Annotated in this window: 47 protein-coding genes (1 of these 47 cut by a window edge); 23 read left to right on the top strand and 24 right to left on the bottom strand. The window is 66.7% G+C overall.

Translation table 11 applies throughout. From position 1 onward, the window contains the following. Nucleotides 1-120 precede the first annotated feature (120 nt). Entirely contained in the window at nucleotides 121-723 is a 603-nt protein-coding gene (locus tag H2052_RS05855) for a hypothetical protein (protein WP_293779086.1), read from the top strand. 31 nt (nucleotides 724-754) lie between these two features. Then, a complete protein-coding gene (locus H2052_RS05850) occupies nucleotides 755-2083 on the top strand; it encodes a tetratricopeptide repeat protein (RefSeq protein WP_293779084.1) in 1329 nt (442 codons plus the stop codon). Here H2052_RS05850 and H2052_RS05845 read toward each other — a convergent pair whose 3' ends face one another. Together H2052_RS05845 and H2052_RS05840 are read right to left on the bottom strand one after the other, a co-directional pair. Beyond that, the gene (locus H2052_RS05845; protein ID WP_293779082.1) at nucleotides 2084-3316 is read right to left on the bottom strand and encodes a dihydroorotase; all 1233 of its coding nucleotides are present in this window, start codon (nucleotides 3314-3316) and stop codon (nucleotides 2084-2086) included. Further along, on the bottom strand, nucleotides 3313-4317 hold the full coding sequence (locus H2052_RS05840) for an aspartate carbamoyltransferase catalytic subunit (RefSeq protein ID WP_293779080.1): 1005 nt from the start codon (nucleotides 4315-4317) through the stop codon (nucleotides 3313-3315). Before H2052_RS05840 ends, H2052_RS05845 begins: the two co-directional genes overlap by 4 nt. Nucleotides 4318-4443: 126 nt before the next feature. Between H2052_RS05840 and H2052_RS05835 the strand changes: the two genes are divergently transcribed. After that, nucleotides 4444-5772 (top strand): MFS transporter, encoded by a 1329-nt coding sequence (locus tag H2052_RS05835; protein WP_293779078.1) that lies wholly within the window; start codon nucleotides 4444-4446, stop codon nucleotides 5770-5772. On the opposite strand, the gene ruvX is transcribed toward H2052_RS05835, so the two are convergent. Together ruvX and H2052_RS05825 are read right to left on the bottom strand one after the other, a co-directional pair. Further along, nucleotides 5769-6236, bottom strand: a complete 468-nt coding sequence (ruvX, locus tag H2052_RS05830) for a Holliday junction resolvase RuvX (protein ID WP_293779076.1) — start codon at nucleotides 6234-6236, stop codon at nucleotides 5769-5771. The genes H2052_RS05835 and ruvX overlap by 4 nt on opposite strands. Continuing rightward, nucleotides 6233-7498, bottom strand: coding sequence for a DUF3089 domain-containing protein (locus tag H2052_RS05825; protein ID WP_293779074.1), 1266 nt, complete (start codon nucleotides 7496-7498; stop codon nucleotides 6233-6235). The genes ruvX and H2052_RS05825 overlap by 4 nt, the downstream gene beginning before the upstream one ends. A gap of 68 nt (nucleotides 7499-7566) precedes the next feature. On the opposite strand from H2052_RS05825, the gene H2052_RS05820 reads away from it, so the two are divergent. From H2052_RS05820 to gatB, 4 genes are all read left to right on the top strand, one after another. Further along, nucleotides 7567-9261, top strand: coding sequence for a D-aminoacylase (locus H2052_RS05820; RefSeq protein ID WP_293779072.1), 1695 nt, complete (start codon nucleotides 7567-7569; stop codon nucleotides 9259-9261). Between the two features lie 65 nt (nucleotides 9262-9326). Continuing rightward, entirely contained in the window at nucleotides 9327-9614 is a 288-nt protein-coding gene (gatC, locus tag H2052_RS05815) for an Asp-tRNA(Asn)/Glu-tRNA(Gln) amidotransferase subunit GatC (protein ID WP_121048085.1), read from the top strand. Then, on the top strand, nucleotides 9614-11089 hold the full coding sequence (gene gatA / locus H2052_RS05810) for an Asp-tRNA(Asn)/Glu-tRNA(Gln) amidotransferase subunit GatA (RefSeq protein WP_293779069.1): 1476 nt from the start codon (nucleotides 9614-9616) through the stop codon (nucleotides 11087-11089). Before gatC ends, gatA begins: the two co-directional genes overlap by 1 nt. Before the next feature lies 1 nt (nucleotide 11090). After that, nucleotides 11091-12578, top strand: a complete 1488-nt coding sequence (gene gatB / locus H2052_RS05805; RefSeq protein WP_293779067.1) for an Asp-tRNA(Asn)/Glu-tRNA(Gln) amidotransferase subunit GatB — start codon at nucleotides 11091-11093, stop codon at nucleotides 12576-12578. 46 nt (nucleotides 12579-12624) lie between these two features. On the opposite strand, the gene H2052_RS05800 is transcribed toward gatB, so the two are convergent. From H2052_RS05800 to mutY, 8 genes are all read right to left on the bottom strand, one after another. After that, nucleotides 12625-13299 (bottom strand): hypothetical protein, encoded by a 675-nt coding sequence (locus H2052_RS05800; protein WP_293779065.1) that lies wholly within the window; start codon nucleotides 13297-13299, stop codon nucleotides 12625-12627. Then, the gene (locus tag H2052_RS05795; RefSeq protein WP_293779063.1) at nucleotides 13280-13936 is read right to left on the bottom strand and encodes a hypothetical protein; all 657 of its coding nucleotides are present in this window, start codon (nucleotides 13934-13936) and stop codon (nucleotides 13280-13282) included. Before H2052_RS05795 ends, H2052_RS05800 begins: the two co-directional genes overlap by 20 nt. A 112-nt stretch (nucleotides 13937-14048) precedes the next feature. Then, complete coding sequence (locus tag H2052_RS05790) at nucleotides 14049-14540, bottom strand: YbjN domain-containing protein (protein WP_293779099.1); 492 nt, start codon at nucleotides 14538-14540, stop codon at nucleotides 14049-14051. 123 nt (nucleotides 14541-14663) lie between these two features. Next, nucleotides 14664-14981 (bottom strand): accessory factor UbiK family protein, encoded by a 318-nt coding sequence (locus H2052_RS05785; protein WP_293779061.1) that lies wholly within the window; start codon nucleotides 14979-14981, stop codon nucleotides 14664-14666. A 27-nt stretch (nucleotides 14982-15008) separates the two neighbouring features. Further along, nucleotides 15009-15509, bottom strand: coding sequence for a TspO/MBR family protein (locus tag H2052_RS05780; protein ID WP_293779059.1), 501 nt, complete (start codon nucleotides 15507-15509; stop codon nucleotides 15009-15011). A 5-nt stretch (nucleotides 15510-15514) separates the two neighbouring features. Next, nucleotides 15515-18622 (bottom strand): efflux RND transporter permease subunit, encoded by a 3108-nt coding sequence (locus H2052_RS05775; RefSeq protein WP_293779057.1) that lies wholly within the window; start codon nucleotides 18620-18622, stop codon nucleotides 15515-15517. Beyond that, nucleotides 18619-19707, bottom strand: coding sequence for an efflux RND transporter periplasmic adaptor subunit (locus H2052_RS05770; RefSeq protein WP_293779055.1), 1089 nt, complete (start codon nucleotides 19705-19707; stop codon nucleotides 18619-18621). Before H2052_RS05770 ends, H2052_RS05775 begins: the two co-directional genes overlap by 4 nt. Nucleotides 19708-19743: 36 nt before the next feature. Next, nucleotides 19744-20796, bottom strand: a complete 1053-nt coding sequence (mutY, locus tag H2052_RS05765) for an A/G-specific adenine glycosylase (protein WP_293779053.1) — start codon at nucleotides 20794-20796, stop codon at nucleotides 19744-19746. A 65-nt stretch (nucleotides 20797-20861) separates the two neighbouring features. Here mutY and H2052_RS05760 point away from each other — a divergent pair, with 65 nt between their 5' ends. From H2052_RS05760 to H2052_RS05720, 9 genes are all read left to right on the top strand, one after another. Next, nucleotides 20862-21317: a DciA family protein gene (locus tag H2052_RS05760; RefSeq protein WP_293779051.1), complete on the top strand. Its 456-nt coding sequence runs from the start codon at nucleotides 20862-20864 to the stop codon at nucleotides 21315-21317. A gap of 136 nt (nucleotides 21318-21453) precedes the next feature. Then, nucleotides 21454-22173 carry a thioredoxin domain-containing protein gene (locus tag H2052_RS05755; RefSeq protein ID WP_293779049.1) on the top strand — a complete coding sequence of 240 codons (720 nt, stop codon included), beginning with the start codon at nucleotides 21454-21456 and terminating at the stop codon, nucleotides 22171-22173. Between the two features lie 35 nt (nucleotides 22174-22208). Further along, a complete protein-coding gene (locus H2052_RS05750) occupies nucleotides 22209-25664 on the top strand; it encodes an AAA family ATPase (protein WP_293779047.1) in 3456 nt (1151 codons plus the stop codon). Between the two features lie 179 nt (nucleotides 25665-25843). Next, complete coding sequence (locus H2052_RS05745) at nucleotides 25844-26143, top strand: AtpZ/AtpI family protein (RefSeq protein WP_293779045.1); 300 nt, start codon at nucleotides 25844-25846, stop codon at nucleotides 26141-26143. 22 nt (nucleotides 26144-26165) lie between these two features. Further along, nucleotides 26166-26894, top strand: coding sequence for a F0F1 ATP synthase subunit A (locus tag H2052_RS05740; RefSeq protein WP_293779043.1), 729 nt, complete (start codon nucleotides 26166-26168; stop codon nucleotides 26892-26894). 45 nt (nucleotides 26895-26939) lie between these two features. Beyond that, nucleotides 26940-27164, top strand: coding sequence for a F0F1 ATP synthase subunit C (locus H2052_RS05735; RefSeq protein ID WP_121048099.1), 225 nt, complete (start codon nucleotides 26940-26942; stop codon nucleotides 27162-27164). Nucleotides 27165-27248: 84 nt separating this feature from the next. Beyond that, nucleotides 27249-27731: an ATPase gene (locus H2052_RS05730; protein ID WP_293779039.1), complete on the top strand. Its 483-nt coding sequence runs from the start codon at nucleotides 27249-27251 to the stop codon at nucleotides 27729-27731. 9 nt (nucleotides 27732-27740) lie between these two features. Beyond that, nucleotides 27741-28346, top strand: coding sequence for a hypothetical protein (locus H2052_RS05725; protein WP_293779037.1), 606 nt, complete (start codon nucleotides 27741-27743; stop codon nucleotides 28344-28346). A 166-nt stretch (nucleotides 28347-28512) separates the two neighbouring features. After that, nucleotides 28513-28953 (top strand): hypothetical protein, encoded by a 441-nt coding sequence (locus H2052_RS05720; protein ID WP_293779035.1) that lies wholly within the window; start codon nucleotides 28513-28515, stop codon nucleotides 28951-28953. 186 nt (nucleotides 28954-29139) lie between these two features. On the opposite strand, the gene H2052_RS05715 is transcribed toward H2052_RS05720, so the two are convergent. Next, nucleotides 29140-29775 (bottom strand): glutathione S-transferase family protein, encoded by a 636-nt coding sequence (locus tag H2052_RS05715; protein WP_293779033.1) that lies wholly within the window; start codon nucleotides 29773-29775, stop codon nucleotides 29140-29142. Nucleotides 29776-29980: 205 nt separating this feature from the next. Here H2052_RS05715 and H2052_RS05710 point away from each other — a divergent pair, with 205 nt between their 5' ends. Further along, nucleotides 29981-30541, top strand: a complete 561-nt coding sequence (locus H2052_RS05710; protein ID WP_366484289.1) for an N-acetyltransferase — start codon at nucleotides 29981-29983, stop codon at nucleotides 30539-30541. Here H2052_RS05710 and H2052_RS05705 read toward each other — a convergent pair. Genes H2052_RS05705 through H2052_RS05690 form a run of 4 tightly spaced genes read right to left on the bottom strand, consistent with a single transcriptional unit; the run spans nucleotide 30471 to nucleotide 36842 of the window. Then, a complete protein-coding gene (locus H2052_RS05705; RefSeq protein ID WP_293779032.1) occupies nucleotides 30471-32504 on the bottom strand; it encodes a hypothetical protein in 2034 nt (677 codons plus the stop codon). The genes H2052_RS05710 and H2052_RS05705 overlap by 71 nt on opposite strands. Next, nucleotides 32501-35029: a DUF4159 domain-containing protein gene (locus H2052_RS05700; RefSeq protein WP_293779030.1), complete on the bottom strand. Its 2529-nt coding sequence runs from the start codon at nucleotides 35027-35029 to the stop codon at nucleotides 32501-32503. The genes H2052_RS05705 and H2052_RS05700 overlap by 4 nt, the downstream gene beginning before the upstream one ends. Continuing rightward, the gene (locus tag H2052_RS05695; protein WP_293779028.1) at nucleotides 35029-35853 is read right to left on the bottom strand and encodes a DUF58 domain-containing protein; all 825 of its coding nucleotides are present in this window, start codon (nucleotides 35851-35853) and stop codon (nucleotides 35029-35031) included. Before H2052_RS05695 ends, H2052_RS05700 begins: the two co-directional genes overlap by 1 nt. Continuing rightward, nucleotides 35850-36842, bottom strand: coding sequence for a MoxR family ATPase (locus H2052_RS05690; protein ID WP_293779026.1), 993 nt, complete (start codon nucleotides 36840-36842; stop codon nucleotides 35850-35852). Before H2052_RS05690 ends, H2052_RS05695 begins: the two co-directional genes overlap by 4 nt. A 65-nt stretch (nucleotides 36843-36907) precedes the next feature. Here H2052_RS05690 and H2052_RS05685 point away from each other — a divergent pair, with 65 nt between their 5' ends. From H2052_RS05685 to H2052_RS05675, 3 genes are read left to right on the top strand one after another with little or no spacing between them, the layout of a single operon-like run. Beyond that, entirely contained in the window at nucleotides 36908-37462 is a 555-nt protein-coding gene (locus H2052_RS05685; RefSeq protein WP_293779024.1) for a DUF1285 domain-containing protein, read from the top strand. Next, nucleotides 37459-38061 (top strand): CoA pyrophosphatase, encoded by a 603-nt coding sequence (locus tag H2052_RS05680; protein WP_293779022.1) that lies wholly within the window; start codon nucleotides 37459-37461, stop codon nucleotides 38059-38061. The genes H2052_RS05685 and H2052_RS05680 overlap by 4 nt, the downstream gene beginning before the upstream one ends. Beyond that, nucleotides 38058-39248 carry a CCA tRNA nucleotidyltransferase gene (locus tag H2052_RS05675; RefSeq protein WP_293779020.1) on the top strand — a complete coding sequence of 397 codons (1191 nt, stop codon included), beginning with the start codon at nucleotides 38058-38060 and terminating at the stop codon, nucleotides 39246-39248. The genes H2052_RS05680 and H2052_RS05675 overlap by 4 nt, the downstream gene beginning before the upstream one ends. On the opposite strand, the gene H2052_RS05670 is transcribed toward H2052_RS05675, so the two are convergent. The 3 genes from H2052_RS05670 to H2052_RS05660 form a co-directional block, all read right to left on the bottom strand. Continuing rightward, nucleotides 39189-41015 (bottom strand): EAL domain-containing protein, encoded by a 1827-nt coding sequence (locus H2052_RS05670; protein ID WP_293779018.1) that lies wholly within the window; start codon nucleotides 41013-41015, stop codon nucleotides 39189-39191. The two genes, H2052_RS05675 and H2052_RS05670, sit on opposite strands and share 60 nt — an antisense overlap. Before the next feature lie 164 nt (nucleotides 41016-41179). Next, nucleotides 41180-43465, bottom strand: a complete 2286-nt coding sequence (parC, locus tag H2052_RS05665) for a DNA topoisomerase IV subunit A (protein WP_293779016.1) — start codon at nucleotides 43463-43465, stop codon at nucleotides 41180-41182. Between the two features lie 43 nt (nucleotides 43466-43508). Beyond that, entirely contained in the window at nucleotides 43509-44441 is a 933-nt protein-coding gene (locus H2052_RS05660) for a LysR substrate-binding domain-containing protein (RefSeq protein WP_293779014.1), read from the bottom strand. A 101-nt stretch (nucleotides 44442-44542) separates the two neighbouring features. Here H2052_RS05660 and H2052_RS05655 point away from each other — a divergent pair, with 101 nt between their 5' ends. Beyond that, nucleotides 44543-44701 (top strand): hypothetical protein, encoded by a 159-nt coding sequence (locus tag H2052_RS05655; RefSeq protein ID WP_293779012.1) that lies wholly within the window; start codon nucleotides 44543-44545, stop codon nucleotides 44699-44701. A gap of 4 nt (nucleotides 44702-44705) precedes the next feature. On the opposite strand, the gene recO is transcribed toward H2052_RS05655, so the two are convergent. Beyond that, nucleotides 44706-45431, bottom strand: coding sequence for a DNA repair protein RecO (recO, locus tag H2052_RS05650; protein ID WP_293779010.1), 726 nt, complete (start codon nucleotides 45429-45431; stop codon nucleotides 44706-44708). Nucleotides 45432-45489: 58 nt separating this feature from the next. Here recO and H2052_RS05645 point away from each other — a divergent pair, with 58 nt between their 5' ends. Together H2052_RS05645 and H2052_RS05640 are read left to right on the top strand one after the other, a co-directional pair. Next, a complete protein-coding gene (locus H2052_RS05645) occupies nucleotides 45490-46311 on the top strand; it encodes an arylamine N-acetyltransferase (RefSeq protein ID WP_293779008.1) in 822 nt (273 codons plus the stop codon). A 74-nt stretch (nucleotides 46312-46385) separates the two neighbouring features. Next, nucleotides 46386-47060, top strand: a complete 675-nt coding sequence (locus H2052_RS05640; RefSeq protein ID WP_293779006.1) for a hypothetical protein — start codon at nucleotides 46386-46388, stop codon at nucleotides 47058-47060. Nucleotides 47061-47105: 45 nt separating this feature from the next. On the opposite strand, the gene H2052_RS05635 is transcribed toward H2052_RS05640, so the two are convergent. The 3 genes from H2052_RS05635 to rnc form a co-directional block, all read right to left on the bottom strand. Further along, nucleotides 47106-48335, bottom strand: a complete 1230-nt coding sequence (locus tag H2052_RS05635; protein ID WP_293779004.1) for an alpha/beta hydrolase — start codon at nucleotides 48333-48335, stop codon at nucleotides 47106-47108. A 103-nt stretch (nucleotides 48336-48438) separates the two neighbouring features. Beyond that, complete coding sequence (gene era, locus H2052_RS05630; protein WP_293779002.1) at nucleotides 48439-49338, bottom strand: GTPase Era; 900 nt, start codon at nucleotides 49336-49338, stop codon at nucleotides 48439-48441. Then, nucleotides 49335-49668 carry the 3' portion of a ribonuclease III gene (gene rnc / locus H2052_RS05625; protein WP_293779000.1) on the bottom strand. It continues 329 nt past the right edge of the window, so only the last 334 of its 663 coding nucleotides appear in the window; the start codon falls outside the window, past its right edge — the gene reads right to left on this strand; its stop codon occupies nucleotides 49335-49337. The genes era and rnc overlap by 4 nt, the downstream gene beginning before the upstream one ends.

Here is a 49668-nt window from a genome sequence, read left to right as displayed (position 1 = left end):
GTGTTCAACGCACCGGGCCAGCATGTGCCGACTCCTGCCGCGCGGGCCGCCGGCGGGTTCGGTCGGAAAGCTGCAAGTTAACAATAAGATGCAAGGGGCCGTTCCGGGGAAAGGTAAGTTATGAACGAGGCCAACTATGCTTCTTTGACCGCCGGTTTGCTCGCGCGGAAGGGACAAGCGCGTCCGGCGATGCGTCCGCAGGGCTACGGCTTTGCGTCCGACGACGATCTCGGTTGGAACGACATGGGCGGCACCGACATGCTGACCGCCGAACAGCGCGCTGCGCTGATGCCGGCACAGCCGATGCATTTCCAGCCGCGTCCGGTGGTGGATTTCGACCAGTCGGTGGCGTCTCCCGTTGCCGCGCAGCAGCAGGCGATCGCCGACGAGTTCGCGGCCGCTGCGGCCGCAGTCGTCCCCGCGTCGGGACCCGAAACCGCTGACCTTCCGGAGGTGCCGGTGTCCGCACCCGTGGCGGCGCCGATTCCGACGATCAACGTGGCGCCTGCGCAGCCCGTGCATCGCCCGCGCGCGGCGGCCGGCTCCAAGGCGAAGGCGGCGTTCACGCTGCGGCTCGATCCGGAGCGTCACATGAAGCTGCGCCTTGCGTGCGTCTATGCGCACCAGTCCGCGCAGCAACTCGTGACCGCGGCGCTCGAGGAATATCTGTCCACGCATTTTCCGGACGCGTTGAAAGACGTGAGGAAGACCGCCGCCAACTAGGCGCGAACGACGGGGTGAAGGGGCCAAGACCATGCAGACTCAGCGCAATACAGTGCTCAAGCTGGCCGCGAGTGCGTTTACGCTCGGGGTCTCTCTGACGGCGTGCCAGTCCTCAAACAGCCCGGTCGCGCACGTGAACACCGCGATTGGTTCGGTTGATGCTCCGCAGCCCTCGATCGTTCTCATCAAGCAGGCGGAAGCCGCGCGGCTGGCCGGCAATCCGGTCGCCGCGATCAGCTTTGCAGAGCTTGCCGTTACGGCTGATCCGCAGAACGCCGACGCGCGCTTTGCGCTCGCCAAGGCCTATACGGCCGCGGGTCGTTATCAGTCTGCCGCGGATGCCTATGGCGACCTGTCGGCGATGAACCCCGCCGACGCGAGCGTCCGCTTCCGCGCCGCGCTTTCGTCGCTCGCGGCGGGCAACCGTTACACGGCGCTGTCGTCGCTCGACGCGCTTGCGGCAGAGCCCTCCCTTGCCGCCGATGTCGGCCTCGCGCTTGCGCTTTCGGGCGAGACGCGCAAGGCGATCAGCCTGCTTGAGGCATCCGTCCGTGCGGGCAGCTCAACCCCGCGCCTGCGCCAGAACCTTGCGCTTGCTCAGGCGCTTGCGGGTGAATGGGCCGCTGCGCGTACCACTGCTTCGATGGACCTGTCGCCCGATGCGGTCGATGCCCGCGTTGCGGAATGGGCCGCGATTGCCTCGAACACGGACAGCGCGTGGCGCACGGCTTCGGTGCTGGGCGTGGAAATGGCCGCCAATGATGCCGGCCGCCCGGTTGCGCTCGCCTGGGTGCAGCCGAAGGCTGAAGTCATGGTGGCGGCTGTTGAGGCGCCTGTCGTGGAAAGTGCGCCGGAGCCTGTGGCTGTTGCCGCGGTCGCCGAGCCTGCTCCGGTGGTCATCGCCGAGGCCGCGCCGGTCGCTCCGACCGAGCCTGTCGCCATTGCGCGGGCCGAGGTGCCGGTTGCGGCCGAGCCTGCGCAGCCGATCGTGCAGATCCGGGCGGTGCAGCCTGGGTTCGAGACGCCGAAGACTGTATCCGCCGTGAAGCGGGAGATTCGCGCGCTGAAGAAGCCGACGCATGGCGCCTGGGTCGTCCAGCTCGGGTCCTATGCGAAGCCCGAGTTTCTGAACGCGGGCTGGAAGACGCTGATTCGCAAGAACAACGCGCTGGGCGAGTTTGAGCCGATCCGGAGCCAGATCGCGGTCAAAGGCGCCACATATCATCGTCTCGCCATCGGATCGTTTGCAAACGTCAACGAAGCGGTCGACCTCTGCCGGAACCTCAAGGCCGAGGGCTACGGCTGCTTCGTTCGCAAGGGTGCGGGCGCGTCGGAAGCCACGTCTTCCAAGAAGGCCTGATCAACCGGCGAAAGCGATTTCGCCGCCTTTCACGGTCCATTTCACACGGCCCTGAACGGGCAGCCCGTCGAACGGCGTGTTGTCGCCCGCCGAGACGAATCTAGACGCGGCAATGCGCCACGGTGCACCGGGGTCGAACAGCACGATGTCGGCCGGTGACCCCTCGCCGAGATTTCCGCCCGGAACCCCGAAGATCGCCGCCGGTGTCGCGCTCATCATCGCAATCAGGCGAGAGAGGGGAACGTCCGCATTCTCGCCCGCCGAGATCGCGAGCGCGAGCAGCGTCTCCGCGCCCGACATGCCCGGCATCGCCTGCGCGAAGGGAAGCCGCTTCTCGTCCTGCCCGCGCGGGTCGTGCGCCGAAGTGAGACAGTCGATCGTGCCGTCCGCAAGACCCGCCAGGAGTGCGCGGCGATCATCCTCGCTGCGGAGCGGCGGGGAGAGACGCGTGAAGGTGCGGTAGCCGGTGACGGCTTCGTCGTTCAGCAGCAGATAGGCCGGCGCGGTGCCGCAGGTGATGCGCGCGCCGCGCGCCCGGGCGGCGCGGATCACGTCCAGCCCTTCGGCGGTCGTCACCTTGTGGATATGAAGCCGCGCGCCCGCCGCCTCTGCGAGGCGCACGTCGCGCGCAATGGCGATGGCCTCGGCAATGGCGGGGGCGGAGGCGAGGCCGAGACGGGTCGCGGTTTCGCCCGTGGTCGCCTCGGCGCCTTCGGTGAGCGCGGTGTCTTCGGCGTGGACGACGGTGACGAGATCGAACGCGGCGGCATATTGCAGCAGCCGGTACATCACCGCTGACGAAGCGATCTGGCGGCGGCCCGTGGCGATGGCGACAGCGCCCGCGGCCTTCATCAGCGCGACCTCGGCAAGCTCGGTGCCGGCAAGGCCGCGTGTCGCGGCGGCGAGGGGGTGGACCCAGACATGCGGCTTGCCGATGCGCTGGGCGCGCTCTGCAAGCGCGGGATCGTCGATCACCGGCGACTGATCGGGCATCAGCAGCGTGCGCGTGATGCCGCCCGCGAGGAACGCCGCCGGTTCGGATTTGAACACGCCCGCATCGACAAGGCCCGGCGCGGCGACGAGGCCCGCAGCGTCGATCCGCATGGCATCGGACGGAATCTCGGGCCTGCCGATGGCGGCAATCATGCGGTCGACGACGAGGATGTCCGCGGTGGTATCGATCCCGCGCGCGGGATCGATGATGCGTGCATCCGTGATGGCGAGCGGCTTCATACTCTCGCCTCCCAGCCATCCACGCCCCTTCGGGTGCGGGTCAGCACGTCGAGGCAGGCCATGCGGACGGCAACGCCCATTTCGACCTGCTCGGTGATCGCGGAGCGGGCGATGTCGTCGGCGACCTGCGATTCGATCTCGACGCCGCGGTTCATCGGGCCGGGGTGCATGACGAGCACATTGTCGCCCGCCGTCGCGAGGCGTTTCGCGGTGAGGCCGTAAAAGTGAAAATATTCGCGCTCGGAGGGCAGGTAGGCCCCCGCCATGCGCTCGCGCTGCAGGCGGAGCATCATGATGACGTCGGCGCCTTCAAGGCCCGCGTTCATGTCCGTAAAAGCGGTCACGCCGAAACGCTCGATCCCGACTGGCATCAGCGTCGGCGGCGCGACCGCGCGCACTTCGGCGCCGAGCGCGGCGAGCAGGTGAAAGTTCGAGCGGGCGACGCGGCTGTGCAGGATGTCGCCGCAGATCGCGACCTTGAGGCCTTCAATGCGGCCCTTGCGCCGGCGGATGGTGAGCGCGTCGAGCAGCGCCTGCGTCGGATGCTCGTGGCGTCCATCGCCCGCATTGAGCACGGGGCAATCGACCTTGGACGCAATGAGCGCGACCGCGCCCGAGGCATCGTGGCGGATGACGATGACGTCCGGATGCATGGCGTTGAGCGTCAGCGCCGTGTCGAGCAGCGTTTCGCCCTTCTTCATCGAGGAGGACTGGACGGACATGTTGACGACGTCCGCGCCCAGGCGCTTGCCCGCGATCTCGAACGACAGCAGCGTGCGCGTCGAGTTTTCGAAGAAGGCGTTGATCTGGGTGAGGCTTGCCAGTCGCTCATCACGTTTGTGCGCGCTGCGGCTGAGTTCGACCCAGTGTTCGGCTTCATTCAGAAGGAAACCGATTTCCCAGGGCTTCAGGCCTTCGATTCCAAGCAGATGTGCGTGCGGGAAGGGATGCACGCCCGGCGGCACGGCCGGTAGCGGAGCGGGTTGGGCTGCTGATGTCATTAAAGCCAAGCCTTTAGTCTTGCATAGGGCAACGGGCAAGGGGCGAAACCGGCCGCGCGCCACATCATCTTGCAGGCTTGACGCTGCGGCCGGTGCGGGGCACGCCCTCGACCAAGGGGAGCGCCAATGAAGCACGAAGAAACCGCTGATCTGCCGTATCTGAAGAAGGTGGTTGCCGCCTCAATGGCCGGAACGGTCGTCGAATGGTACGAATTCTTCCTCTACGGCACCGTCGCGACGCTCGTGTTCGGCAAGCTGTTCTTCCCCGATACCGGCAACGAGCTCGATGGCATCATCGCCGCGTTCGCGACCTATGCGGTGGGGTTCCTCGCGCGGCCGCTCGGCGGCATCGTCTTCGGGCACTTCGGGGACAAGATCGGCCGCAAGTCGCTGCTGCAGTTCAGCCTGATCCTGATCGGCGTTTCGACGTTCCTGATGGGCTGCCTGCCTTCGTTTCACCAGATCGGCTACTGGGCGCCGCTGCTGCTGGTGACGCTACGTTTCATCCAGGGCTTCGCGCTCGGCGGCGAATGGGGCGGGGCGGTGCTGCTCGTCACCGAGCACAGCCCGAACCACAGCCGCGGCTTCTGGGGCAGTTTCCCGCACGCCGCCGTACCGCTCGGCAACCTTGCCGCGACGGTGGTGCTGCTGGTGCTGTCGGCGACGCTTTCGGAGGAGGCGTTCCTGTCGTGGGGCTGGCGCGTCGGCTTCTGGCTGTCCGTCGTGATCGTCGGTATCGGCTATTATATCCGCACGCAGGTGTCGGATTCGCCGATCTTCAAGGCCGCCAAGGCCGAATTGGAAGAGAAGGCGCACGCCGGCTACGGGCTCAAGGAGGTCTTCCGCCTGTATCCCCGCCGCGTGTTCACCGCGATGGGCCTGCGCTTTGCCGAGAACATCCTCTACTACATGGTCGTGACGTTCTCGATCACGTACCTGTCGCACCGCGGCGGCGATACGACGCGCATCCTGACGCTGCTTTTCTTCGCGCACATCATCCATGCGTTCATCATCCCCGCCGTAGGGCACGCCACCGACAGGTTCGGGCGGCGGCCGCTCTATATCGCGGGCGCACTGCTGACGATGGTGTGGCCGTTCGCGGCGTTCCCGATGCTGGATACCGGGGCAACGGGCATTGTGCTCGCGGCGATCATCACCGGCATGATGGTCCACTCGCTGATGTACGCGGCGCAGCCCGCGATCATGACCGAGATGTTCCCCACGCGGATGCGCTATTCCGGCGTCTCGCTCGGATATCAGCTGACCGCGATCGTCGCGGGCTCGTGGGCGCCGCTGATCGGCACGGCGCTGCTGCGCGAATATGAAACGTGGTGGCCGATCGCCGTCTACATCATGTTCGCCGGGGCGGTGAGTTTGATCGCGGCGCTTCTGATGCGTGAGACGAAAGGTGTCTCGCTCGTGGCGATCGACCGCGAGGACGCGGCGCGAAGCTAGGCCGCGAGTGCCAGCGCGTCGATCGCGGCTTGCAGGATGTGTGCGGCTGCGAGGGCGTCGACGCGTTCGGCGCGTTTCGCGCGGCTCATGTCAGCGGCGATCATCTCGCGCGTGACGGCGACGGTGGAGAGCCGCTCGTCCCAGAGGAGGACGGGGAGGGCGAATTCGGCCTCAAGCGACCGGGCGAAGGCGCGCGTGGCCTGCGCGCGGGGGCCGTCGGTGCCGTCCATGTTCACGGGATAGCCGAGCACGATGCCGGCGAGCGCGCGGCTCCCTGCGAGGCGGCGGAGCTCGGCGAAATCCTGCGTCTGTTTGCGGCGGACGATGGTTTCCGCCGCGCTCGCGAAACGCCATTCGGCGTCGCAGAAGGCGACGCCGATGGTTTTGGTGCCGAGATCGAGTCCCGCAAGGACGCCGCCCGACGGCAACTGCGCCGCGAACTCTGCGGCCGAATGCGTGCTCACCGGCTGCGCGCAGGCGCTGTCGCCGCAAGCGCCGCCTGCGCGCGGCGTTCGACGTCGGTGCGCAGGTTCGTCCAGAACAGCGCGTAGTCGTAGACGTGGTAGTTGTTGCCGGGCAGCACGTAGGAGCGCAGGCCTTCGGGCGGTTTCTCGCCGATGCTGAGATAGCCCTTGTCGCTGCACTTGGCGCCGACGAGCCCGGCTTCAAGCGTCGCACTCGAATAGGTCTCGTCAACCGGGATCAGCGTGCCGAGGTTGCGCGCGGTGCCATACGGGTCGCTGGCGTCGGCGCCGTCCATCGTTTCCACGGGAAGCGGCGAGGCCTCGGCGGCGAGGCTGCTGCGATGCGGGGTTTCATCGGTGGCGGCGGTTTCGGGCGCATCGCCGGGCGGGGCAAGATCGGGCGCTCCGGTCAGCGGATTGACGCACAGAAGGTGTGTTCCCGCGCGCGGCGCGCCGGTGAGGCCTGTCGTCGTGTAGAACGGATCGAAGATCGATTCCGGCTGCGCGGGTTCGGCATAGCTCTGGAAGGCGATGATGCAGCGCGTTTCCTCCGGCGTTTCGCACGGCTTCAATCCGAGCTTCGGCAGGTCGGACTCGATCGAGATCGGCCAGCCGATCAGATAGGCGGCAACGATGCGATCCGCGACGGGCGTGCCCGCGATCTTCTGGGCGAGCAGCGAGACGAGGTGCAGCGAGCCCTGGCTGTGGCCAGCAAGAATGATCTTCTGATCCGGCGGAATATCCCGAAGGAACAGTTCGAAGGCCTTTTCGACGTCACTGTACGCGACTGCGAACGACTTCGCCGAATCGGGTTCGCCGAGCGACAGGAAGGCGCCGAACGTCGCCTGGCGGTATTTGGGCGCCCACACCTCGCCGATGCCGTTGAAGACGCTCGCCTGGCTTTTCAGGAACACGGTCTGCCGGAAACGGGGATCGCCGGTGAGCGCGATGGGCGCGTTCCACCGATCCCCTTTCAGATAGGTGGTGGGGTGCACGTAGAACACTGCGACCGCAGGCTTCGGCGCGGGGCTGTAGCCCTCGGGCGTCCAGCGCACGACATCCGCCGGGATGCCCGGGCGCGCAAGCCAGGCGTCGGCGCGGTCGTAGAAGGTCGCCGGGGGCTTCGGGCTGTCCGCAAAGCTCACATCCGGGACGAAGGCGGCGCGCATCAGTTGCGGCGCGAAGATCCGGTAGGCGAACGCGCCCGCGATGGCGAGCACGACGAGCGCGGCGATGATGTAGAGAAACCGTCGAGCGGCCAAGTTGCTGGACTCCTTTGTCTGGGCGCTTAGCATGGCGTCCATGTCACGAGAATACAGGGGTTAACACCATGCGTCTTACACGGGTTCCTTTCGCCATCTGCATCACCCTGCCGCTGGCCGCATGCGCTGCGGGCGGGACCACGCCTGCACTTCACGATCTCGTGATTCGCGGCGGCACGATCTATGACGGATCGGGCGGCGCGGCGCAGGTCGGCGACGTTGCCATCGATGGCGACAAGGTGGTTTCGGTCGGCCCCGCCGCGCGCGGGCGCACCGAGATCGACGCGACGGGCCTCGCGGTGGCGCCGGGCTTCATCAACACGCACAGTTGGGCGACCGAATCGCTGATCGTCGACCCGCGCGGCGTTGCCGACCTCAAGCAGGGCGTGACGCTGGAGGTGATGGGCGAAGGCTGGTCGATGGGGCCGCTGAACGCCGAGATGAAGCGCCTCTCCGCGAGCCGCATGGGCGACGTGAAGTACGATATCGAGTGGACGAGCCTTGGCGACTATCTCGCGTATCTCGAAAAGCGCGGCATTTCTCCGAACGTCGCGAGCTTCGTGGGCGCGGCGACGGTGCGCATCCATGAACTCGGCGAAGGCGATGTCGACCCGAACCCGCAGCAGCTCGCGCGGATGCAGGGGTTGGTGAAGGCCGCGATGAACGAGGGCGCGCTCGGCGTCGGCTCGGCGCTCATCTACGCGCCCGGATCCTTCGCGGAAAAGCCGGAACTCCTCGCGCTGATGCAGGCGGCCGCGCCGTGCGGCGGGCGCTACATCAGCCACATGCGTTCCGAGGGCGACAATATCCTCGAAGCCGTGGACGAACTCATCGACATTTCGCGGCAATCCAAGGCGCCCGCGATCATCTATCACCTGAAACTGGCGGGCAAGGACAACTGGAGCAAGCTCGACACCGTCATCGCGAAGGTGGAGGCCGCGCAGAAGGAAGGCCTCGACATCACCTCCACCATGTACACCTACCCGGCGGGCGGCACCGGCCTCGACGCCTCGATGCCGCTGTGGGTGCAGGAAGGCGGCGAGGAAGCCTGGTTCAAGCGGCTGCAGGATCCCGCCGTGCGCGCCAAAGTTGCCGCGGAGATGAAGACGCGCGGCGACGGCTGGGAGAATCTTTACTATCAGGCGGGCTCGCCGGAGCGGCTCGTTCTCGTGGGGTTCAAGAACGACAAGCTGAAGCCCCTCGCGGGCAAGACGCTCGGCGAGGTGGCGCGGGAACGCGGCAAGAGCCCCGAGGAAACCGCGATGGACCTCGTGGTGGAAGACGGCAGCCGGGTCGGCACGATCTACTTCCTGATGGACGAGAAGAACGTCGCGAAGCAGACGGCGCTGCCGTGGATGAGCTTCGGCTCCGACGCGGAGGCCCCGGCCACGGAAGGCGTCTTCGTGAAATCGCCGACGCACCCGCGCGCCTATGGCAACATCCCGCGCTTCCTCGGCAAGTACGTGCGCGACGAGAAGACGACCACCCTTTCGCAGGCGGTGCGTCAGCTCACGTCCTTCTCGGCCGAGCAGATGGGCATCGAGGGGCGCGGACGTCTGGCGCCCGGCTACTTCGCCGACGTCGTGGTGTTCGACCCCGCGACGATCGCCGACAAGGCGACCTTCGAGAAACCGCACCAGTATTCGGTCGGCGTGCGCGACGTGTTCGTGAACGGCCAGCAGGTGCTGAAGGACGGCGAGCCCACGGGCGCACGCCCGGGCCGCTTCGTGAAGGGGCCCGGCACGGGGAAGTGCCCCGCATAGCGCGCTTGCGGGGCGGCGAAGCCGCGTGCTAACGGCTCGGGCTCAATCAATCCGGGGTGTTTTGCATGTCCGTTGACGCCGCCACCGTCAAACGTGTCGCGCATCTTGCGCGTATCAAGATCGACGACGACAGGTCCGCCGTGATGGCCGAGGAGCTTTCGAAGATCCTCGGCTGGGTGGAAATGCTCGGCGAGGTGAATACGGACGGCGTGGAGCCGCTCGCCGCGGTGATCCCGAACACACTGCGCTGGCGTGAGGATGTCGTCACCGATGGCGGCATTCAGGACAAGGTGCTGTCGAACGCGCCGAAGGCCGAATACGGCTTCTTTGCCGTGCCGAAGGTGATCGAATAATGACGGCACTCACCGACCTGACGCTCGCGGCGATGCGCGACGGGCTGCGGAAGAAGGACTTCTCCGCGAAGGATCTCGCCGAGGCGCATGTGAAGGCGGTGGAAGCCGCGCGCGTGCTCAATGCCTTCACCGTGGAGACGCCGGAACTGGCGCTGAAAGCCGCCGAGGCGGCCGACGCGGCGCTCGCGAAGGGCGAGGCGAAGCCGCTGTCTGGCATTCCGCTCGGCATCAAGGACCTGTTCGCGACCGAGGGCGTGCAGAGCGCGGCGGCTTCAAACATCCTCAAGGGCTTCAAGCCGCCCTATGAATCGACCGTGAGCGGCAAGCTGTTCGCGGACGGCGCGGGGATGCTCGGCAAGCTCAACATGGACGAGTTCGCGATGGGCTCGTCGAACGAGACGAGCGCGTTCGGCACGGTCATCAACCCATGGCGCGGCAAGGGTAACGAAAGCCTCGTGCCGGGCGGCAGCTCGGGCGGGTCGTCGGCCGCGGTCGCGGCGCGGCTCGTCGCGGGCGCGACGGGCACCGATACCGGCGGCTCGATCCGTCAGCCGGCGGCGTTCACGGGCATTTCGGGCATCAAGCCGACCTACGGCCGCTGTTCGCGCTGGGGTATCGTGGCGTTCGCAAGCTCGCTCGATCAGGCCGGGCCGATGGCGCGTGACGTGCGTGACTGCGCGATTTTGCTCAAATCCATGTGCGGGTTCGATCCAAAGGATTCGACCAGCCTCGATCTGCCGGTGCCGGACTTCGAGGCGGCGCTGACCGGCGACATGAAGGGCAAGCGCGTCGGCATTCCGAAGGAATATACGGTCGACGGCATCCCGGCAGAAATCGAGGCGCTGTGGAAGAAGGGCGCGGACATGCTGCGCGACGCGGGGGCGGAGATCGTCGACATCTCGCTGCCGCACACCAAGTACGCGCTGCCGACCTATTACATCATTGCGCCTGCCGAAGCCTCTTCCAACCTCGCGCGCTATGATGGGGTGCGCTACGGCCTGCGCGAGACGCCCGAGGGCGGCAGCCTGATCGACATGTACGAGGCGACGCGCTCAGCGGGCTTCGGCGCGGAGGCGCAGCGGCGCATCCTGATCGGCACCTATGTGCTCTCGGCCGGCTATTACGATGCCTATTACCTGAAGGCGCAGAAGGTTCGCGCACTCATCCAGCGCGACTTCATGCAGGCGTTCGAACGCTGCGACGTGATCCTCGCGCCGACCGCGCCGAGCGCGGCGTTCGGCATCGGCGCGAACGTCGACGATCCGATCGCCATGTATCTGAACGACGTCTTCTGCGTGCCCGCGAGCCTTGCGGGGCTTCCCGCCATGTCCGTGCCGGGCGGACTTTCGAACGACGGTCTGCCGCTCGGCCTGCAGATCATCGGCAAGCCGCTCGATGAGGAAGGCGTGCTGAACGCGGGCTATGCGATCGAACAGGCGGCGGGATTCTCGGCGCGACCGGAAGCGTGGTGGTAAGATGAGCGACTACAGAATCAAAGGCGAAACCGGCGAGTGGGAGGTCGTGATCGGCCTCGAGGTTCACGCGCAGGTCACATCGAACGCCAAGCTGTTCTCGGGCGCCGCGACGGCGTTTGGGGCGGAGCCGAACACGCAGGTGAGCCTGGTGGACGCGGCGATGCCGGGGATGCTGCCGGTCATCAACGGCGAGTGCGTGCGGCAGGCGGTGCGTACCGGCCTCGCGCTCGATGCGCAGATCAACACGTGGTCGCGCTTCGACCGAAAGAATTATTTCTACGCCGATCTGCCGCAGGGCTACCAGATCAGCCAGTTCCAGCATCCGATCGTGGGCGAGGGTGAGATTCACATCACGCTCGGCGAGGGGCGCACCAAGACCGTGGGGCTGGAGCGGATCCATCTGGAGCAGGATGCGGGCAAGTCGATGCACGACCAGTCGCCGCGCTATTCCTATGTCGATCTCAACCGGTCGGGCGTGGCGCTGATGGAGATCGTCTCGCGTCCCGATATGCGCTCGCCCGAAGAGGCGGGGGCGTATGTTAAGAAGCTGCGCTCGATCCTGCGTTACGTCGGCAGCTGCGACGGCAACATGGAGGAAGGCTCAATGCGCGCCGACGTGAACGTCAGCGTGCGGAAGCCCGGCGACCCGCTCGGCACGCGCTGCGAGGTGAAGAACGTGAACAGCGTTCGCTTCGTGCAGGCGGCGATCGAATACGAGGCGCAGCGCCAGGTGGAGATCATTGAAGGCGGCGGCACGATCGTGCAGGAAACGCGGCTGTTCGATCCGGGCCGGATGGAAACGCGCGCGCTGCGGTCCAAGGAAGACGCGCACGATTACCGCTATTTTCCGGACCCCGACCTGCCGCCGCTGGTGTTCGACGACGCCTTCGTTGAAGCCCTGCGCGCCGAACTGCCGGAGCTGCCCGACGCCAAGCACGCACGCTATGTGCGCGACCTCGGCATCAGCGACTATAACGCTAGTGTGCTGACCGCAGAGAAGGAAGCCGCCGACTGGTTTGAACGGATGCTGTCGCTGAGCGCGGCGAAGCAGGGCAAAAGCCTGCAAGACGTGGCGCGCGCAGCCTCCAACTGGGTGATCTCCGACCTGTTCGGCGCGCTGAACGCACTCGGCAAGGACATCGTCGACAGCCCGATCAGCCCCGAACACGCCGCGACGCTGCTGGCGCTGATCGGCGACGGGACGCTTTCGGGCCGGCTCGGCAAGGACGTGTTCCAGATCATGCTGGAAACCGGCGACGATCCTGAAAAGATCGTGGAAGAACGCGGCCTGAAGCAGGTCTCCGACACCGGCGCGCTCGATACGGCGATCGCGGAGGTTCTCGCGAAGAACGCCGACAAGGTCGCGCAGTACAAGGACGGCAAGGAAGCGCTGTTCGGCTTCTTCGTGGGCCAGACGATGAAGGCGACAGGCGGCAAGGCGAACCCGCAGGTGGTGAATGAACTGCTGAAGGCGGCGCTGGCTGGGTGAGGTCTGGGTGCGAGGCGTCGGTTGCCTCGTTGGACGGCGGCGCCTCCTAATCCACGGTCTGTGTCCCGGGGGCGTTTTCCAGCGCCCCGGATAGACGGGTAGCCTCGGCAAGAAACGCGATTCCGGCCTCGCGACTTACAATCCCGGTGAAGCGCCCCAGATTGCCGCAGAACATGCCTACACGGCCGGTCCTTTCGACCTGAACAACGATCGGCGCACTCTGTAGAGATCCGTCCTGTGTCCGGAACGCGACATGGCCTGACAGTGAGGTCCGATTCTTGCAGAAGCCCTTGAAATCGCTTTTGCCAAGACATCTGTGAAGGCTCACGGCCTTGGTCAGATGAAGGGTCAGATCGGCGTCGGTTGCGTCAGCCTCGGCCAGAACGCCGTCGTCGTCATACTCCGTGACCAGTTTCCGCATCAGGACGCTAATCGGATTATCCACCTTGTAGGCTTCGCAGTAGATGCTGACGTTTTTCATGACATGATCGACACTGGGGGCGATGACGAGTCCTATGTTCCAAGCGCCGTGCGAAGGGTCCGGAGAAAACGGGCCCTCAATGCCCTGATCGTCAGCGGCGGCCTGAATCGCCTGCAGATCGATACTGTAGTCAATGCTGCGTGCCGAAGCCGGAGCGGACAGCAAGGCGAGACCCACTCCGGCAATCAGGGCGCCCGCCGGGCATACGCTCTTGGCTGTGTCAGTCGGTCGACGCGACATTGCTGGCCTTTTGCGCTTTCTGCTTTTCCTTCAGCCGCTTCTTCCAGTCCTTCTTCGTGCTGCCGGTCAGGAGGCGGGCGCTTTCGAGTGCGAATTCCTCGGCCAGCCTCTCCCGAATGCCGCCGCCGCGAATGAGCATGCCTCCCCATCCCGAATGCGTGTTGATCACGTGCACATAGAATGAGCCAATGTTCGCGCCCGTTGCGGGATCCACGACATCGATGAGTCCGGCAAGTTCATCTGCGCTGCCGATCAGCATGGCGACTGCGGCGTTGGCGGTGCGGATGGTTTCGATGGTGATCTTCAGATCGACGGCTTTGCCTTTGGACTCGTCTAGACCCCATTCGCGCGTCACGTCGCGCATCACGAGCGGTAACATGGCAGAGAACGGCAGGGTATCGTATGTGTCGGCAGCAGGCTGGACGGCGGGCGGATTGGCGGGGTCGTAAGGCGGAAGGCCTTCTTCGGCGCGTTTGGCCAGCGCCTTTTCTTCGATCTTGTCGAACTTTTCGCGCGCGGAATCGGCAATCGTGACAGTCACGGCGGCAACATAATTGTTGTCCACGATGTCCGCAGGCAGTTCTTCTATGACTTTTCGCTGTTTTGCCTCTGCGACAGGGGCGGCAATCAAGAACAACGCAAGAAAAATGTACCGAATCATGATGCCCCCTAAGCAATGCGAGGGCGCCACTAAGGCAAAGCTGAATTATTTCGGCAAGACAATAATATGGAAAACGGGACGATAGTCGTCAGGCCTCGCCCACCGTATCGATCAGCGCGGCGTCGAGCGCCTCGCGCGGGGTTTTCCCGGCCCAGAGGATGAACTGGAAGACGGGGTAGTAGCGTTCGCACTCGTCGACGGCGGCTTCGACCAGCGTTTCGGCCTGCGCGAGCGAGAGGCCGCTGTCGTCATCCGCGGCGTCGAGCATCGAGGCGTGGCGGAAGAGGAGCGTGCCGTCTGCCGACCACATCTCGAAATGGCCGAGCCAAAGCTGCTCGTTGATGAGGCTGAGCACTTCCCACACGGCGGCGCGGCGGTTTTCCGGCACACGGATGTCGGGCATGGCGATGAACTGGAGGACGCGCTCTTCCTCGCGCCAGAGCGCGCGGAGCTGGTACGTCGTCCAGCTGCCCTCAACGCGGGCGATGAGTTCCTCGTCGCTGGCGCGCTCGAACGACCAGCCATGCGCGCCGAAATAATGCTCCAGCATGTCGAGCGGCGCTGCCGTGGCCTGGGCCATTTCAAGTTCGAGTTCGGTCAATAGCTCGTCCGATGGGATTCACGCCTGTACCATATATGGTGCGATGCCTGGTCGCGGCACGCAAGACGCTGTGCGCCGCCGCCCACGAATTTGCTGTGGATATCAGGCGGCGGGTGCTGATTTGCCTGCCTTCTTCGCTGCGGGCTTGCGGGCCGGTGCGGCCTTTTCCGGAGCTGTGCCCGCTGCCGCTTCGAGCCTGGCGATTCGTGCCTTCAGCTCTTCGTTTTCGGCGCGGGCGTTTGCAGCCATCTGCTTCACGGCCTCGAATTCCTCGCGCTTCACCAGATCAAGGCCGCCGACGAACTCCTCCATGCGGGCGCGGAAACCCGCCTCCATCTCGCGGCCCATACCGGCAAGCGAGCCCATGGCGCCGGTCGCCATGCGGGAAAAGTCGTCGAAGAAGCGGTTTTTGGACTGCATGGACGGGGCCTTCGCTGTGTTGTGGGCCTAATATGGCGGCGCGGCGCCCGGATTCAACTGCCAGATGCGAAAGGCAAGCCCGGCGGCGAAGCAGAGCCACGCAAGATAGGGCACGAGCAGCCACGCGGCGATGCGGTCGAGCCGGGCAAAGGCGAACGTCGTGGCGAGCGCGGCGGCGAGGATGACGAGGATGAGCGCGAAGCTGGGGCCGAGCAGGTGCAGCTTGAAGAACAGCGTCGACCATATGAGGTTGAGCACGAGCTGGGCGGCGAACAGCAGGGCCGCGCGCTGCCGGTCCCGCCCCGGTGGGCACGCGAGGACGCGGGCGATGGCGACGCCCATCAGCGCGTAAAGCAGCGTCCAGACGATGCCGAACACGAAACCGGGCGGATAGAGCGCAGGCTTTGCGAGTTCCGCGAACCAGGGATTGTCCTCCCCCGAGCCCGCGACGACGCCGGACAACGAGCCGAGCAGCATCACGCCCGGAACGGTGAGGAAGGCGAGACGCAGACTCTTGGGAAGTGCCATGGTTCTTACTCCGCCGGGGCAGGTGCTGCGCCGCGCTCTTCGTCCAGCTTGCGCGTGACGGCGAGCGGCGAGCCGGTGCTCCGGGCAAGGCGCCGGTAGAAGACGGGGATGACGAACAGCGTGAGCAAAGTCGCGAGGCTGACGCCCCACACGACGACGGTGCCGATCGCCTGACGCGAGGCCGCGCCCGCGCCTGACGCGAGCATCAGCGGCACCGCGCCCGCGACGGTCGCGATCGATGTCATGATGACGGGACGCAGGCGGCGCACGGCAGCGCGGCGGATCGCATCGTCGAACGCGACGCCCTGATCGCGCAGCTGGTTCGCGAACTCGACGATGAGAATGCCGTTCTTCGCCGCAAGCCCCACGAGCATGACGATGCCGATCTGGCTGTAGAGGTTGAGCGATTGGCCCATGACGACGAGGCCGAGCAGCCCGCCGCCGACCGCGAGCGGCACGGTGAGCACGATGACGCCGGGATGCACCCAGCTTTCGAACTGCGCGGCGAGCACGAGGAACACGAGCAGGATGGTAACGCCGAGCACGCCCCAGATCGCGCCGCCCGTCTGCTTGAACGCGCGGCTTTCGCCGTCGTAGCCGATCGCCGCGACTTCGGGCAGCGTCGAGGCTTCCGCCTCCAGCCAGTCGAGCGCCTCTCCGAGCGAATAGCCGGGCGCGACCGAACCTTCGAGCGTGATGGCGCGGAGCTTGTTGAAATGGCCAAGCTCGCCCGCGTCCGCAAAGCTGCGCAGCGAAACGAGGTTCGAGAGCGGAATGACGTCTCCCGTGCGCGAGCGGACGTAGACGTTGGAGAGGTCCTGCGGGGTCAGCCGGTCCTTCTCCTCGGCCTGCACGATGACGCGGTATTCCTCGCCCCGGTCGATGTAGGTGGTGACGCGGCGCGAACCCATCATGGTTTCGAGCGTGCGGCCAATCTCGCTGACGGATACGCCGAGGTCGCCCGCGCGCGTCGTGTCGATGTCGACGAGAAGCTGCGGCTTCGTTTCCTTGTAATCGGCTTCGAGGTTCTCGATGCCGGGATAGGCGGCGGCGGCGTCCATGATCGCGTCGCGGGCGCGGGCGAGTTCCTCGAACGTCGCGCCGGCGATGACGAAACGGATCGGGCGGCCGCCGCGGCTGCCGATGGTCTGACCTCCCGAGGCGAAACTGCGCACGCCCGGGTAGTCCTCCAGCTTCTGCTGGACCATCTGTGCGGTTTCCGCAGTCGTCTGCTCGCGTTCCGACCAGGGCTTCAGGAACACCACCATGCGGCCGCTTGCGAAATCCTCGGTCGTGCCCCAGCTGCCTGGCGCACGCACCATCAAGCGGCGGACCGGGCCGTCGTCGATCATCGGCAGCACCCGCGCCTGCAGATCCTCCATATAGCGGACCATCTGGTCGAACCCGGTGCCTTCCGCCGCGGTGACACTCACTTGCAGGTTGCCGGTGTCTTCGAGCGGGGCGAGTTCGGACGGGAGCGTCGTTGCAAGCGCGATGCAGCCCGCGACGACGGCGGCAGAAATGCCTCCGATCAGAAGTGGACGCGTGAGCAGGCGGCCGAGCGCCCGGTCATAGGCGGCGGACACGCGATCGAAACGCTGATCGACCCATTTCGTCATGCGGTTCGCGCCGGTTTCCGGCTTCAGCATCTTCGAGCAGAGCATCGGCGTCAGCGTCAGGGCGATGAAGCCCGAGAAGGCGACCGCGCCGATCATCGCGGCCGCGAGTTCGCGAAACAGCAGCCCGGTGTTGCCGGCAAGGAACATGATCGGCACGAACACGGAACAGACGACTGCCGTTGTCGCGACCACGGCGAATGCGACCTGGCGCGCGCCTTCATACGCGGCGACAAGCGGCGTCTCGCCCTGCTCGATCCGGTAATAGATGTTTTCGAGCACGACGATGGCGTCGTCGACGACAAGGCCGATCGCAAGCACGAGCGCGAGCAGCGTAAGAAGGTTGATCGAAAGCCCGAGCGCCCAGAGCACGGCGAATGTCGCAATCAGACAGATCGGCACCGTGACGGCGGGAATAAGCGTGGCGCGCGCCGAGCCGAGAAAAATGTAGATCACGAGAATGACGAGAACCGAGGCTTCAGCGAGCGTCTTCCAGACGTTTTCGATGGCCGCGGAAATAAACACCGAACTGTCGTTCGAGATGTCGATGCTGACGCCGGCGGGCAGCATCTTGCGCGTATCCTCGATCCGGGCCCTGACCTCTTCGGCCACGGCAAGGGTGTTTGCGCCCGACTGGCGAACGATTCCAATGCCGACGCCCGGTTTGCCGTTCGATCGGAAGAAGCTGTACGGGTTTTCGGGGCCGACCTCGACGCGTGCGACGTCGCCGAGGCGGACCAAATGGCCGTCTGCGCCGCGCGAAATGACGAGGGCGCTGAAATCCTCCACCCTGCTGTAGGCGCGTGCGACACGGACCGTGAGGTTCTGTGTTTCCGCCTCGACGCGCCCGGCGGGCAGCTCCACGTTCTGGGCGCGCAGCGCGGTCTCGATATCGCCGGGCGTCAGCCGGTAGGCGGCGAGCTTCGCGCGATCGAGCCAGATCCGCATGGCGGGCCGCGAGAGACCGGCAACCATGACGCGCGCGACGCCGTCGATCGATGAGAAGCGATCAACGAGGATGCGGTCCGCGTAGTCGGCAAGCCAGAGCGGATCACGCTCCTCGCCGGAAAGATGCATCCAGAGGATCGGCTGTGAATCGACGTCGACCTTGCGGATTTCCGGCGGGATCACTTCGTCGGGCAAATCATCGGCAAGGCCGCTGACGCGGTCGCGGATGTCGTTCGCCGCATCGTCCACATTGCGTGTCGCTGAGAATTCGATGGTGACGTCCGAAACGCCGTCCCGTGAGCGCGAGCGGATCATCTCGATGCCTTCAACGCCAGCGATCCGGTCCTCGACAAGCTGGGTTATGCGCGATTCGACGACGCTTGCAGCCGCGCCGGGATACGCCACCTCGACCGAAACGATCGGCGGCTCGATGGCCGGATACTCGCGCACCGGCAGCGAGAAGAAGGCGATGGCGCCGGCCAGCACGATGATGAGGCTGACGACAGCCGCGAATACGGGGCGTTTGACCGAGACATCGGAAAGGATCACCGGGACTTCCCTGCGCCCGCCGCGGCGCCGGAGAGGGCCCCGGTGGTGGATTTCTCGGGCGATCCCGGAAACACGGGCCTAACCTCCGCATCGTCGCGAACCTTTACGACGCCGTCGGCGACGATGCGGTCGCCGCGCTTCAGGCCGCCGGTGATTTCCACCATGCCGCCCGACCGCATCCCGACCTCGACCGGAACGCGGTTGGCCACGTTCTTCTCATCGAGCCGGAAGATGAACTGGCGGTCGCCCTGTGCGACGAGCGCCAGTTCGGGGACGGCGAGCGCATCGCGCGGATTGGTGACGATGGACACGGTGAGCAACATGCCGGGGTGCAGACGCCGGTCGGGGTTCGGGAGCAGCGCACGAACGGCAACCGAGCGGGTGATCGGATCGACCTGCGACTCGATACCTTCCACGGTGCCTCGGAACACTTCGCCTGGCCAGGCCTGCGCGCGCGCCTCTATATTCTGTCCGGCTTTGACCGCCGAGATGAAACGCTCGGGCACGGTGAAATCGAGCTTGATTGAGCTGATGTCGTTGATGGTCGCGATCTCGGTGCCCGCCGTAACGACGCTGCCCGGCGAGAGGCGGCGCAGGCCGATGACGCCGGAGAAGGGCGCGCGGATGATACGGTCGCCGATCTGGGCACGGATCGCGCCTGCCTGGGCCCGCGCCTGGTCGCGCGCGGCGGTTTGGGCATCGATGCTGGCGTTGGTGGCGAAACCGCGCTGCTGGAGTTCGCGCAGGCGGCTGAGTTGCTGCTGCGCCTCGCGCGAGCGCGCCTCTGCGCTGGCAAGGTCCGCATTCTGCTCGACGGTGCGCAGCACGGCGATCACGGTGCCCGCCTGCACATAGGCGCCATCGGCGAAACGCAGGGATTCAACGCGTTCGGTGACGGTGGAGGTCAGCGTCGTGGATTCGCGCGCAAAGGCCGTGCCTACCGCATCAATGCTGTCGACGAAGCGCATGGGTTCGACAATTCCGCCGACCACGGTCGGCGCGCGGCCTTCACCGCCGCCTTTCTGTCCGCCGCAAGCAGCCAGTAAAAGGGCGAGCGCGAACGCAACGTGCCTCGATATCGACAATTCAAACTCCGATCAGGCGTACGCCGCTCACTACGGCTAAAAATCGCCCATACAGGCCGCAAAGTCCAATGCTTTACGAAACAGCGTCGGCAAATCCCGCGCAGCGGATGCATCCGCTGCGCGCCAATCCCCCGCTGGTTTCGTTATTCCTGACAGATCGCCCGAAAACACGGTCAGATGCAACTCGAAATGCGTGAAAACGTGGGTAACGCGCCCTTCGCCGCGCAACCAGCGCGCGGGGGCAGGGGCGCCGGGATGCGCGCCATCGGCCACCGGGGTGTTCGCGATCTCGCTCATCGGCAGCCCGAGCATCCCGCCGAGAAGCCCGCGTGGCGGCCGCCGCACGAGCAGGACCTCGTCGCGGTCGCGCAGCACATAGGCATTGGCGTAGCGCACCGGGCGTGGCGCTTTCTTCGCCTTTTTCGGGAGCAGATCGGCGACGCCTCGCCGCGCCGCGTCGCAGCACGTCGCCACGGGGCATACGAGGCAATCGGGAGACCGGGGACGGCAGACCGTGGCGCCGAGATCCATCATCGCCTGCGCGAAATCGCCGGCGCGCGCAGCGGGCGTGATCGTATCGGCAAGCGCGCGAAGCGCGGGCTTCGCGGCGGGCAAGGGCTCCTCAACCGCGAATAGCCGCGCGACGACGCGCTCGACGTTGCCGTCCACGACGACGGCGCGCTCGCCGAAGGCGATCGCCGTGATCGCCGCCGCCGTATAGGCGCCGATGCCGGGAAGGCTGAGCAGCCCGTCTTCGGTGGATGGGAAGCGGCCGCCGTGATCGGCCGCAACTGCGCGCGCGCAGGCGAGGAGATTGCGCGCGCGGGCGTAGTAGCCGAGGCCCGCCCATGCCGCGAGCACGTCTCCGTCTTCAGTCGCCGCGAGCGCCTCCACGCTCGGCCACCGGGACGTGAAATGCTCGAAATAGGGGATGACCGCCGCGACGGTCGTCTGCTGGAGCATGATCTCCGAAAGCCACACACGATAAGGATCAGCCGCGTTTGCGCCGGGCGGCGCGCGCCACGGCAGGCGGCGGTGCGACCGGTCGTACCAGGCGAGCAGCGGTGCGGCGATTTCCTTGGCGGGCATGGCGCGCCTATGGCATGGGTTTCACCATGAGGAAACCGGGTGACAGGAGAGGCGGGAGCCGGTCGGTGGCCGAGCTTGTGCCGCTCGTGGGGCGCAAGGCGTTCCGCCGCTTCGGCTTTGTCGACAGTGCGGTCGTTGCGCGCTGGCCGGAGATCGTGGGGCCGGACTATGCGCGGCATTCGACGCCCGAATCGCTGAGCTTCCCGCACGGCAAGCGTAGCGGCGGCACGCTCAACCTTTCCGCCACCGGCTCGCACGCGCTGATGATCCAGCATGTCGCGCCGCAGATCATCGAACGGGTGAACCGCTTTTTCGGCTACGATGCCGTCGCGCGCATCGCCATCCGGCAGGGGCTACCCGCGGAGCGCACACCGGCGGGCGATTCCGTGCAGACCCCCGGCGAGGTGCCCGACGACGTGGCGGGCAGTCTGAAAGCGATCGCCGACGACGAGCTTCGGCAGAGCTTGGAAGACCTTGCGCGGCAGATGAGCGCGACGAAGGGGCTGCCCCTCATCCGATAGCTGGAGACGTGCTGATCGGCTTTGACTTGGGTTGCTGGCCTCGTCATAGTGCCCCACCCGCATCTGTGGCAGGTATTGGGTTTCTTCGAAGGTGGACTACCAGATGTTGAGAAAAGCGCGGTTCAAGGCCTTGTGCATGTTTGGTGCTGTCGCAGTGCTTTCCGCCTGCGGTCAGGAGTCGTCAGAGGCCGCCGGCAACAAGGCCGGCAGCGCCCCCAAGGCAGCCGCGCCGGCGGCGAAAGCCAACTGGCTGGAAGCCGTGAAGGCGACGCCCGAGGGCGGCTTCGCGATCGGCAACCCGAATGCACCGGTGAAGCTCATCGAATTCGCGTCGCTTACCTGCCCGCACTGCCGCGATTTCCATGAAATGGCGATGCCGACCATCAAGGGCGAGTACGTCGCCAAGGGCAAGGTCTATTACGAGTTCCGCAACTTCGTGCTGAACCCGGCGGATTACGGCGCCACGATGCTTGCGCGCTGCCAGGGGCCGAGCGCGTTCTTCGGGCTTGCCGACGCTTTCTTCAAGAACCAGCAGGCGTGGATCGAACCGTTCACCAAGCTGACCGAGGCGCAGACAGCGCCGCTGCAATCGATGTCGCCGGACGAGCAGGTCGTCACCTACGCGAAGCTCGGCGGGCTCGACGGTTTCGTGCGCGCGCGCGGCATTCCGGAAGCGAAGTTCAAGGCTTGCCTGACCGACGCGAACCAGCGCGGCCAGCTGGAGACGATCCGCAAGACCGCGGTCGAGCAGTACAAGGTGACGGGCACGCCCGCGTTCGTGCTGAACGACAAGTCGCTCGAAGGCGTGCACAGCTGGGCGGACCTCGAACCGCTGCTCAAGGATGCCGTGAAGTAGCGTGAAGCGTGTGGGCGTGAGAGAGCGGGGGACGCGTGCATTTCAGGCGGCTTAGACTCGCCGGATTCAAATCCTTCGTCGATCCTGTGGAACTCAGGATCGAGGACGGGCTGACGGGCGTCGTTGGCCCGAACGGCTGCGGCAAGTCCAACCTCCTTGAAGCCATCCGCTGGGTGATGGGCGAATCGAGCGCCAAATCCTTGCGCGGCGGCGGCATGGAAGACGTGATCTTCGCCGGCACCGACCGTCGCCCGGCGCGCGACGCCGCGCACGTGACGCTGCATCTCGACAATTCCAGCCGCCGCGCGCCCGCACAGTTCAACGATTCGGACGATCTCGAAGTCGTTCGCCACATCGAACGCGGCCTCGGCTCGGCGTACCGCATCAACGGCCGAGACGTGCGCCAGAAGGACGTGCAGCTGCTGTTCGCGGATGCTGCGACCGGCGCACACTCGCCCGCGCTCGTCAGCCAGGGCCGCATCGGCGCGATCATCGCCGCGAAGCCTCAAGATCGTCGCCTGCTGCTCGAAGAGGCGGCGGGGATTTCGGGTCTGCATGTGCGCCGCAAGGACGCGGAGCAGCGCCTGCGCGCGGCGGAAACCAACCTCACCCGCCTCGACGACGTGCTGCAGGGCCTGTCGTCGCAGGCCGCGAACCTGAAGCGGCAGGCGCGGCAGGCGGAGCGCTACAAGAAACTCTCCGAGCAGATCCGTATCGCCGAGGCGATGCTGCTTTACGCGAAGGCCTGTGAGGCGACCGCCGATGCCAACGCCGCGAAGGCCGAGGCGGAAGCCTTGCGCGGGAAGATCGAGGACGCGACGCGGCTCGGCGCCGCAATCTCGGCGCGGCAGTCGGACGCCGCCGCGAACCTGCCGCCGCTGCGCGAGGCTGAGGCCGAAGCCGCGGCGATCCTGCAGCGCCTGAAACTCTCGCGCGATTCGCTGAACGCCGAACTCAACGAGGTCGAGCGCCGCCGCCGCGAGGCAGAAGCGCGGCGCGAGGCGGCGGAGCGCGACATTGCGCGCGAGGATGCGCTGCACCACGACGCGCACGCCGCGCTCGAACGGCTCGCGACGGAAGATGCCGGTATCGCCGCGCGGCTGGATGAGGCTGAGGCCGCGCTTGGCCCGGCGCAAGCGCGCATTACCGATCTTGAAGCCGTCGTGGAGGCCGATCAGCGCACGCTCGCCGACGCTCTCGCCGCGCAGGCCGAGGCGCAGGGGCAGCGCCGGGCGATCGAGGCCGAGCTTTCCGCGCTGCGCTCGCAGATTGCGCGCGCCGAATCCGAAAAGACGCGCACGCTCGCCGCGCAGGCCGCCGCCGCGCAGGGCGATGACGCCGGCGAACGCCTGATCGCCGCCGAAGCCCGCGCGAAAGAGGCCGAGGCTGAGGCCGAGCGCGCCTCTGCCGCCATCGCGACCGGCGAGGAACGCCGCGCCGGGGCAGAGACCGCGCGCGAGGCGGCGCAGGCGAAACGCGGCGAGGCGCAGGCGGCGCTTTCGGCGCTCGCCGGAGAGCGGCAGTCGCTCCAGCGCTCGCTCGCGGCGAGCCGCGGCGGCGATGCCGAGCCGCTGATCGACCGCGTCCGCGTGACCAAGGGTTTCGAGGCGGCGTTCGCCGCCTCGCTCGGCGACGACACGGCGGCACCCGTGGGCGGCGAAAGCGGACGGCGCTGGGGCGGGGCGCTGAAGGGCGAGTGGGATCCGGGGCTTCCCGCGGGCGCGCGGCCGCTTTCCGACGTGATCCAAGCGCCCGAGGAACTCGCGCGCCGCGCCGCGCAAATCGGCATCGTCGACGACGAGATGCTGGACCGGATGGCGGCGAAGCTTTCCGTCGGCCAGCGGTTGGTGACCCGCGAAGGGCGCATGGTCCGCTGGGACGGCTTCCGCACCGAGGCGGGCGACGGCAGCGCGGCTGCCGAAAAGCTGCGCCAGCGCAACCGGCTCGCCGAGGTCGAGGCATTGCTGCCCGATGCCGAGGCGGCGGTGGAAGTGCTCGATACTGAACTTGCCGCCGCGCGCGCGATTGTTGCCGAAACGGCCTCCGCGATCGACGCCGAGCGCCAGGCGCTCCGCCGCGCCGAAGCCGCCCGCGCGGATGCGGCGAAGACGATGTCGCAGCTCGCCGGCGAGGTCGAACGCCGCGCCGCGCAGCTCGAAGCGTTCGCGGCGGCGGTGACGCGCGCGAACGATCAGATCGCCGAATCCAGCGAGAAGATGCAGGGGCTTGAAGCGGCGCTGCTCGAAGTGCCGGGCGCCGAAGGGCTGACCGAAGCGGTGACGGCCGCGCGCAACACCGCGGACGCGCACCGCTCCGATCTCGCCACCGCGCGCGCCGAGCATGTGGCGCTGCAACGCGGCCTGCAAAGCGACACCGCGCGCCGCGAGGCGATCACTGCGGAGCGTGAGGCGTGGGAACGCCGGATCTCCGGTAGCGCTGCGCAGCGCGAGGAACTTGCGGCGCGAATCGCAGCGGCGAACGCGACGATCGCCGAAATCGCCGACGTGCCCGCCGCCATTGCCGAGCGTCAGGCGCGCCTCGCGGGCGATCTCGCTGACGCAGAAGCCGCGCGTCAGGCGGCGGCGGACCGCCTCGCTGCAGCCGAAAGCGCACTCCGCACCATCGACGCCGAGGCGCGCGAGGCGACCGAAATTCTCTCGATGCTACGCGAGGAGCGCGGCCGCATCGAGGTACGCGTTGAAAATTGCGAGCACCGGCGTACCGAACTCAACCGCCTGTCGGTCGAGCGCTTCCAGTGCTCGCCGCAGATGCTGCCCCAGCGTTTCGAATTTAGCGACGAGAACATGGAGGACGCCGAAACGCTGACCTCCGGGCTCGACCGCCTGACCGGCGAGCGCGAACGCATGGGGCCGGTGAACCTGCGCGCCGACGTCGAACTCGAAGAGATCGAGACGACGCTCGCCACCTCGACATCCGAACGCGAGGAGCTGGAAACGGCGATCGCCCGCCTGCGCGGCAGCATCGGCTCGCTGAACCGCGAGGGCCGTGCGCGGCTTTTGACCGCGTTCGAGGAGGTGAACCGCCACTTCGGCGACCTTTTCTCCAGCCTGTTCGGCGGCGGCGAGGCGCGGCTCGAACTCATCGAATCGGACGATCCGCTCGAAGCGGGTCTCGAGATCATGGCGCAGCCGCCGGGCAAGAAGCTGCAATCGCTGACGCTGCTTTCGGGCGGCGAGCAGGCGTTGACGGCCGTGGCGCTGATCTTCGGCCTGTTCCTGACGAACCCGGCGCCGATCTGCGTGCTCGACGAGGTCGACGCGCCGCTCGACGACGCCAATATCGAACGTTTCTGCGATCTTCTCGACCGCATGACCACGCTCACCGACACGCGCTTCCTTATTGTGACGCACAATGCCGTGACCATGAGCCGCATGCATCGTCTCTACGGCGTCACCATGGGCGAGAAAGGCGTTAGCCAGCTTGTTTCCGTGGACCTCGGGCGCGCCGAAACGCTGCTCGCGGCAGAGTAGAGATGCCGCCGCGTCTGCCATGCCGCGCTGCGGCAAGGCGAGCGTTGACTTGGCGAAAACCCGCCACTAAACGTGCGCTCGCGTTCGGGGTTTCGGCTCCGGCGTCTCGTCGCTTGCCGGAAACGGCATGTGTTTCGGGTGGACCGTTCAAACTGTCCTCAAGGGCATGGAGATGATCGTTGGCAGATGACCGACGCATCGAACCCGACGACCTCGGTCGTCGGCTTGCCGAGGCCAAGGAGCGTGCCAGTCCGAAGCGTGACGGGCTTAAACGGGAAGAGAACAGGGGCTGGTCGATCGCCATCGAGTTCATCGGTGCGATCCTCGTGGGTGCCTTCTTCGGCTGGCTGATCGATGGCTGGTTCGGAACGGGGCCTTACGGAATGATCCTGTTCTTTTTGCTCGGCTTCGGCGCCGGTCTGCGCACGGTGATGCGCAAGAGCGGCGACTTCGACGGCAACCCGGACGACAACAACTAAGGTTCAGGAGCGCGGGCTTTCAATGGCGAACCCGATGGAACAGTTCGAGATCAAGACGCTCAGCCCGATCGCGCTGGGCGGTTACGACGTCTCGTTCACCAATTCGTCGCTGTGGATGATGATCGCGCTCGTCACGGTCGCGGGTTTCCTCTTCATCGGCACGGCCGCGCCGAAGCTCGTTCCCGGGCGCTGGCAGGCCTCCGTCGAGTATCTAGAGGAATTCATCCGCAACATGCTGGCGGAAAACGTCGGGCCGGAAGGCCGCCGTTACGTGCCGCTGGTGTTCGCGCTTTTCATCTTCGTGCTTGGCTGCAACCTGCTCGGCCTGCTGCCCTTCGTGGGCGCGTTCACGCCGACCAGCCATATCGCTGTGACCTTCGGCCTTGCCGCGCTCGTCTTCCTGGTGGTGCTGGGCGTCGGCTTCGCCCGCCACGGGCTGCACTTCTTCTCGCTGTTCATCCCCAAGGATTGCCCGATCGTGCTGCTGCCGCTGGTGACGGCGATCGAGTTCGTCTCTTTCCTGTCGCGCCCGTTCACGCTGGCGATCCGGTTGTTCGCGAACATGACCGCGGGCCACGTGCTTCTGAAGGTGTTCGGCGGCTTCGTCGTCAGCCTCGGCGTGTTCGGTCTGCTGCCGCTCGGCGTCAATGTCGCGCTCACTGCGCTCGAAGTGATGATCGCTGTGGTGCAGGCCTACGTGTTCGCGCTGCTGACGTCGATCTATCTGAACGACGCGGTCAATCTTCACTAGTTTCAACGTAATCCCAACAGCTTAGTTCAACGGAAGGGTTTCAACATGGATATCGCATCAGCCAAGCTCATCGGTGCCGGTCTCGCTGCTGTCGGCGCGGGCATTGCCGCCATCGGCGTGGGCACGATCTTCGGTCAGTTCCTCCAGGGCGCGCTGCGCAACCCGGCCGCTGCCGACAAGCTCGGCGGCCGTCTGATCTTCGGCTTCGCCGTGACCGAAGCGCTCGGCCTGATCGCCGCCGTCGTCGCGCTCGCGCTCGCGTTCGGTTGATCCGCTAGGGCTTTGCACCGGCGCGACATGCGTGCCGGTGCGCGCCCTTCTGATCGTTCAGCCGGATTCGCATCGGGGTAAGTCATGCCACAGTTCGACCCGTCAAATTTTCTGCCGCAGATGTTCTGGCTGGCGATTGCATTCGCCATCCTTTACTTCGGCGTCGTCCGCCTGACGCTGCCGAAAATCGGCAAGGTCGTCGACGAACGCGCCAGCATCATCGCGGCCGATCTTGCGGCGGCGGAACTGGCGCACACGGCTGCCACGAACACGGGCGAGGTTTATAATGCCGTGCTCGCCAAATCCCGCGAAGCCGCGACAGGCGTCGTGGGCGAAGCGAAGGCGGCCACGGCTCGCGAAAACGAAGCGAAGCTCGCCGCACTCGATGCCGAACTGAATGCGCGTCTCGCCTCGGCGGAAGCTCGCATTTCAGATGCGCGTGCCAAGGCGCTGGGCGAGATCGACGCCGCGGCGAGCGAAGCGGCGGCCGATGTCGTCGAACGCTTGACCGGCGTTCGGCCCGGCGCGTTGGAAGCCAGGGCCGCGGTCGACGCGAGCCTTTCGTAGGAAAACGCCATGCAAGTTCCCGCCGGTGATGTGACCCCTGTCGACGTGCCACCGAGCGCGGGCGAGGTCGATCAGACGACCGCGACCGTTGCTCACGAGGCCGCGCACGACGAGCATCCGGTCATGCTCGGGCTCGATGCCGAGGGCTGGGTTTACGTCAGCATCACGATCTTCTTCCTCCTCGCGATCTTCGTGATGAAGGCGCCGAAGCTGATCGCGCAGGGCCTCGATGCCCGCATCGCGCTGGTGAAGGCACAGCTTGCCGAGGCGAAGACGCTGCGCGAGGAAGCCGAGAAGCTTCTCGCGGAAGCGAAAGCGCGTGAGGCGCAGGGCGAAAAGGATGCCGCGGCGATCATCGCGCACGCACGCCAGGAAGCCGAGCAGATCACCGCCGCCGCGCAGAAGAGCGCCGAGACGATGGTTGCGCGCCGCACCGCGATGGCCGAAGCCAAGATCGGTGCCGCCGAGCGCGCCGCCGAAGCCGAACTCCGCGCCCGCGCGGCGAACCTCGCCACCACCGCTGCAGCGCGCATCATCGCAGAAACGACCGACAAGGCGACGAAGACCAAGCTTACTGACGCCGCGATCAGCGAACTGGATCGGCGCCTCCACTAGAGCGCACCGTTCAGACTTAAGTTAAGAAAGGGCCAAAACGATTTATCGTTTTGGCCCTTTCTTGTTCTGGCTGTTTCTTACTCTATGTGCTTGTGCCAATAATAAAAGTGCGCAACTTGGGTGTCTTCGGATGATAAAGGGTGGTCGTATGGGGCTGAGGGCTCTCATGGCTTCTTTTGTGTTGTTATCTTTCGTCTTTCTACAGCAAAATATCGCCTATGCTGGCCTCGTACCAAAGCCGCGAACCTATCGTCCAACCGACATGTTTGGGAATGGGTATAAGGAATCGCTTCAAAAGGACGGAACTTGGAAAGTCTCTGCAATTACGCGTGGCCATGATGGTCGCGGTTTCTCTCAGGAGATGGCGCTTCTTCGTGCCGCTGAGCTCGTACTTGCATCCGGTAAAACCCATATACAGGTTCTGGATTTCACGGGGCAGGTCGGGACAGGAACCATGGTCTACGGGAAAGAGATTGTGCGGATTGTTGTGCGAGCCAGCGATGAGGCCGGCCCGCCGACGGATTGCAAACCCCGGAACAAGGACTTCTGCGTTACTCTGAATGCGGCAGATATCGTGTCCAAGATTCGGCCCACAGTGCATCCATAGGACGAGGCTGACCGCATGGCGTCCACACTTATAGAAGGTTCGAAAGGCTGGGGCTGCTATCTCGCTCCGGCCTTTTTGCATCGTGGCAGTTCAACCTAACCCGTCATCCCGGCGTAGGCCGGGATCCATGACCACGGTCGTACGGGTCCCGGCCTACGCCGGGATGACGGTGGGTGGCGAGAGCTCCTATCCGGCCGCGTAGCTCGGGCGATCCGTGACCTCCGCGTGCCAGCGCAGCGTGTTCGTGTGATCCTCGGGAACGCGCGCCTTGATCCAGCGGGCGAAATCGAGGGCGACCGTCGCGGTGATGTCGGCGATCGTGTAGCGGTCGCCCGCGATGTAGGGGCTTTCGCCGAGGCGGGTGTTCAACATCGCGAAGAAGCCGGGCAGCAGCAGCCGCCCGCGTTCGGCAAGATCGGGGATCTGCGCCGTGTCCGGTCCGCCGCCGGGCTGCGCGCGGTTCGCGAACACCGGCTGCGTGTTGCGGTAGACGGAAGCGATGGTCGCCAGCCCGTCGAATTCGATACGGCGCTGCCAGCATTCGATGACGGCGGCTTCCTTCGCGTCGCGGCCCATCAGGTTGGGCTCGGGGTGTAGCGTCTCGAAATAACGGCAGATGGCGATTGATTCGTCGATCACCGTGCCGTCGTCGAGCACCAGCGCTGGAATGAGGCCGCGCGGGTTGACCGCAAGATACTCAGGCGTGCGGTTCCCGCCCTCGGCGACGTTCACCTCCTCGATCTCGATGGGAATGCCCTTCTCGGCAAGGAAGATGGTAACGCGGCGCGGATTGGGCGCGCGGTTCATGCCGTAGAGCTTCATGGTCGATTCCCTTGTTTCGTAAACCTGATTGCACGAGGCCACGTTCTCGTCTATTCGCGCTAGCCGCAACAAGGAACAGGTTTCCAGCGCATGACATTCGAGGTTCGAGGACTACGACGAGGATAGACGCCGCTGGGAAAGCGGCGCGGATGGCGCATGGCCATTCTTCATCTTCCTGTCACTCGAATGCTTGAAAGTTCCGCACATGATGATCGTGCCCGCCAGCGCCCGGCACGGCGCTGCCATTGAAGCGCTTCTCGACGATGTTTTCGGCTCCGACCGGCATGGCCGCACCGCCTATCGCCTGCGCGAGGGCGCGCGCGCGGTGGATGGTCTCAGTTTTGTGGCGCTGAACGCGGATGGCAAGCTCGTCGGCTCGATCCAGCTTTGGCCGATCGAGCTCGCGACGGCGAACGGCGTGCAAGGCTTGACGCTGCTCGGCCCCGTTGCGGTCGCGAAGAGCCTGCAGGGCACGGGCATAGGCGCCGCACTCATGGAAACCGCGATCGCGGCCGCTGATGCGATGGGGCGGAGCGCGATCGTGCTGATCGGCGACCCGGAATATTACGGCCGCTTCGGCTTTTCGGCGGAGGCGACGGCGGACTGGACGGTGCCGGGTCCGGTGGAGCGGCACCGGCTGCTTGCGCGCGGGCTCGCGCTGAGCACGGCAGGCACGCTCCGCCCGGCAAAGGCGCTCAGCGCCGTTCGCGCCACCATGCCAGCACGAAAAGGCCCGCAGCGAGCAGAAGCGCCAGCGGCGGCATGAGCAGCGGCTTCTCGTCGACCGCGACGAGTGATCCGCTGCGGTTCTCGACGAGGCCGAGCCAGCCGGTGCCCGCAGCCGTGTCGCCCGGGCTCACACGGCGGACCTTGGGCACGCCGTCCCGCAGCCAGTGGCTGCCGCCACCCGAGGCTTTCACCGGCGCGGCAAGCGGGGTTTCGCGCGGACGCACCTCGGCGAACTCGGCGGTGTCGCCCGCGAGGACATAGCGGATGCGGTCTCCGGCAGCGACGCGGTAGAGCCCGTCCGTACCCACCGAAACGATTGCGCCGGTGATACCCTCGCCGCGCGGTTCGAGTGGAACGCCGCGATCGTTGTCGCCGGGGTCGGTGAGGATCGCGGCTTCGGGCGGGGTGAGGCCGCGTGCGGTGATATCGATGCGGCGCCCCTTCGCGGAAACGTCGAGGCGGTTTTCGTCGAGATCGGGCTCCTGCATCAGCCAGTGCGCGATGCGGCGCAGCAGCTCCGCGTGCGGCCCCGCGCCATCCACGCCGCGCGACCACCACCAGACATTCGTGGAGGCGATGAGCCCGACGCGCCCGCGCCCGACGCGGTCGAGCATGACGAGCGGCTTGTCTCCGGCGCCCGCCATCAGCACCTCCCCCGATGTTGGCGTCATGTCGCTCTGCGAACCCCAGCGGCCCCACGCATCGCCGCCCCAGATCTTCGGAAGTTCGGACGTGACGGGATGACGGCGGCCCGTGGGCGTCAGCAACGGGCGGAAGGGTACGGTGATGCCCGGGCCCGCGGTGCGCGCCGGAAGCACGGGCGCAAGTTCGGTCGCGGCCAGCCCGCCATCCGCCGCGAACTCCTCCCCGGTGACGACGAGCAGCCCGCCGCCCGCCTTCACGCGCGCGCCGAGATCCTGGAAATAGATCGGCGAGAGCAGTTCGGAGAGGCTGAAGCGGTCGAAGATGATGAGATCGAAATCGCCGAGATGCTGCTCGAACAGCTCCTCGACCGGGAAGGGGATCAAAGACATCTCGTCGGGCGGCGTCGTGTCGAAACTGGTCGGCAGGCGCAGGATCGTGAAATGCACCAGATCGATGTTGGAATCGCTCTTCAAAATATCCCGCCACACGCGCCCGCCGGGATACGGCACGCCCGAGACGAGCAGCACGCGCAGCCGATCCGTGACGCCGTTCAGCCGAACGAGCGCGCGGTTGTTGACGAGCGTCGCCTCGCCGCCGGCAAGCGGCGCGACCGACAGCGCCATCTCGATCGTGCCGCGCCGCGTGACGGGAACGGAGAGGCGCACCGGCTCGCCGGTCGCGACGGTGCGCTCGGTGGTGCGCCCGCCCGCGATCGATTCGGTGAGTGTCGCCGTGCCGCGCGGCGCGTTCGGGCCGTCGTCGATGCGGATGAGGACTTCGGCGGGCTGGCCGACGACGCTGTAGCTCGGCACGCGCTCGACGATGAGGCGGCGGTCGGGCGTATCGGGATCGCCCGCGATCAGGTGATGCAGCGGCACGTTCGCGGGGAGCAGGCGCGGGTCCGGCGCATCCGCCGAAATGCCGTCGCTGAGGACGACGACGCCCGCGAGGCGCCCGGAAGGCGCATCTGATGCGGCGCGCTCGATCGCGGCGGCGAGGCGCGTCGGTTCGCCGGGCGCCTGCGGCACGGTGACAACGCGCCATTCGACACCGGGTGCCTCTCGGCGAAGCGCGGCAAGCGCGGCGTCCGCCTCGCGCGTGCGGTCCGCGATGCCCATGCTTGCCGAACCGTCAACGACGGCGAGCGCGACATCGGGGCGCTCGGCGCGACGTTCCTGAAGCCAGATCGGGTTCGCGATCAGCAGGAGCAGGATCGCGGCGATCAGCGCGCGCGGCCAGAACAGGCGCGGCGCGCGCCACAGCACGAGCCCAAGCCCGGCGGCGAACAGCACGCCGATGATCGCGAGGCCCCACCACGGCACGAACGGCGCGAAGCTGATGACGCGCTCCGTCATCGCGGCTTTTCGCCCATGCGTTCAAGCAGCGCGCGCGTGTGGACCTGATCGGCCTTGTACGTGCCGGTGAGCGCATACATCACAAGATTGATGCCGAAGCGCAGCGCCTGCTCGCGCTGCTGCGGGCTGACGGCGCGGTCGCCCGACCAGAGCGAGGCCCAGTCGCCGCCGCCGATAACGACGCCGGAAACGCGGCCGTCCGCGCCCTCGCTGCCCGCCTCCGCCCACACCGCGCCCCCTGCGTGGCTGTGCAGAAGGTAGAAGCTGCGCGAGAGGACATGCTCGCTGCCAACCTCGCTGAGCGCGGGCAGCCCGAGCGGTTCGAGGAGATCCCGCGCGCCGCTGCCCGCGCCGAGCGGCCGTCCGAAATCGAAGAGCACGAGGCCGCCTGCGGCGATATAGGCACGCAGGCGGAGCGCGGTCGCGGGAGACATGCTGCGGACGTTCGCGGCGGGCCAGTAGAGCACCGGATAGGCGCCGAGCGGATCGCGCGCCGGATCGACCGCGGCGGGCTTGCCGGGAGAGACGGAAGTGCGGCGCGTGAGCGTCTGCCCGAGCGTTTCAAGGCCGCGCGCGATACCCGCGTCCGCTGCGGGGCTTCCCGTGCGCACATAGGCAAGCTGAAGATCGGCAGCTTCGGCGGGTTTCGGCGCAAGCATCAAGAGCACGGCGGCCGCAACCGGCGCGAGCGCCCCGCGCAGGCGAAGCGCAACGAGGATGTCGACAAGGGCGAGCAGCGCGGCGGCGAGGATCAGCCACGCACCGATATCAACCGGCGGCGCGGCTTCGGCGGCGGGGCGAAGGCCCTCTGTGCCGAGCGGTTCGAAGCTGAAGCGCGGGCCGAGCGCGCCCGCAAGGTTGATGACACGCCGCGCGTCGCCGCTGCGATAGAGGCCGGGCGGTGTCGCCGCGCTTGCCGTCGTGGCATCGAAGCGGTCGGCGGGGATCGTCACGGGCCGCGCCGGTTCCTGCCATTCGCCGCGCGCGCCGAGCATCCTCTCGAGCACCCAGGGTTTCGCGCCCGCGATGTCGACTGAGGCCGGGTTGGTGCCGAGCGGCAGCAGGCGGCGCAGCATCGCTTCGAACAGACCGCTGAGCGGCAGCGTGGACCATGACGGATCGGCGGCGGTGTGGACGAGAATGAGGAGCCCCGCGCCGCGCCGCGCTGCGCTCACCATCGGCGTGCCGTCCGCAAGCCATGCCCAGCGCATCGCTTCGCTGTCTGATGCCGCGAGAAGCTGACGCGAGACGCGCGCCTCCTCGGGGACGGCTAGTCCCGCGAGCGGCCCGGCGGCGTCGAAGCCGCCGATCGCCTGCGGGTGCTGCCACGAGAGCACGCCGCCGAGCGCGCGCGCGCCCGCACGCAGCGGCACGGGCGAAAGCGCGCTGCCGTTCTCTGCAATGCGCGGCCCGGCGAAGAGGATGGCGACGGCGCCTTTCTCCACGCGCCCCAGCAGCGGCTTCGCCTGCGCGGGTTCGGCGGCAACGTCGGTGAGCACGAAAAGCGTTGCGGGGTCTTCAGCGGCGGTGGCGAGCGCTCCGGTCACGACCTCGGCGTGCGGTTCGAGTGCGCGGCGCACGTAATAGCCGCCCGATTCGAGCGGCGGGGCATTCGAGGGGCCTTCGACGACGACGACGCGCGGGCGCGCTGCGCTGCCGTCTGCAAGATAGATCGCCTGCGCGCTCGTGCCGACGGTGAGGCGGCTTACGTCCGCGCGCTCGGCGGCGTCGAGATGCACGCGGAAGGTCGCGACATCACTCTCGAACGTCAGCGGCTCGCTCGAAAGAGTCTGGCCGCGTCGGCTGCGGAAAGCGAGCGCAGCCGATGGGAGACCGGAAGGCGCAATCACCTGTCCGCTCCAGCCATCGTTGGTGCGCCCGGCAACGCGGATCGCAGGCTCGGCGGGCGGGACGGCCAGACTCTCCCCGCCCGCAAGCGCGCGGCGAAGCGCAGGCGCGCCTGCATCTTCGATGCCGTCCGAAACCCAGAGGAACGCCGCGTCCTGCGGCAGCGCGGCGGCGCGGCGCGCGCGGTCGGCGGGCCAGGGCAGCGGCGAAAGCGCGGCGAGCTGCGCCTTCGCGGTCGGCGCATCGACCCAGTGCGTGTCTGGAGCCGGACCATCGAAGGCCGTGGGCAGGATGCTGAAGCGCGTCGTCGGCGGAAGCGCCTCGATACGATCGGAGGCCGCCGTGACGAGCCGGTCCCACTGGGAGGCGGCGGACCAGCCGTTGTCGATGACGATGGCGAGCCGCGCGGGCGGCGCGGTTGCGGGTGTCGGCTTCCAGACCGGCCCGGCGAGGCCGACGAGGAGCAGCGCGACGATGCCGATCCGCAGCAGCACCAGCCACCACGGCGGCTTCGCGGCGGGGGGCGGGGGGATTTCGGCGTCGCCGAGCAATACGATCGAGGGAAGACGGACGCGGCGCACGGCAGGCGGCAGGCGGCGGAGCAGCAGCCACAGGAACGGCAGCGCGAGCCCTGCGGCGAGCAGCCACGGCACGGCGAAGCTGAACGCGCCGCCCATCAGACGGCGCGCAGCCAGCCGGCGATGCGCGCCGCGTGCGCGGCAGCATCATCGCTTGTCACAGCGTCGACAAGCAGCCAGCCGGGGCGGTCGCAGGCGGCGGCAAGCCGGGCGCGGTGCGCGGCCCATGCGGCGGCGTAGGTTTCGCCGAGCGCTTCGGCGCGGCCCGCCTCGAAGGGGCGGTCGCCGGGCTCGACGGCATCGAAATGCACGCGGCCCGAGAAAGGAAAGGCGATCTCGGCGGGGTCGGCGACGGCGATGACGACGCCCTGCGCGCCGGCGGCGGCGGCGGGGGCGATCCAGTCGAGCGCCTGGCGCCCAAGGAAATCCCCCGCCGCGAGCACGATGTCGGCAGGGCCGGGGGCAGAAAGCCGGGGGGCATCGCCCGGCCCATGCGGCGCGAGCAAAGCGTCACCGCGCAAGGGGCGCGGGTCGGGCGGCGCGCAGCAGGTTTCGCCCGCCTCGTAAGCGGCAAGACCGAGCGCGGCGACGAGCGTGTCCGCGATCGTTTTCTTGCGCGGCAAGGCTTCATCGGATGCGTAGTCCATCGAGGCGCTCGCATCCGACCAGAGCCAGAGGCGCACGGGGTCTTCGCGTTCGCGTTCGCGCACGTAAAGCTCGTCGCTGCGGCCTGATCGGCGCCAGTCCACCTTGTCCGCTGCCTCGCCGGGGTTGAGCATCCGGTACTGCCAGAATTCCGCGCCCGGACCCGCGACCCGGCGCGGGTGCGCGCCCGCCTGCCGCGCTATGCGGGCGCGGGCACGCGTCAGGCGCAGCGGGCCGAGCATGGCCGCGATGCGTTCGGCGTCAAGCGGCGTGCTCACTCCAGACCGGATTCGATCGTCCGGATGAGATCGGCGACGGTGCGGCCCTCGCTCCGCGCGGCAAAGCCGAGCTGGACGCGGTGGCCGAGCGCGGGCTGGAGCAGCGCCGCGACGTCCTCCAGCAGCGGCACGGCGCGGCCCTGCAGGAAGGCGCGCGCACGCGCGGCCGTGATGAGCGCCTGTCCGCCGCGCGGCCCTGGGCCCCAGAGCAATCCGGGATTCTCGGGGCCGGGACGCAGGGTCCTGACGGCGCGGAGGATGGCATCGACCACGCCTTCGGGCACCGGCATGTGCGTCAGCAGCATCTGCGCCTCGATCAGGTCAGCGGCCTTGAGGACATGTTCGGGCACAGGGTCTTCCGCGCCCGTGGTGGCGACGAGAACCCTGCGCTCATCCGCAAGCGAGGGGAAATCGATGTCGATCTGCAGCAGGAAGCGGTCGAGCTGCGCTTCGGGCAGCGGGTATGTGCCTTCCTGCTCGATCGGATTCTGCGTGGCGAGCACGTGGAACGGGCGGGGCAGGGGCCGCGCGGCGCCCGCGACGCTCACCTGCCGCTCCTGCATCGCCTCCAGCAGCGCGGACTGGGTACGCGGGCTGGCGCGGTTGATCTCGTCCGCCATCAGAAGCTGCGTGAACACGGGGCCTTCGATGAACCGGAAGGCGCGGTCACCCTCGCGCGACTGTTCCAGCACTTCAGCGCCGAGAATGTCCGACGGCACGAGATCGGGCGTGAACTGGATGCGGCGCGTATCGAGGCCCAGAACCGTGCCGAGCGTCTTCACGAGGCGCGTCTTGGCGAGGCCGGGAAGGCCGACAACGAGCGCGTGACCGCCCGCGAGCAGGGCGATGAGCGCCAGATCGATGACGCGCTCCTGCCCGATGATGGTGCGCGCAATCTCTGTGCGGGCGTCGGCGAAAGCAGCGGCAAGCGCATCGAAGCGCGCTTCGGCCTGCTTGACGTCGAGGGGGGGCTTGGGTTCGGTGTTCACGGCACTCTAATACGTCGGGGGATCAGGGTTACAATCATCGCTGCGCGCGATAAGGGTGGCAAGCCATGATCGACACACGTCCTACCCTCGACAGACCGGCGTCGCTCGCCGAGATTGCGCAGGCAGCGGCGGCGCTGAAGCTGCCGCCCGTGGAAAGCTGGCATCCGGAGCGCACCGGCGACAGCGAAATGCGGATCGCGCGGGATGGAACCTGGTTCCATCAGGACGCGCCGATCCCGCGCCCGGAGATGGTGCGGCTGTTCTCCACGATCCTGCGCCGCGAGGCCGATGGCCGGCATGTGCTCGTAACGCCCGCCGAAAAGCTCGACATCGCGGTGGAGGATGCGGCGTTCATCGCCGTCGCCGTGGCGAGCGAGGGCGAAGGCGAGGCGCGCCGCCTCGGTTTCACGCTTAATACCGGCGATCCGGTGGTTGCGGGGGCGGAGCATGGCATTTCGCTGCGGGACGGGGCGCCATACCTCCACGTGCGCGGCGGGCTGGAGGCGCGGATCGCGCGGCCGGTCTATTATGAACTCGCCGAGATCGCGATCGCCGAGGGTGGCGATCCGCCCGGCGTGTGGAGCGAAGGCGTTTACTTCGCGCTGATGGATGCCGCATGAGCAGCGATCTCGACTGGATACGCGCGCGCCTGCGCCGCTACGAACGCATCCCCGGCCATCTGCCGCAGTTCGGCGATGACATCGACAATTTCGACACCGATCTCCTCGGCGCGCTGACCCCTGCCGCCGTGCTGGTGCCGGTGATCGCGAGGGCCGAGCCGACGCTGCTGTTCACCAAGCGCAACGCCAACATGCGGCGCCACGCCGGGCAGGTCGCGTTTCCGGGCGGTCGGCTCGACCCCGGCGAGGACGCGGTGCGCGCGGCACTGCGCGAGGCTGAGGAAGAGACGGCGCTGCCTCCGGTGCATGTCGAGGTCGTCGCCCCGATCGACGACTATGCGACGGGAACGGGTTTCCGCGTGACGCCGGTGGTCGGCATCATCCCGCCGGACCTCGCGCTCACGCCGCACGAGGCGGAGGTCGAGAGCCTGTTCGAAGTGCCGCTCGCCTATGTGCTCGACGCGTCCAAGCACGAACGTCGCACGGGCGAGTGGAAGGGTCGCGAGCGCACCTTCTACGTGATCCCGTGGCGCGACGGCGACATCTGGGGCGCGACGGCGGGCATGGTCGTGAACCTCGCGCGGATCCTGACGCAATGAAGCTCCCGCCGCAGGCATGGGCGGAAACGCCGGGCGGCAGCACGGTGCTGCGCGCGCTCGACGCCGAAAGCGGTACGACGCGGCTGGTCGGCGGCGCGGTGCGCGATGCGCTGCTTGCCCTGCCGGTGACGGACGTCGATCTCGCGACCGCGCTCTCACCCCAGGAAGTGACGCAGCGGCTGGAGGCAGCGGGCGTGCAGGTGGTGCCGACCGGCATCGCACACGGCACGGTGACAGCCGTAACCCCCGACCTCATCATGGAGGTCACGACACTGCGCCGCGACGTTTCCACCGACGGGCGCCGCGCGACCGTAAAGTATACAGCTGACTGGCGCGAGGACGCGGCCCGGCGCGATTTCACGATCAACGCGCTCTATGCCCGGCTCCCCTCGGGCGAGATCGACGACTGGTTCGGCGGACTAGTTGATCTACATGCGGGCCGTGTCCGCTTCATCGGGGAGCCGCTCCAGCGCATCGCCGAGGATCACCTGCGCATCCTGCGCTTCTTCCGCTTCCACAGCCGCTTCGGCCGCGGGGAGCCGGACGCGGAGGGGCTTGCGGCGTGCGCGGCGCGCGCGAACGATCTGATGGCACTGTCGCGCGAGCGCATCCGCGACGAACTGTTCCGCATCCTCGTGCTGCCGCGCGCGGCGGAGACGATCGGGCTGATGCTGTCACTCGGCGTTCTGAAGCCGGTGCTGCCGGAAATCGCGGCGGAGCGGGTTGCGAACCTTGCGGCACTCGCGGCGCGCGAGGCCGCGTGGGGCGCCGAGCCCGACCCGGTCCGGCGCTTTGCCGCGCTGCTGCCGCAGCGTGCAGGGCTGGGCACGGCGTTCGGTGCGCGGCTCAGACTCTCCCGGCGCGATACCGTGCGGCTCGATGCGCTTGGCCTCCCCGACCCGGCGCTGCCCGATGATCCTTGCACAGCGGCCTATTTCAGCGGCGCGGAGACGGCGCGGGACCGCCTACTGCTGCTGGGCGACGAAGGCCATGCCGCGTGGGCCGCGCTCGAAGGCTGGGAGCGTCCCGCAATGCCGATTACCGGCAAGGATATCATCGCGCGCGGGATTGCGCCCGGCCCGGAGGTGAGCCACCGCCTGCAACGCTTCGAACGTGACTGGGTGGCTTCAGGGTGTCCGCACGACGCTGTGCACGTCGCTGCGCTGCTCGATGCTGTGTTGGCGTGAGGGGCAGCAGGCGCCCTTGTCGATGAACTTTTCGGCTTCCTGCGCAGCCATCGGCCGCGCGAAGAAATAGCCCTGCGCCGTATCGCAGCCGAGCGCGCGCAGCCGCTCCGCCTGGCTCTGTTCCTCGACGCCTTCGGCAACCGTCGTCATGCCGAGGTTGCGCGCGAGCGCGATGATCGTGGTGACGATCTTGTGGCTGTCGTCTGAGTTCAGCATCCCGGCGACGAACGACTGGTCGATCTTGAGCACGTCGATGGGCAGCTGCTGAAGGTAGCTGAGTGACGAATAGCCGGTTCCAAAATCGTCCATCGCAATGCTGAGATCGAGCTGCTTCAGCTTGGTGAAGATCTGCCGCGCCAGCTCCGGGTTCTCGACGATGGCGCTTTCGGTGAGCTCGACCTTGAGCGCGCGGCCTGGGATGCCCGACGCGGTGAGCGCGGCTTCGACCGCGCTGACGATATCATCCTGCGCGAGCTGCAGTCCGGAGACGTTGACGCCGACGGTGAGATCGGCTGCGCCGGGGCAGCGCCTGCGCCAGTCGGCAATCTGGTTGCAGGCGGTTTCGATCGCCCAGCGGCCGAGCGGGACGATCAGCCCCGAATCTTCGGCGATGGGTATGAAGTCGGAGGGCGAAATGATACCGCGCTCGGGATGATTCCAGCGTGCGAGCGCCTCGAAGCCGACGAGGCGACCTTCGGCGAGGCTCACGTAGGGTTGGAAGGCGAGTTCGAGTTCTTGCCGCTCAATCGCCTTCCGGAGATCGGCTTCCATGCGGAACATGTCGCGCGCGACGCTGTGCGCGCTCGACTGGTAGATGGCGATGCCGCCGCGTCCGCGCGACTTCGCGGTATGCAGTGCGAAATCGGCGTCGCGGATCAGGTCTTCGGAATAGCGGCGTGACGAGAAGGTGGTGGCGATGCCGATGCTCGCGGAAACGAAACACTCGCCGCCGGTGATGACGAACGGCGACTTGAGCGTGCTCTGGATACGTTCCACGACACGGATCGTGTCTTCGGGCGCATCGATGTTTTTCACCAGCACGGCGAATTCGTCGCCCGAGAGGCGCGCGAGGCAATCGTTGGCGCGTATGCAGGGGAGGAGGCGGCGCGCCATCGCTGCGAGCAGTTCGTCCCCGACGATGTGGCCGAGGTTTTCATTCACGCGCTTGAAGCGGTCGATGTTGATGATCGCCACCGCGAGGTGCGACTTCATGCGGCTTTCGAGCGCTTCTTCAAGCTGTTCGATGAACAGCACGCGGTTGGGAAGGCCAGTGAGCGCATCGTTCAGCATCGTCTGCTTGAGGTTGCGCTCGGCCTGAATCTCGGGCGTGCGGTCGCGCACGGCAATGACGACGCGGGCCGGGGCATCGCCCGACGGTGTCAACGGTGAGATGTGCGCGGACAGGTGGCGCTGGCGCGGGCTTTCGGAAACCGTCCAGTCGATCTCGCGCTTGGCACCGCGCGGGTCTTGTAGCAGCGATTCCACGGCGACGCCGATGCGCGGGTTCTCGTTCAGAAGGCGGATGCGCGGCAGGCCGAGCCCGATCACTTGATTGTGCGGATAGCGCGCCCAGCTTTCGAACGTAGCATTGGAGGACAGGCAAACGGGAATGCCATCGCGGCCGGCCTGGAAGATGAGCACGCCAACGGGGAGCGTATCGATGACACCCTGAAGCATCGCTTCCGCTGCGGCCGCGGCGGCGGGTTCAATACCGCCGTTACGATCTGCCGCCGAACCAGCCGCTCCGATAGCGTGTTTCGACTGCATCATTCCCTTCACTTGCGACTCTGCCGGCTGATTCTCCGGCCTCAGATCACGCGAAGGCCGACACCGGTTTTGAAGGGAATGGCACGCATGAAATTAAGGAGCCGTAAAGCGCAGTTATGCTTTCGAAATAAAGTTAACTTTCGAAGCGGAAGCCCGCGGCGGTCTCAGTCGAACCGATTGTTGCGCGGGAAGCCCATCGGCGGGAGGCGGCCGACCTGTGCGCGTGCGCCGAGCCAGTTGGCAAGGTCGGTCTCGGTGCGGGTGCGGCCTTCCTTGCCGCCCATCGTCCATGACAGCCCGTCCGCGAGGCGGAAGGGCAGGACGTCCGAGAGGCCGCCATCGCGGTATTTCTGAAGCGCGACGCCCTGACCGCGCACCATCACCGGGATTTCCGCGATCGGCACGATCAGCAGCTTCCGGTTCTCGCCGATGAGCGCGAGATGATCGTCCGCCGCTTCGATGGCGCGGACGCTGTGCAGCCGCACCCCCTTCTTGAACGTCATCACTTGGCGGCCCTTGCGGGTTTCCCCGAGAAGGTCTTCGTTCGCGGCGATGAAGCCGCGCCCGTCGTTTGCCGCGAGCAACACGCGCATTTCGGACCGGGCCGCGAGGACGGCGGTGATTGCGGCATCACCCTCGATATCGACAAGCAGCCGGAGCGGCTCGCCGAAGCCGCGCCCGCCGGGGAGCTTGTCGGCCCCTACGGTGTAGAAACGACCATTGTCGGCAGCGATGAGTATCTTGTCCGTCGTCTGCGCGTGGAAGGCGAAGGCCGGGCCGTCGCCTTCTTTGAACTTGAACGCCTCGGGATCGCTGAGGTCTAGGTGGCCCTTCATGGCGCGCGCCCAGCCCTTCGCCGAGACGACGACGGTGATCGGCTCCTTCTCGATCATGGCTTCCAAGGGAATCTCGCGCGTCGCCGAGGCTTCCTCGATCCGCGTGCGACGGGCGCCGAGCACGGTTTCGAAGCCGTAGCGTGCGCGGAGCACGGCGAGGTCGCGCTTCAGGCGCGTACGCTGCCGCGCTGGGCTATCGATCAGCGCGACGAGACCTTCGCGTTCCTTCGCGAGGTCATCGCGTTCCTTGCGGATTTCCATCTCTTCAAGGCGACGAAGGCTGCGGAGGCGCATGTTGAGGATGGCTTCGGCCTGCCGGTCGGTGAGCTGGAACTCTTCCATCATCACGGCCTTAGGCTCATCCTCGGTGCGGATGATCTCGATGACGCGGTCGAGATTGAGATAGGCGATCAGATAGCCGCCGAGCAGCTCCAGCCGGTCGTCGATTTTCGCCAGCCGGTGGCGGGAACGGCGCAGGAGCACGCCGATCTGGTGGGTGAGCCACTGCGTGAGCACGTCTTTCAGGCTCATCACGCGCGGCGTGCGCTCGGCATCGAGGACATTAAGGTTGAGCGAGAAGCGCGTTTCGAGCTCCGTGAGCCGGTAGAGGCTTTCCACCAGCACCTCGGGCTCGACGTTGCGGCTCTTCGGCACGATGACGATGCGGATCGCCTCGTCGCTCTCGTCGCGCACGTCTTCGAGGATGGGGAGCTTCCTGTCGGCGATGAGCTGCGCGATCTGCTCGATCAGCTTGCCCTTTTGCACGCCGTAGGGGATTTCGGTGACGACGAGCTGCCATGTGCCGCCGGAGAGCTTTTCCGGCTCGACCGTCCATTTTCCCGTCGCCGGGTCTTCACGGCCGGCGAAGCGAGCACGCACGCGGAAGCTGCCGCGACCGGTAGCGTAAGCCTCTCGGATGCTCGCAGGCCCATCGACGATGAGCGCGCCGGTCGGGAAATCCGGGCCTTTCACATGTTCAAGAAGACGGTCCAGCCCGGCGTCAGGCTGATCGATCAGGAGCACGGCGGCGTCGATGAGTTCGGCGGCGTTGTGTGGCGGGATCGAGGTCGCCATGCCGACGGCGATGCCGCTGGCGCCGTTGGCGAGCAGGTTCGGGAACAGGCCGGGCATCACCTCCGGCTCTTCGTCTTCGCCATTGTATGTCGGGCGGAAGTCGGTCGCGTCCTCGTCGAGGCCAGCCATCAGATCGATGGCGACCTGCGTCAGTCGCGCCTCGGTGTAGCGGTAGGCGGCGGCGTTATCGCCGTCGATGTTACCGAAGTTGCCCTGGCCGTCGACGAGCGGGTAGCGCAGGGAGAAACTTTGCGCGAGGCGGACCATGGCGTCGTAGACTGCAACGTCTCCGTGCGGATGGTATTTACCGATAACGTCGCCGACGACGCGCGCGCACTTCTTGTACCCTTGGCCTGGATCGAGCTTCAGGAGCCGCATCGCCCACAGGAGCCGGCGGTGGACCGGCTTCAGCCCATCGCGCACATCAGGCAACGAGCGCGCGGTAATCGTGGAGAGCGCATAAACCAGATAGCGATCCGCGAGCGCGTCGCCGAACGGGGCTTCGATGATGTTCGATTCAGGGTCGAGAAGTTCGGTCATGGGAGGGCGATAGCAGGCCGAACGAAGCGATGCGAGCCTTCCGTCAGGCGCGTCTGGCGGGATACTCATAGTTGCCGAACGGGTCGCTTGCCGCCTCGCGTGCAGCCTCCGCGAGAAGCCATTCCCGGAACGCCTTCACCTTGGGCCGTGTGCCTGTGTGCTCGGGATAGACAAGCCAGTAGCTGCGGTGATCAAACACGGTATCCCCGAATACGGGGACGAGCCGCCCAGCGGCGATATCGTGGGTCCAGAACAGTGGATTGAGCAGGCCAATGCCGTGCCCCGCCGTGATCGCCTGCATCTCCATGATCTGGGAATCGAGCCGAAGGCCGGGCGCGGGGCGATCCTCAATATGCGCGGCGTCGAAACAGGCGCGCCAGACCGACCACCATTCGTCGCCCGCGCTGATGCGCGGCAGGCGAAGTACGTCGTCGACGCTCTGGATGGGCGGGTGCGCGGCGAGGAAAGCGGGGCTCGCAAAGGCGCGGACGGCGTCACGCATGACGAAATGCGACGTGAGCCCTGGCCAATCGCCATGCCCGAGGCGCAATGCGACGTCGACATCCTCGCGCGCGAAATCGACGAGATGGTTCTGGCTCTGCAGACGCACGGCCAGCGACGGCCGCGTCACCTGAAACGCACCGAGACGGGGCGCGAGCCAGTTTGCCGCCAGGGAGACGGTGCAGGAGATGGTGAGCACGCTTTCCGTTTCCTGCCGCACGGCGCGGAATGCCTCCTCCATCGTGTCGAAGGCGCCCGACAGCAAAGGCGCGATGCGTGCGCCGATATCGGTGAGCTTCACGCCGCCGCCGGTTCGGAAGAAGAGCTTATGGCCAACGCGCTCCTCGAGCAGACGCACCTGATAGCTGACGGCTGCCTGCGTCATGCCGAGCTCTTGAGCCGCACGAGTGAAATGGCCTTGACGTGCCGCAGCCTCGAAGGCGCGGATGGCGGCAAGAGGTGGTAGGCGGCGCATAAGTCTAACATAAGTCTGGCTTATGATTGGCGTCCATCGTTTTGTTGGTTTCGCAGGCGGCGCACAGGCATGTTCCACGCATTGAAACACGGAGAATTGCAATGCGTGATGAGTTCGAAATGCGGCTGATGACCGAACACCGCTCCGCCTTTTACGGCTTTGTGGAAGGCATTGTCGTTTCGTTGGTCGGGGTGATGTGTCAGTTGCGCGCCATCCAGTGGCGCGCGCCTTGGCGTGCGGAACAGCCGCGCTGCCGCTGACGCCCTACCGCTTCAGCCGTGCCTCGATCCGGTCGCGTGCAGCGGTGAGGGTCGTTGCGCGGCGGCCGTGGAGGAGGTCGCGCTCGATGAAATGGCGGGCGATACGCAGGGCTTCGGCGACATCCTCCGCGCTTGCCGTGCCACCGTTCGCGACAAACGCGGGCAGGCGGAACAGACGGTCCGCATAAGCCGCGCCCGCGCCTGCGCTCACCGCGCGGCCGGTCTTGGGGGAAACGAAAGCGAGGCCCGTTGTCTGGCCCGTCGCGGCGCAGGTGGAAAGATCGAGCCCGAAGCCAAGTTCTGCAAGCAGGAGCAGCTCGAACCGCGCGAGCGCGGCAAGTGTGACGAGAGGGTCGTCCTGCAACTCGGCGAGGTCGAGCACCGATTCGAACGTTTCGTGGATGCGCGGGTAGGGGTGGCCCTCGGGGAGCAGCGTCGCGGCGAGGCCCGCGAGCCACTCGACGAGCGCGAGCGCCAGCGGATCGAAGGCGAGCGCGGCGCGCGAACGCACGATCTCCACTGCGGCGCGCGCCAGCTGCGTGTCGCTGCGGCCGTCGACGCGCACGCGCACGCGCGTGCCGGGCGCGAGCGCCGGGCGCAGGCGCTGCGAGCGTCCGCCCGGCACATAAGCGGCGACGAGCCCGGACTCCGCCGTGAGGAAACGCACGACCGCGCCGTTCTCGCCGTGAGCAATGGCAGAGCAGACGAGAGCTTCGGCATCAAGGTGCATTGGCGGATCATCGCCGAGGCGCTAGAGGCGCGTCAAACGATATACGGGGGCGTGAATCGTGCTGACCGAACTGACACCCGCGCAGATGGACCGTTACTGCTCGCGTATCGGCGTGCCACGCGACGGCGCCCCCGATCTCGAACGCCTTGCCGCGTTCCAGCGGGGGCACGTGCGCGCCTTTACATGGGAAGTGCTCGACGCCTTCATGGGCTGGCCGAACGCGATCGACCCGGCGGCAGCGTTCGACAAGATGATCGGCGGTACGCGCGGCGGCTGGTGTTACGAGATGAACGGACTTCTGGGCGCCGCGCTCTCCGCGGCAGGGTTTCAGGTAACGCGTCTGTGCGGCGGTGTGCGCCGCGCCGAACTCGGTGACGCGGTTGTGGGAAACCACCTGACGCTGCGCGTGGACCTCGAACAGCCGTGGCTGGTGGATGGCGGCCTTGGCGATGCGCCCGCGCGGCCGATCCCGCTCGCGATCGGCGACCATAGCCACGAGTTCCACGATTTCGGCATCGAAGCGGCGGACGCGGACTGGCTGCGCTTCCGCAACCAGCGTTTCGGCGCGGCACCGAGCTTCGACTTCAAGGCGGACTACGCCGACGAGCCCCAGCTTGCGGCGCAGCAGGCCTGGCTAATGACGGAAGCAGGCTCGCCGTTCAGAGGCAACCTCGTGGTCATGCGCCACTTCGACGGGCGCATCGAATCGATCGTCAACCGCACGCGGCGCACGCTGACGGCAGGCGGCATGACGACCAACGCGATGACGAGCGCGGATGACCTCGCCGCAGCGTTCAGCGGCGTGTTCGGGCTGGACGTGCCGGACGTCGCAGCGGTGTGGGCGAAGGTCGAGACGTTGCCGAAGGGGGAGTTCGACTAGCGCGCGAACGGTTTACGCAGGCAAGCGTGTCGTCCTAGACATGGCCGGTCTGCGGAAAGGTGTGGAGCGCGCACGTGGATTTTCTGAAGCTGATCCGGTCGTTCGGCGATCTGCTCTTCGAAGTCCTGACGTGGCTCATCTATTTTCCGCGCACCTTGTGGCTGGTGCTGCGGCACCCGTTGAAGATGATCACCTATTCGGACCACGAGCAGACCGACGCCGAGGACGAACAATATACCGATACGCTGAGCCCGCCGCTGTTGCTGCTGCTGACGCTGCTTTTGCTGCACGGGCTTGAACTCGCGTTCGGCACGCTGCCGCAGATTCCGGCGAAGAACGAAGAGGTGCGGACCTTCTTTGCTTCGGACGAACATTTCGTGATGCTGCGGGCGTTCCTGTTCGGCCTGCTGCCGCTATTCGCCGCGCTTCGGTACGTGCGCGCACGCGGACTGCCGCTGGAACGCAAGAACCTGCGACCGGCGTTTTACGGGCAATGCTATCTCGCGGCCATTTATGCGTTCATGCTGTGGCTGGTGACGAGCTACGACATTGTGGGCATGCGGGCGGGCGCGGAGCCTATCCTCTTCGCGGCGTCGACGCTCTGGTACTGGACGGTGCAGACAATGCAATTCCGCCGCGCGCTGACGATCTCATGGCCGAGGGCGATCGCCAATACGCTCTGGGTGTATTTCGAGGCGGCGTTCTACCTGGTCGTTGTCGCGCTCATTCTTTCGGGCGGGGGTGCGTGAGCGGGGCAAGGATCGGGGCCTTGCCGCGCTTCGCGTCCTCACTGGTCAACGCTTCTTCGGCTTCAGGCCTGCGACAAGCTTCCCGAATTCCCGTGCAGTTTCGCCGGCGGCACGGTCCGCTTCCGTAGTGACGGCGGTTTGCTGGAGGAAGCCGTGCGGAAGCGCTGAATATTCTAGATAGACCGTGTGGATGCCTGCCTGTTTCAAGGCGTCCGCGTACGCACGGTCAGAATCCCTCAGCGGATCGAAACCGGCCGCCGCAACGAGGGTTGGCGGCATAATCGCGAAATTATCGGCTAGAAGCGGCGAAATTTCCGGTTGCGTCAGGTCCATGCCTGGAAACACGCGCTGGTGTACGTAGTTCGTGAAAGGTTCATCGAGACCGAAGCCGTTCCAGAACAAGCGCGCGGAGGCGTAATGCGTGCGCATGACGGACACGCTGCGGTTGTCCACGGCTGCGTAGTAGAGCAGCTGACACGCAGGCTTCGGTTTTCCGGCCTTTAACGCCCGTGCGGTGACCACAACCGACATGTTGCCCCCCGCGCTGTCGCCGCCGACGCAAATACGGGCGGCGTCGCCGTTCAGCCGGGCCACGTTGTCCAGCGCCCAGTAATAGGCGTCTTCGGCGTCGTTCCACGACGCGGGGTAGGGGTTTTCCGGCGCGAGGCGATAATCGGTCGAAATAATCATGACCTTGGCTTCGTCCGCCAGCCGCCGCATGGCGCGATCGACCGCTTCGAGATTTCCAAACAGCCAACCGCCGCCGTGGTAGTAGACCAGAACCGGCAGCGGTCCCGGGGCTTTCGGTCGGTAAATGCGGACCGGGATGGGTTTGCCATCTCTCGCGGTGACGGTTTCGTCTGTCGTCGATGCGAGGTCAGGCCCCGGTTTGGTGCGACGGATCCACCGCTGGTTTGCATCGTCCCGGGTTTCGAGCGCGCTTTGTGGCTCATCGAACGGGTCTGGCTCAGGTTCTTGGGGCTGCGCTTTCGCCTCCTCAGCCTCCTTTGCCGCCGCTTCCCGAGCCTCGTGGAAAAGATACTGCATGCGAAGGTCGAGCGTCTGACCGTCAAGCACAATGCGCTTACCGCCCACCTGCTCGAGAACCCAGCTGTCTGGCTTGGCGGCGAGGTCGGCGATCTCTTGGTCCTCAGTATCGAGCGCGCTCGTCGTGCCGCGCGTTGGAGCGGGTGCGTCTATTGGTTTTTCCTGTTCGCACGCAGAAACTGCGAGGGCGAATGCCGAAATGGTGCATAGATGTTTGCGGAGCAACATGACCTCCCTTGTAAGCCAGTCGATCGTGGCAGGCGCACACAAGGGAGCAATGCTTCAGGCGGGCAATTTTCCGCCTAAATGGGTAACGGCGCGGTTGGCACCCTCAATCCACCCAGCCGAGCCCCATATCTCGGTAGGTCTCCCGGTCGTCGGCCCAGTCCGGTTTCACCTTCACGTTCAAGAACAGGTGCACGCGGCGTTCGAGCAGCGTTTCCAGCTCGGCGCGGGCGGCGGAGCCGATGGCGCGGATGCGGGTGCCGCTTTTGCCCAGCACGATTGCTTTCTGCGTATCGCGCTGGACGAGGATCTGCTGGTGGATCTTCACCGATCCGTTCTTCTGCTCCTCCCACAGCTCGGTCTCCACGGTGGAGGCGTAGGGCAGTTCCTCGTGGAGCTGGCGGTAGAGCTGCTCGCGGGTGATCTCGGCGGCGAGGAGCCGCGTGGTGATGTTGGAAACCTGATCTTCGGGGAAGTGCCATGGGCCTTCGGGGAGTGCGGCGGCGAGCGTGCGGCGGAGGTCGTCGACGCCGTCGCCGGTGACAGCGGAGACCATCAGCGTTTCGGCGAAGTCGACGCGGCGGTTTGCCTCGGCCGCGATGGGGAGCAGACGCTCCTTGGCGGCGATGTCGATCTTGGTGATCGCGAGCATCTTAGGCTCGGGGCGGTTCGCGAGCACCTCGAGGATCGCGTTCGTCTCCTCCGAAATCGCGCGCTTGCCGTCGATTACGAGGAGCACGATGTCCGCGCCCGCGGTGCCTTCCCACGCGGCGTGTACCATCGCGCGGTCGAGGCGGCGCCTCGGCTGGAAGATGCCGGGCGTGTCGACGAGGAGGATCTGCGTTTCGCCCTCGATCGCGAGGCCCATCAGCCGCGTGCGCGTCGTCTGTACCTTGGGGCTGACGATCGCGACCTTCTGGCCGACGAGCGCGTTCACCAGACTCGACTTGCCCGCATTCGGCGCGCCGACCACCGCTACCACGCCGCAAAAGGTCTTCTCGCTCATTCACCCGTCTCCCGCGCGAGCAGCGCGATTGCCGCTTGTTTCTCCGCTTCCTGCTTGCTCGAACCGTCCGCCTCTTCGGGCGTATAGCCGCGCACGGTGACACGAACGCGGAAGTTCGGCGCATGATCCGGGCCGGAGCGGCCGACGACCTCGTATGCGGGAATCGGCAAGCGCTTCGCTTGCGCCCATTCCTGAAGCGCAGACTTAGGATCGCGCGGCGCCGCGGCCGGGCGATCGAGATGCGCGGCCCATGCGCCGCGGATAAAGGCTTCGGCGGCGGGAAGGCCACCATCGACATAGAGCGCGCCGATCAGCGCCTCGCAGATGTCG

The organism is Sphingosinicella sp. (genome assembly GCF_013911755.1).
Taxonomy (GTDB): domain Bacteria; phylum Pseudomonadota; class Alphaproteobacteria; order Sphingomonadales; family Sphingomonadaceae; genus Sphingosinicella.
The sequence above is the reverse complement of the archived record's forward strand: the minus strand, read 5'-3'. Positions and strand labels throughout refer to the sequence as shown.

Bases quoted from the DNA above. Each gene is read 5' to 3' on its own strand.
- H2052_RS05855 (WP_293779086.1), top strand. From the start codon at position 121: ATGAACGAGGCCAACTATGCTTCTTTGACCGCCGGTTTGCTCGCGCGG.
- H2052_RS05850 (WP_293779084.1), top strand. From the start codon at position 755: ATGCAGACTCAGCGCAATACAGTGCTCAAGCTGGCCGCGAGTGCGTTT.
- H2052_RS05845 (WP_293779082.1), bottom strand. From the start codon at position 3,316: ATGAAGCCGCTCGCCATCACGGATGCACGCATCATCGATCCCGCGCGC.
- H2052_RS05840 (WP_293779080.1), bottom strand. From the start codon at position 4,317: ATGACATCAGCAGCCCAACCCGCTCCGCTACCGGCCGTGCCGCCGGGC.
- H2052_RS05835 (WP_293779078.1), top strand. From the start codon at position 4,444: ATGAAGCACGAAGAAACCGCTGATCTGCCGTATCTGAAGAAGGTGGTT.
- H2052_RS05820 (WP_293779072.1), top strand. From the start codon at position 7,567: ATGCGTCTTACACGGGTTCCTTTCGCCATCTGCATCACCCTGCCGCTG.
- gatC (WP_121048085.1), top strand. From the start codon at position 9,327: ATGTCCGTTGACGCCGCCACCGTCAAACGTGTCGCGCATCTTGCGCGT.
- gatA (WP_293779069.1), top strand. From the start codon at position 9,614: ATGACGGCACTCACCGACCTGACGCTCGCGGCGATGCGCGACGGGCTG.
- gatB (WP_293779067.1), top strand. From the start codon at position 11,091: ATGAGCGACTACAGAATCAAAGGCGAAACCGGCGAGTGGGAGGTCGTG.
- H2052_RS05800 (WP_293779065.1), bottom strand. From the start codon at position 13,299: ATGTCGCGTCGACCGACTGACACAGCCAAGAGCGTATGCCCGGCGGGC.
- H2052_RS05790 (WP_293779099.1), bottom strand. From the start codon at position 14,540: ATGGCCCAGGCCACGGCAGCGCCGCTCGACATGCTGGAGCATTATTTC.
- H2052_RS05785 (WP_293779061.1), bottom strand. From the start codon at position 14,981: ATGCAGTCCAAAAACCGCTTCTTCGACGACTTTTCCCGCATGGCGACC.
- H2052_RS05780 (WP_293779059.1), bottom strand. From the start codon at position 15,509: ATGGCACTTCCCAAGAGTCTGCGTCTCGCCTTCCTCACCGTTCCGGGC.
- mutY (WP_293779053.1), bottom strand. From the start codon at position 20,796: ATGCCCGCCAAGGAAATCGCCGCACCGCTGCTCGCCTGGTACGACCGG.
- H2052_RS05755 (WP_293779049.1), top strand. From the start codon at position 21,454: ATGTTTGGTGCTGTCGCAGTGCTTTCCGCCTGCGGTCAGGAGTCGTCA.
- H2052_RS05740 (WP_293779043.1), top strand. From the start codon at position 26,166: ATGGCGAACCCGATGGAACAGTTCGAGATCAAGACGCTCAGCCCGATC.
- H2052_RS05735 (WP_121048099.1), top strand. From the start codon at position 26,940: ATGGATATCGCATCAGCCAAGCTCATCGGTGCCGGTCTCGCTGCTGTC.
- H2052_RS05730 (WP_293779039.1), top strand. From the start codon at position 27,249: ATGCCACAGTTCGACCCGTCAAATTTTCTGCCGCAGATGTTCTGGCTG.
- H2052_RS05725 (WP_293779037.1), top strand. From the start codon at position 27,741: ATGCAAGTTCCCGCCGGTGATGTGACCCCTGTCGACGTGCCACCGAGC.
- H2052_RS05720 (WP_293779035.1), top strand. From the start codon at position 28,513: ATGGCTTCTTTTGTGTTGTTATCTTTCGTCTTTCTACAGCAAAATATC.
- H2052_RS05715 (WP_293779033.1), bottom strand. From the start codon at position 29,775: ATGAAGCTCTACGGCATGAACCGCGCGCCCAATCCGCGCCGCGTTACC.
- H2052_RS05710 (WP_366484289.1), top strand. From the start codon at position 29,981: ATGATGATCGTGCCCGCCAGCGCCCGGCACGGCGCTGCCATTGAAGCG.
- H2052_RS05705 (WP_293779032.1), bottom strand. From the start codon at position 32,504: ATGACGGAGCGCGTCATCAGCTTCGCGCCGTTCGTGCCGTGGTGGGGC.
- H2052_RS05700 (WP_293779030.1), bottom strand. From the start codon at position 35,029: ATGGGCGGCGCGTTCAGCTTCGCCGTGCCGTGGCTGCTCGCCGCAGGG.
- H2052_RS05685 (WP_293779024.1), top strand. From the start codon at position 36,908: ATGATCGACACACGTCCTACCCTCGACAGACCGGCGTCGCTCGCCGAG.
- H2052_RS05680 (WP_293779022.1), top strand. From the start codon at position 37,459: ATGAGCAGCGATCTCGACTGGATACGCGCGCGCCTGCGCCGCTACGAA.
- H2052_RS05675 (WP_293779020.1), top strand. From the start codon at position 38,058: ATGAAGCTCCCGCCGCAGGCATGGGCGGAAACGCCGGGCGGCAGCACG.
- H2052_RS05670 (WP_293779018.1), bottom strand. From the start codon at position 41,015: ATGCAGTCGAAACACGCTATCGGAGCGGCTGGTTCGGCGGCAGATCGT.
- parC (WP_293779016.1), bottom strand. From the start codon at position 43,465: ATGACCGAACTTCTCGACCCTGAATCGAACATCATCGAAGCCCCGTTC.
- H2052_RS05660 (WP_293779014.1), bottom strand. From the start codon at position 44,441: ATGCGCCGCCTACCACCTCTTGCCGCCATCCGCGCCTTCGAGGCTGCG.
- H2052_RS05655 (WP_293779012.1), top strand. From the start codon at position 44,543: ATGCGTGATGAGTTCGAAATGCGGCTGATGACCGAACACCGCTCCGCC.
- recO (WP_293779010.1), bottom strand. From the start codon at position 45,431: ATGCACCTTGATGCCGAAGCTCTCGTCTGCTCTGCCATTGCTCACGGC.
- H2052_RS05635 (WP_293779004.1), bottom strand. From the start codon at position 48,335: ATGTTGCTCCGCAAACATCTATGCACCATTTCGGCATTCGCCCTCGCA.
- era (WP_293779002.1), bottom strand. From the start codon at position 49,338: ATGAGCGAGAAGACCTTTTGCGGCGTGGTAGCGGTGGTCGGCGCGCCG.